55 protein-coding genes, 1 tRNA gene and 1 riboswitch (1 of these 57 only partly in view) are annotated in these 55536 nt (G+C 61.6%); of the genes, 26 read left to right on the top strand and 30 right to left on the bottom strand.

Annotated features, from left to right (window positions below):
• Positions 1 to 2825, top strand: the 3' portion of a protein-coding gene (purL, locus tag AB5Y54_RS04880; protein WP_368153308.1) for a phosphoribosylformylglycinamidine synthase. 1069 nt of this gene lie to the left of the window's left edge; the window shows 2825 of its 3894 coding nt (coding positions 1070-3894); its start codon lies beyond the left edge, outside the window; its stop codon occupies positions 2823 to 2825.
• A gap of 268 nt (positions 2826 to 3093) precedes the next feature.
• Here the strand turns inward: purL and nuoN are convergent, their stop codons facing one another.
• From nuoN to mepA, 20 genes are all read right to left on the bottom strand, one after another.
• Positions 3094 to 4557, bottom strand: a complete 1464-nt coding sequence (nuoN, locus tag AB5Y54_RS04875; RefSeq protein ID WP_324033960.1) for an NADH-quinone oxidoreductase subunit NuoN — start codon at positions 4555 to 4557, stop codon at positions 3094 to 3096.
• 43 nt (positions 4558 to 4600) lie between these two features.
• The gene (nuoM, locus tag AB5Y54_RS04870; RefSeq protein WP_103244619.1) at positions 4601 to 6118 is read right to left on the bottom strand and encodes an NADH-quinone oxidoreductase subunit M; all 1518 of its coding nucleotides are present in this window, start codon (positions 6116 to 6118) and stop codon (positions 4601 to 4603) included.
• A 69-nt stretch (positions 6119 to 6187) separates the two neighbouring features.
• Positions 6188 to 8035 (bottom strand): NADH-quinone oxidoreductase subunit L, encoded by a 1848-nt coding sequence (nuoL, locus tag AB5Y54_RS04865; RefSeq protein ID WP_223938480.1) that lies wholly within the window; start codon positions 8033 to 8035, stop codon positions 6188 to 6190.
• On the bottom strand, positions 8032 to 8340 hold the full coding sequence (nuoK, locus tag AB5Y54_RS04860; protein WP_010675036.1) for an NADH-quinone oxidoreductase subunit NuoK: 309 nt from the start codon (positions 8338 to 8340) through the stop codon (positions 8032 to 8034). Before nuoK ends, nuoL begins: the two co-directional genes overlap by 4 nt.
• A gap of 79 nt (positions 8341 to 8419) precedes the next feature.
• Positions 8420 to 8959, bottom strand: a complete 540-nt coding sequence (nuoJ, locus tag AB5Y54_RS04855; protein ID WP_069651388.1) for an NADH-quinone oxidoreductase subunit J — start codon at positions 8957 to 8959, stop codon at positions 8420 to 8422.
• A gap of 9 nt (positions 8960 to 8968) precedes the next feature.
• The gene (nuoI, locus tag AB5Y54_RS04850) at positions 8969 to 9511 is read right to left on the bottom strand and encodes an NADH-quinone oxidoreductase subunit NuoI (protein WP_010675034.1); all 543 of its coding nucleotides are present in this window, start codon (positions 9509 to 9511) and stop codon (positions 8969 to 8971) included.
• A gap of 90 nt (positions 9512 to 9601) precedes the next feature.
• On the bottom strand, positions 9602 to 10567 hold the full coding sequence (gene nuoH, locus AB5Y54_RS04845; protein ID WP_010675033.1) for an NADH-quinone oxidoreductase subunit NuoH: 966 nt from the start codon (positions 10565 to 10567) through the stop codon (positions 9602 to 9604).
• Positions 10564 to 13293, bottom strand: coding sequence for an NADH-quinone oxidoreductase subunit NuoG (gene nuoG, locus AB5Y54_RS04840; RefSeq protein WP_223938482.1), 2730 nt, complete (start codon positions 13291 to 13293; stop codon positions 10564 to 10566). The genes nuoH and nuoG overlap by 4 nt, the downstream gene beginning before the upstream one ends.
• Before the next feature lie 57 nt (positions 13294 to 13350).
• Positions 13351 to 14736: an NADH-quinone oxidoreductase subunit NuoF gene (gene nuoF / locus AB5Y54_RS04835; protein ID WP_223938484.1), complete on the bottom strand. Its 1386-nt coding sequence runs from the start codon at positions 14734 to 14736 to the stop codon at positions 13351 to 13353.
• Positions 14733 to 15272, bottom strand: coding sequence for an NADH-quinone oxidoreductase subunit NuoE (gene nuoE / locus AB5Y54_RS04830; protein WP_080990002.1), 540 nt, complete (start codon positions 15270 to 15272; stop codon positions 14733 to 14735). The genes nuoF and nuoE overlap by 4 nt, the downstream gene beginning before the upstream one ends.
• A 72-nt stretch (positions 15273 to 15344) precedes the next feature.
• On the bottom strand, positions 15345 to 17114 hold the full coding sequence (nuoC, locus tag AB5Y54_RS04825; RefSeq protein ID WP_197713285.1) for an NADH-quinone oxidoreductase subunit C/D: 1770 nt from the start codon (positions 17112 to 17114) through the stop codon (positions 15345 to 15347).
• Positions 17115 to 17152: 38 nt separating this feature from the next.
• Positions 17153 to 17827, bottom strand: coding sequence for an NADH-quinone oxidoreductase subunit B family protein (locus AB5Y54_RS04820; protein ID WP_010675028.1), 675 nt, complete (start codon positions 17825 to 17827; stop codon positions 17153 to 17155).
• A gap of 29 nt (positions 17828 to 17856) precedes the next feature.
• A complete protein-coding gene (locus AB5Y54_RS04815) occupies positions 17857 to 18261 on the bottom strand; it encodes an NADH-quinone oxidoreductase subunit A (protein WP_039038710.1) in 405 nt (134 codons plus the stop codon).
• A gap of 256 nt (positions 18262 to 18517) precedes the next feature.
• Positions 18518 to 19393: a flagellar motor protein MotB gene (locus tag AB5Y54_RS04810; RefSeq protein WP_113978780.1), complete on the bottom strand. Its 876-nt coding sequence runs from the start codon at positions 19391 to 19393 to the stop codon at positions 18518 to 18520.
• Positions 19371 to 20129 (bottom strand): flagellar motor protein, encoded by a 759-nt coding sequence (locus AB5Y54_RS04805; RefSeq protein ID WP_052816159.1) that lies wholly within the window; start codon positions 20127 to 20129, stop codon positions 19371 to 19373. The genes AB5Y54_RS04810 and AB5Y54_RS04805 overlap by 23 nt, the downstream gene beginning before the upstream one ends.
• 664 nt (positions 20130 to 20793) lie before the next feature.
• Positions 20794 to 20881 (bottom strand) — tRNA-Ser (locus AB5Y54_RS04800).
• Positions 20882 to 21147: 266 nt separating this feature from the next.
• Positions 21148 to 21765 (bottom strand): TPM domain-containing protein, encoded by a 618-nt coding sequence (locus AB5Y54_RS04795; RefSeq protein ID WP_201933951.1) that lies wholly within the window; start codon positions 21763 to 21765, stop codon positions 21148 to 21150.
• Between the two features lie 22 nt (positions 21766 to 21787).
• Positions 21788 to 22522, bottom strand: a complete 735-nt coding sequence (locus AB5Y54_RS04790) for a YgcG family protein (protein WP_182936180.1) — start codon at positions 22520 to 22522, stop codon at positions 21788 to 21790.
• Positions 22519 to 23124: a LemA family protein gene (locus AB5Y54_RS04785; RefSeq protein WP_201985274.1), complete on the bottom strand. Its 606-nt coding sequence runs from the start codon at positions 23122 to 23124 to the stop codon at positions 22519 to 22521. The genes AB5Y54_RS04790 and AB5Y54_RS04785 overlap by 4 nt, the downstream gene beginning before the upstream one ends.
• 42 nt (positions 23125 to 23166) lie before the next feature.
• The gene (mepA, locus tag AB5Y54_RS04780) at positions 23167 to 23910 is read right to left on the bottom strand and encodes a penicillin-insensitive murein endopeptidase (RefSeq protein WP_201985275.1); all 744 of its coding nucleotides are present in this window, start codon (positions 23908 to 23910) and stop codon (positions 23167 to 23169) included.
• Between the two features lie 174 nt (positions 23911 to 24084).
• On the opposite strand from mepA, the gene AB5Y54_RS04775 reads away from it, so the two are divergent.
• Both AB5Y54_RS04775 and AB5Y54_RS04770 read left to right on the top strand, forming a co-directional pair.
• Positions 24085 to 24627 carry a hypothetical protein gene (locus tag AB5Y54_RS04775; RefSeq protein ID WP_010675020.1) on the top strand — a complete coding sequence of 181 codons (543 nt, stop codon included), beginning with the start codon at positions 24085 to 24087 and terminating at the stop codon, positions 24625 to 24627.
• Between the two features lie 212 nt (positions 24628 to 24839).
• A complete protein-coding gene (locus AB5Y54_RS04770; RefSeq protein WP_029314670.1) occupies positions 24840 to 25118 on the top strand; it encodes an RNA-binding protein in 279 nt (92 codons plus the stop codon).
• Positions 25119 to 25187: 69 nt separating this feature from the next.
• On the opposite strand, the gene AB5Y54_RS04765 is transcribed toward AB5Y54_RS04770, so the two are convergent.
• Positions 25188 to 26087 (bottom strand): aldo/keto reductase family oxidoreductase, encoded by a 900-nt coding sequence (locus AB5Y54_RS04765; RefSeq protein ID WP_201985276.1) that lies wholly within the window; start codon positions 26085 to 26087, stop codon positions 25188 to 25190.
• A gap of 166 nt (positions 26088 to 26253) precedes the next feature.
• Between AB5Y54_RS04765 and AB5Y54_RS04760 the strand changes: the two genes are divergently transcribed.
• From AB5Y54_RS04760 to ltaE, 3 genes are all read left to right on the top strand, one after another.
• Positions 26254 to 26661: a transcriptional regulator gene (locus AB5Y54_RS04760; protein WP_039038703.1), complete on the top strand. Its 408-nt coding sequence runs from the start codon at positions 26254 to 26256 to the stop codon at positions 26659 to 26661.
• A 75-nt stretch (positions 26662 to 26736) separates the two neighbouring features.
• The gene (locus AB5Y54_RS04755) at positions 26737 to 27444 is read left to right on the top strand and encodes a short-chain dehydrogenase (protein ID WP_201985278.1); all 708 of its coding nucleotides are present in this window, start codon (positions 26737 to 26739) and stop codon (positions 27442 to 27444) included.
• An 86-nt stretch (positions 27445 to 27530) separates the two neighbouring features.
• Entirely contained in the window at positions 27531 to 28547 is a 1017-nt protein-coding gene (ltaE, locus tag AB5Y54_RS04750; protein ID WP_201985280.1) for a low-specificity L-threonine aldolase, read from the top strand.
• Positions 28548 to 28610: 63 nt separating this feature from the next.
• Here ltaE and AB5Y54_RS04745 read toward each other — a convergent pair whose 3' ends face one another.
• From AB5Y54_RS04745 to AB5Y54_RS04730, 4 genes are all read right to left on the bottom strand, one after another.
• Positions 28611 to 29042, bottom strand: a complete 432-nt coding sequence (locus AB5Y54_RS04745; protein WP_201985282.1) for a PAS domain-containing protein — start codon at positions 29040 to 29042, stop codon at positions 28611 to 28613.
• Positions 29043 to 29074: 32 nt separating this feature from the next.
• Positions 29075 to 30097 (bottom strand): response regulator, encoded by a 1023-nt coding sequence (locus tag AB5Y54_RS04740; RefSeq protein ID WP_041211557.1) that lies wholly within the window; start codon positions 30095 to 30097, stop codon positions 29075 to 29077.
• Positions 30098 to 30143: 46 nt separating this feature from the next.
• Positions 30144 to 31088, bottom strand: coding sequence for a LysR family transcriptional regulator (locus tag AB5Y54_RS04735; protein ID WP_201985284.1), 945 nt, complete (start codon positions 31086 to 31088; stop codon positions 30144 to 30146).
• Between the two features lie 82 nt (positions 31089 to 31170).
• Positions 31171 to 31719: a DUF2982 domain-containing protein gene (locus AB5Y54_RS04730; RefSeq protein WP_223302590.1), complete on the bottom strand. Its 549-nt coding sequence runs from the start codon at positions 31717 to 31719 to the stop codon at positions 31171 to 31173.
• Between the two features lie 322 nt (positions 31720 to 32041).
• Between AB5Y54_RS04730 and AB5Y54_RS04725 the strand changes: the two genes are divergently transcribed.
• The 5 genes from AB5Y54_RS04725 (at position 32042) to AB5Y54_RS04705 (ending at position 37958) form a co-directional block, all read left to right on the top strand.
• A complete protein-coding gene (locus tag AB5Y54_RS04725; protein ID WP_039038812.1) occupies positions 32042 to 33982 on the top strand; it encodes a bifunctional diguanylate cyclase/phosphodiesterase in 1941 nt (646 codons plus the stop codon).
• Between the two features lie 154 nt (positions 33983 to 34136).
• Complete coding sequence (locus AB5Y54_RS04720) at positions 34137 to 35699, top strand: AbgT family transporter (protein WP_201985286.1); 1563 nt, start codon at positions 34137 to 34139, stop codon at positions 35697 to 35699.
• Between the two features lie 67 nt (positions 35700 to 35766).
• Complete coding sequence (gene nfsA / locus AB5Y54_RS04715) at positions 35767 to 36492, top strand: oxygen-insensitive NADPH nitroreductase (RefSeq protein ID WP_010675008.1); 726 nt, start codon at positions 35767 to 35769, stop codon at positions 36490 to 36492.
• A gap of 153 nt (positions 36493 to 36645) precedes the next feature.
• Positions 36646 to 37410 carry a hypothetical protein gene (locus AB5Y54_RS04710; RefSeq protein WP_010675007.1) on the top strand — a complete coding sequence of 255 codons (765 nt, stop codon included), beginning with the start codon at positions 36646 to 36648 and terminating at the stop codon, positions 37408 to 37410.
• Positions 37404 to 37958, top strand: coding sequence for a VOC family protein (locus tag AB5Y54_RS04705; protein ID WP_039038695.1), 555 nt, complete (start codon positions 37404 to 37406; stop codon positions 37956 to 37958). The genes AB5Y54_RS04710 and AB5Y54_RS04705 overlap by 7 nt, the downstream gene beginning before the upstream one ends.
• On the opposite strand, the gene AB5Y54_RS04700 is transcribed toward AB5Y54_RS04705, so the two are convergent.
• On the bottom strand, positions 37943 to 39196 hold the full coding sequence (locus tag AB5Y54_RS04700; protein ID WP_069651374.1) for an MFS transporter: 1254 nt from the start codon (positions 39194 to 39196) through the stop codon (positions 37943 to 37945). The two genes, AB5Y54_RS04705 and AB5Y54_RS04700, sit on opposite strands and share 16 nt — an antisense overlap.
• A gap of 93 nt (positions 39197 to 39289) precedes the next feature.
• On the opposite strand from AB5Y54_RS04700, the gene AB5Y54_RS04695 reads away from it, so the two are divergent.
• Positions 39290 to 40192, top strand: a complete 903-nt coding sequence (locus tag AB5Y54_RS04695) for a LysR family transcriptional regulator (protein WP_161653122.1) — start codon at positions 39290 to 39292, stop codon at positions 40190 to 40192.
• A 66-nt stretch (positions 40193 to 40258) separates the two neighbouring features.
• On the opposite strand, the gene ribA is transcribed toward AB5Y54_RS04695, so the two are convergent.
• Complete coding sequence (gene ribA / locus AB5Y54_RS04690; protein WP_010675003.1) at positions 40259 to 40852, bottom strand: GTP cyclohydrolase II; 594 nt, start codon at positions 40850 to 40852, stop codon at positions 40259 to 40261.
• A 263-nt stretch (positions 40853 to 41115) separates the two neighbouring features.
• Here ribA and cmk point away from each other — a divergent pair, with 263 nt between their 5' ends.
• The 6 genes from cmk (at position 41116) to pyrF (ending at position 46386) form a co-directional block, all read left to right on the top strand.
• A complete protein-coding gene (cmk, locus tag AB5Y54_RS04685; protein WP_324033964.1) occupies positions 41116 to 41808 on the top strand; it encodes a (d)CMP kinase in 693 nt (230 codons plus the stop codon).
• Positions 41809 to 41901: 93 nt separating this feature from the next.
• Complete coding sequence (gene rpsA, locus AB5Y54_RS04680) at positions 41902 to 43572, top strand: 30S ribosomal protein S1 (RefSeq protein WP_010675001.1); 1671 nt, start codon at positions 41902 to 41904, stop codon at positions 43570 to 43572.
• A gap of 92 nt (positions 43573 to 43664) precedes the next feature.
• Positions 43665 to 43949, top strand: coding sequence for an integration host factor subunit beta (gene ihfB / locus AB5Y54_RS04675; protein WP_005299934.1), 285 nt, complete (start codon positions 43665 to 43667; stop codon positions 43947 to 43949).
• 156 nt (positions 43950 to 44105) lie between these two features.
• Positions 44106 to 44390, top strand: a complete 285-nt coding sequence (locus tag AB5Y54_RS04670; RefSeq protein WP_042016623.1) for a LapA family protein — start codon at positions 44106 to 44108, stop codon at positions 44388 to 44390.
• 9 nt (positions 44391 to 44399) lie between these two features.
• On the top strand, positions 44400 to 45566 hold the full coding sequence (lapB, locus tag AB5Y54_RS04665; protein WP_223915150.1) for a lipopolysaccharide assembly protein LapB: 1167 nt from the start codon (positions 44400 to 44402) through the stop codon (positions 45564 to 45566).
• 121 nt (positions 45567 to 45687) lie between these two features.
• On the top strand, positions 45688 to 46386 hold the full coding sequence (gene pyrF, locus AB5Y54_RS04660; protein WP_069651371.1) for an orotidine-5'-phosphate decarboxylase: 699 nt from the start codon (positions 45688 to 45690) through the stop codon (positions 46384 to 46386).
• An 86-nt stretch (positions 46387 to 46472) separates the two neighbouring features.
• Here pyrF and rrtA read toward each other — a convergent pair whose 3' ends face one another.
• Positions 46473 to 47051 carry a rhombosortase gene (rrtA, locus tag AB5Y54_RS04655; RefSeq protein WP_223915160.1) on the bottom strand — a complete coding sequence of 193 codons (579 nt, stop codon included), beginning with the start codon at positions 47049 to 47051 and terminating at the stop codon, positions 46473 to 46475.
• Between rrtA and AB5Y54_RS04650 the strand changes: the two genes are divergently transcribed.
• The 5 genes from AB5Y54_RS04650 (at position 47017) to AB5Y54_RS04630 (ending at position 49925) form a co-directional block, all read left to right on the top strand.
• Positions 47017 to 47670 carry a tRNA-uridine aminocarboxypropyltransferase gene (locus AB5Y54_RS04650; protein WP_368153299.1) on the top strand — a complete coding sequence of 218 codons (654 nt, stop codon included), beginning with the start codon at positions 47017 to 47019 and terminating at the stop codon, positions 47668 to 47670. The two genes, rrtA and AB5Y54_RS04650, sit on opposite strands and share 35 nt — an antisense overlap.
• Before the next feature lie 22 nt (positions 47671 to 47692).
• On the top strand, positions 47693 to 48400 hold the full coding sequence (queC, locus tag AB5Y54_RS04645; protein WP_368153296.1) for a 7-cyano-7-deazaguanine synthase QueC: 708 nt from the start codon (positions 47693 to 47695) through the stop codon (positions 48398 to 48400).
• A gap of 61 nt (positions 48401 to 48461) precedes the next feature.
• A complete protein-coding gene (gene queE / locus AB5Y54_RS04640) occupies positions 48462 to 49133 on the top strand; it encodes a 7-carboxy-7-deazaguanine synthase QueE (RefSeq protein WP_010674994.1) in 672 nt (223 codons plus the stop codon).
• A 1-nt stretch (position 49134) separates the two neighbouring features.
• Positions 49135 to 49365, top strand: a complete 231-nt coding sequence (locus tag AB5Y54_RS04635; protein WP_039038687.1) for a DUF3820 family protein — start codon at positions 49135 to 49137, stop codon at positions 49363 to 49365.
• The gene (locus AB5Y54_RS04630) at positions 49362 to 49925 is read left to right on the top strand and encodes a cob(I)yrinic acid a,c-diamide adenosyltransferase (protein ID WP_368153293.1); all 564 of its coding nucleotides are present in this window, start codon (positions 49362 to 49364) and stop codon (positions 49923 to 49925) included. Before AB5Y54_RS04635 ends, AB5Y54_RS04630 begins: the two co-directional genes overlap by 4 nt.
• A 79-nt stretch (positions 49926 to 50004) precedes the next feature.
• Here the strand turns inward: AB5Y54_RS04630 and AB5Y54_RS04625 are convergent, their stop codons facing one another.
• Positions 50005 to 50403 carry an H-NS family nucleoid-associated regulatory protein gene (locus tag AB5Y54_RS04625; RefSeq protein ID WP_041215041.1) on the bottom strand — a complete coding sequence of 133 codons (399 nt, stop codon included), beginning with the start codon at positions 50401 to 50403 and terminating at the stop codon, positions 50005 to 50007.
• 317 nt (positions 50404 to 50720) lie between these two features.
• Positions 50721 to 50892: riboswitch (Lysine riboswitch) on the top strand.
• A gap of 87 nt (positions 50893 to 50979) precedes the next feature.
• On the opposite strand from AB5Y54_RS04625, the gene AB5Y54_RS04620 reads away from it, so the two are divergent.
• Complete coding sequence (locus AB5Y54_RS04620) at positions 50980 to 52560, top strand: Na+/H+ antiporter NhaC family protein (RefSeq protein ID WP_103858892.1); 1581 nt, start codon at positions 50980 to 50982, stop codon at positions 52558 to 52560.
• 85 nt (positions 52561 to 52645) lie between these two features.
• The gene (locus tag AB5Y54_RS04615) at positions 52646 to 53227 is read left to right on the top strand and encodes a thymidine kinase (RefSeq protein WP_045524473.1); all 582 of its coding nucleotides are present in this window, start codon (positions 52646 to 52648) and stop codon (positions 53225 to 53227) included.
• A gap of 70 nt (positions 53228 to 53297) precedes the next feature.
• Here AB5Y54_RS04615 and AB5Y54_RS04610 read toward each other — a convergent pair whose 3' ends face one another.
• On the bottom strand, positions 53298 to 54635 hold the full coding sequence (locus AB5Y54_RS04610) for a flavohemoglobin expression-modulating QEGLA motif protein (protein WP_109113207.1): 1338 nt from the start codon (positions 54633 to 54635) through the stop codon (positions 53298 to 53300).
• Between the two features lie 155 nt (positions 54636 to 54790).
• Here AB5Y54_RS04610 and AB5Y54_RS04605 point away from each other — a divergent pair, with 155 nt between their 5' ends.
• The gene (locus AB5Y54_RS04605; RefSeq protein WP_160839247.1) at positions 54791 to 55246 is read left to right on the top strand and encodes a YbjN domain-containing protein; all 456 of its coding nucleotides are present in this window, start codon (positions 54791 to 54793) and stop codon (positions 55244 to 55246) included.
• The last annotated feature ends 290 nt before the right edge of the window (positions 55247 to 55536 follow it).

Here is a 55536-nt window from a genome sequence, read left to right as displayed (position 1 = left end):
GCCGCATCGTCAGCGCCTTTGACATCATGCAGGAAGGGCCCCTTGGCGGCGCCGCCTTCAACAACGAATTCGGTCGCCCTGCCATCCTGGGTTACTTCCGTACCTTCGAAGAGCAGGTGCCGAGCCACAACGGCGTCGAGGTGCGCGGCTACCACAAGCCCATCATGCTGGCGGGCGGTATCGGCAACATCCGCAGCGAGCACGTCCAGAAAGGGGAGATCCCGGTGGGGGCTGCCCTCATCGTGCTGGGTGGTCCGGCCATGAACATCGGCCTGGGTGGCGGCGCCGCCTCCTCCATGGCGTCCGGTCAGTCTGCCGAAGATCTCGACTTCGCCTCCGTGCAGCGTGACAACCCCGAGATGGAGCGTCGCTGCCAGGAAGTGATCGACCGCTGCTGGCAACTGGGGGACGACAACCCCATCGTCTTCATCCACGACGTGGGCGCCGGTGGTCTCTCCAACGCCATGCCGGAGCTGGTGAGCGACGGGGATCGCGGTGGTCGCTTCGACTTGCGTGCCATTCCGAACGACGAGCCGGGCATGAGCCCGCTGGAAGTCTGGTGCAACGAATCCCAGGAGCGTTATGTGCTGGCCGTGGCCCAGGACAAGCTGCCTCTGTTCAAGGCCTTGTGCGAGCGCGAACGTGCCCCCTATGCCGTCATCGGCACCGCCACCGAAGAGAAGCATCTCACTCTCTCTGATGATCACTTTGACAACCAGCCCATCGATCTGCCGCTGGACGTGCTGCTTGGCAAGGCGCCCAAGATGCACCGCGACGTGCAGAGCCTGCCTGCCCAGGGCAAGGCGCTGCAACTGGACGGCATCACCCTCAGCGACGCCGCCGAGCGCGTGCTGCGCCTGCCGACCGTGGCGGAGAAGTCCTTCCTCATCACCATCGGCGATCGCACCGTAACAGGCCTCGTCAACCGCGACCAGATGGTCGGCCCCTGGCAGATCCCGGTGGCTGACTGCGCCGTCACCGCCGCGACCTACGACAGCTACCACGGTGAAGCCATGTCCATGGGGGAACGCACCCCGGTGGCGCTGCTCTCTCATGCCGCCTCCGCCCGCATGGCGGTGGCCGAGGCCTTGACCAACCTGGCACCAGCCAATATCGGCTCCCTCAAGCGGGTCAAGCTCTCCGCCAACTGGATGTCCGCTGCCGGCCATCCGGGGGAAGATGCGGGTCTCTACGAAGCCGTGAAAGCGGTGGGCGAAGAGCTCTGCCCGGCCCTTGGCATCACCATCCCGGTGGGCAAGGACTCCATGTCCATGAAGACCCGCTGGCAGCAGGACGGCGAAGAGCGCAGCGTCACCTCGCCGCTCTCCCTGCTCATCTCCGCCTTTGCCCGGGTCGAGGACGTGCGCAATACCGTGACCCCGCAACTGCGCACCGATCTCGGTGAGACCGACCTTATCCTCATCGACCTTGGCAACGGCAAGCAGCGCCTCGGCGCCTCGGCCCTGGCCCAGGTCTATCGCCAGCTTGGGCAAAGCGCTCCGGATCTGGACAACCCGGTCCAGCTCAAGGGCTTCTTCAACGCCATCCAGGCGCTGGTGGCGGATCGCAAGCTGATTGCCTACCACGACCGCTCCGACGGCGGCCTCTTCGTCACCCTGACCGAGATGGCGTTTGCCGGTCACTGCGGCCTCGACATCCAGCTCGATCGCGTGGGTGGCGACCTGCTGCCGGCCCTGTTCAACGAGGAGCTGGGTGCCGTCATCCAGGTTCGTCGCGAAGACAAGGAAGCGGTGCTGACCCTGCTGGCCGGTCACGGTCTGGCAGCCTGCTCCCATGTGCTGGGCACGGTGCGCGAAGACGACCTCATCCTGTTCCAGCGTGCCGGCAGCGAAGTGTATCGCGCCAGCCGCACCGCCCTTCGCACCATCTGGGGCGAGACCAGCTGGCAGATGCAGCGCCTGCGTGACAACCCGGAGTGCGCCGATCAGGAACATGCCGCCCGCCAGGACGTCGCCGATCCGGGTCTGCAGGCCAGGCTCACCTACAACCCGTCCGACGACGTGGCCGCGCCCTATATCGCTCGCGGGGTTTCTCCCCGTCTGGCGGTGCTGCGCGAGCAGGGGGTCAACTCCCACGTGGAGATGGCGGCCGCCTTCGATCGCGCCGGTTTTACTGCGGTGGACGTGCATATGAGCGACATCCTCGAGGGGCGCATCAAGCTTGAGGAGTTCCAGACCCTGGTGGCCTGTGGCGGCTTCTCCTACGGCGACGTGCTGGGGGCGGGCGAAGGCTGGGCCAAGTCCATCCTGTTCAACGACAACGCCCGTGAGCAGTTCCAGCGCTTCTTCGAGCGCGGCGATACCCTCTCCCTGGGGGTGTGCAACGGCTGCCAGATGATGTCCAACCTGCGTGACCTCATCCCGGGGGCCGATCTCTGGCCGCGCTTCGTGCGCAACCGCTCCGAGCGCTTCGAGGCGCGCTTCAGCCTGGTGGAAGTGCAGGACTCCCCGTCCGCCTTCTTCGCCGGGATGGCGGGTTCCGTGATGCCGATTGCCGTCTCCCACGGGGAAGGGCGCGTGGAAGTGCGCGATGCCGCTCACCTGGCTGCGCTGCAACAGAGCGGTCTGGTGGGGCTGCGTTTCGTGGACAACTGCGGCAACGTCACCGTGCAATACCCGGCCAACCCCAACGGCTCCCCTGACGGTATCACCGCGGTGACCAGTGCGGACGGCCGCGCCACCATCATGATGCCGCACCCGGAGCGGGTGTTCCGCACCGTGGCCAATTCCTGGCACCCGGACAACTGGGGAGAGGATGGCGCCTGGATGCGCATGTTCCGCAATGCTCGGGTTCGCCTGGGCTAAGCGCCAGCAAGAAACCAAAAACCGGCCCCAGTGGCCGGTTTTTTTATGGGCATGGGTCTGAGAATGGGGAGGGTAGGAGGAGACGAGCACGATGGGGGCGAGGCCATCTTCAGCTCGCTGCTCCGCCAGCTGCTTGCTGGAGGATATGGGATGGATTGAGGGGAGGGATCTGGTATCGCCTGCCAGATAGGCAAGCCGGACCGGGCCTTGGCGGACATAAAAAAACCGGCCATGGAGGCCGGTTTTGCTGTGTGAGCTGAACCTGAGGCTAGCGCAGCACCACGTGTTGGAAGCCCTGCACCAGGCTGATGACGGGCTGGGGGTAGATGCCGAGCAATACCACCAGAATGGCGGAGAGCAGCACCACCAGGCCCCCGGAGGAGAAGGCCCAGTCGGCCCTGGCATCGCGCAGTTGCATGCCGGGTTCACGCAGGTAGAGGGTGACCATGACCCGCAGGTAGTAGTAGAGCCCCAGGGCACTGCCGAGCACGATGGCGCCACTGAGCCACCACAGCTTGGCATCGACGGTGACGCCGATGAGGTAGAACTTGCCGATGAACCCCAGCGTCATGGGGATACCCGCGAGGGAGAGCATCATCACCGTCATCACCGCCGTCAGATAGGGGCGCTTCCAGAACAGACCGCGATAACTGTGCAGGGAGTCCGCATCCTTGCCGCGATAGGGGCTGGACATCATGCTGATGACGCCGAAGGCCCCCAGGCTGGTGAACAGGTACATCAGCAGGTAGACACCCGCCGCTTCCACCGGCATCTCGCCGAGGCGGCTTGTCACCACCACTGCCAGCAGATAGCCGAAGTGGGAGATGGAGGAGTAACCCATCATCCGCTTGATGTTGGTCTGGATCAGCGCCAGGAGGTTGCCGACCACGATGGAGATGACTGCCATGGCCGCCAGCAGCCAGTGGATCATGGGATCCGAGGTGGCGGGTACCGCCAGGTAGAAGCGCAGCAGCACGCAGAACACGGCTATCTTGCTCACGGTGGCGAGGAAGGTGGCCACCGGTGCCGGCGCCCCTTCATAGACGTCCGGGGTCCAGAGGTGGAAGGGGGCGAGGGACAGCTTGAACGCAAAGCCGACCAGCATCAGGCCAAAGCCCCCCATCAGCAGCGGATGGTGAGCCGGGCTCTGGGCCAGGGTCACACCGAGATCGCTGAAGCTCAGGCTTCCGGCCTGGGCGTAGAGCAGTGCCATGCCGAACAGCAGGAAGGCGGTGGCACTGGCGGAGAGCACCATGTACTTGATGCTGGCTTCCAGCGAGTGCCGCTCGCGATAGGCATACCCCACCAGACCGAACATGGGCAGGGTCAGCATCTCGATCCCGATGAAGAGCGAGGCGAGGTGACGGGAGGCCGCCAGCACCAGACCACCGGCGGTGGCGATGAGCAGCAGCAGGTAGAACTCTTCCCGGTTGTCCGGATAGCCCTTGAGCCAGGTGCGACCGAAGGTGCAGGTGGCCAGGGCCCCGATGAGCACCAGCCCCATGTAGAAGACCGCGTAAGCGTCCACTTGCAGCAGGGGAGTGACCCCCTGATCCCCCTGGGCCATCACGATGGGCAGGGAGAAGAGCGCGAGGTTGAGGCCGATGATGGTGACCACGAAGGCGGTGTCGTCACAGCGCTTCCAGGCGATGGCCAGCATCAGGGCCACCATGGCCCCCGTGGTCAGCAACAGGGGCAGCAGGGCCAGCAGTTGAGAAACAGTAAACGTCATGACAGTGCTCCCGACATGGACAAGGAAGGCGAAAGAGAAAGCATCATTGCAGCGCCCCCGTGCCCGGCAGCGCGTACCAGTGCAGCACGCTCAGGAGGCTGCTGCTGGCGGTGTCGAGCACCGGCTGGGGATAGAGACCGAGCAGCACCAAGAGGCCGGCGATGGTCAGCATCATGGTCAGCTCCCGGGTATCCAGCCCCTTGAGCATGCTCTCCTCCCGGGGCGTCCCGAAGCAGGCCCGCTGCAGCATGATGAGGGAGTAGACCGAGGCCAGCACCAGCCCGAAGGTGGCGATGACGGTGATGACGGGGGCCACCTGGAAGCTGCCGATGAGGATCAGGAACTCGCCGACAAAATTGCCGGTCCCCGGCATCCCGAGGGATGCGACGGAGAAGAACAGCATCACGCCGGGCAGGTAGCGCAGCCGTCCCCAGAGACCGCCCATCTGGCGCAGATCCCGGGTGTGCAGGCGCTCGTAGAGCTGGCCGCACAGGATGAAGAGACCGGCGGCCGAGAGCCCGTGGGCAATCATCTGTACCACTGCCCCTTGCAGGGCGAGCTCGCTGCCGGAGTAAATGGCGATCATCACGAAGCCCATGTGGGAGATGCTGGTGTAGGCAACCAGCCGCTTGATGTCGGTCTGGGCAAAGGCCAGCAGGGCGCCATAGACGATGCCGATGAGGCCGAGCACCATGGCGTAGGGGGCAAACTCGGCGGACGCCTCGGGGAAAAGCGGCAGAGTGAAGCGCAGCAGGCCGTAGGCCGCGGTTTTCAGCAAGATGCCCGCGAGATCCACGGAGCCTGCGGTGGGCGCCTGGCTGTGGGCATCAGGGAGCCAGCCATGGAGCGGCACCAGGGGCATCTTGACCGCGAAGGCGATGAAGAAGCCCAGCATCAGCAGCCACTGTACCGTGCTGCTCATGGGGGTGTTGAGCAGTTCCTGATAGTTGAAGGTGAAGACACCGGTGGCGGCGTGGTGGGTCAGTACCAGGCCCAGGATGGCCACCAGCATGATGAGGCCGCTCGCCTGGGTATAGATGAAGAACTTGGTGGCGGCGTTGATGCGCGACTTGCCATCGGTGACCGAGTGGCCCCAGAGCGCGATCAGGAAGTACATCGGCACCAGCATCATCTCCCAGAAGAAGAAGAAGAGGAACAGATCCACCGCCATGAAGACGCCGAGCACGCCCCCCAGGATCCACAGCAGGTTGAGGTGGAAGAAGCCGATGCGCTGGACGATCTCCTTCCAGGAACAGAGGATGGCCAGCACGCCGATGAAGCTGGTGAGGATCACCATCAGGAGCGACAGCCCGTCCACGGCGAGGTGCAGGGAGATGCCGAAGCGGGGGATCCAGGGTTGTTGCCACTCGGCTGCCCAGACGGGGAGGCCGGGGCTGGCGAGGGTGAAGTCACCACCGAGCCAGATGGCGCTGGAGAGCACCAGACAGGCGCTCATGGAGGCGAGGGCCACCCAGCGAACGAATTGTCCGCCGAGCCGCTCCATCTGCCAGCAGAGCAAGCCGCCGATGAAGGGAATTAGCAAGATCCAGAGTAAGGTCACGATATCAGCTCTCATCTAGGTTCTAGTCGGGCAGGCGCTGAGCCTGCCACACAATATTGGGCTCATGGATCAGCCGAGCAGCAGCAGGGCCAGGATCAGGGCGGCGCCCATCCCCATGGAGGCTGCGTACCAGCGCAACTTGCCGGAGACGGTCCAGGCCAGCAGCTGATGCCCCCCCTGGGCCAGCACGGCGGGCAGGTTCATCATCCTGTCCAGCGGATCCTTGCCGAGCAGGCGAGTCGCCAGCAGGTAGGGCTTGACCCAAATCAGGTCATAAAGCCAGTCAAAGCCCCAGGCATTGAACCAGAGGGTGGACAGAGCCCGCCCAGGTGCACTCTGTGCGATCCCCTTCGCCAGGCGACGTTCGCCGAGGAAGAGGAAGGCGGCCAGCGCAATGCCTGCCACGGCGATGACGCCTGAGAGGATCTCGAGGCCATGGCGTCCCTCTTCGATGTGATCACCGGGGCCTGCCGGCAGTACTCCGGCGAGCGGCGGCACTATCAATGCACCCACCCCGGTAGAGAGCACCAGCAGCACCAGCAGTGGCAGATGGTGGGCAAGGCCCTGTCCGGCGTGAGCCTGGGTCTGCGCCTTGCCGTGGAAGGCGATGAAGATGAGGCGGAAGGTGTAGAGGGAGGTGAGGAAGGCACCACCCAGACCGGCCCACAGCAGGGCGCTCTGGCCACTGGCCTGCACCTGCCAGAGGATGGCGTCCTTACTGTAGAAACCGGCGGTCACCAGCGGCAGCGCGGCCAGGGCCGAGCCCCCCACCAGGAAGCAGGCGTAGACCAGCGGCAGCGATTTGCGCAGCCCCCCCATCTTGAAGATGTTCTGCTCGTGGTGGGTCGCAACGATGGCGGCCCCGGCGGAGAGGAACAGCAGCGCCTTGAAGAAGGCGTGGGTCATCAGGTGGAAGATGGCCCCTTCCCAGGCACCGACCCCCAGGGCCAGGAACATGTAGCCAATCTGGCTCATGGTGGAGTAGGCCAGGATCCGCTTGATGTCGGTCTGCACCAGGGCGGCAAAACCGGCCAGCACTAGCGTGATGGCACCGACCAGCGCCACCAGATGGAGGATCTCCGGGGCCAGCAGGAAGAGGCCGTGGGTGCGGGCGATGAGGTAGACACCGGCGGTCACCATGGTGGCGGCGTGGATCAGTGCCGAGACCGGGGTCGGGCCCGCCATGGCGTCCGCCAGCCAGGTCTGCAGGGGCAGCTGGGCGGATTTGCCGACCGCGCCGCCGAGCAGCATGAGGCAGGCGAACGACAGGGCAGGGGAGCCGTCGGCAAACATCGCAGGGGCTCGCACCAGCAGCTCGTGAATGTTGAGGGTGCCGAGCTCGCGGTAGAGCACGAAGAGCCCGATGGCAAGGAAGACGTCGCCGACCCGGGTCACCACGAACGCCTTGAGGGCGGCGGCGCCGTTGTTGCGATCCTTGTAGTAGAAGCCGATCAGCAGGTAGCTGCACAGCCCCACCCCTTCCCAGCCCAGGTAGACGAACAGCAGGTCATCGGCCAGCACCAGGAACAGCATGCTGGCGATGAAGAGGTTGGTGTAGGTGAAGAAGCGCGAATACCCCTCTTCCCCGCGCATGTACCAGGAGGCGAACAGGTGGATGAAGAAGCCCACCCCGGTCACGACCCCCAGCATGGTCAGCGACAGCCCGTCCAGGGAGAGACGGAAGGCAGGCTGGAACTCGCCCACCGTCATCCACTGCCACAGGGTCTGGGTATAGACGCCGCCTTCCGGCATGGTATTGAGAAAATCGATGCCGACCCACAGGGTAGTGAGGGCCGAGAGACCGATGCTGCCGACACCGATGAGCGCCGAGGTGCGCTCGCCGAGGCGGCCGAGGGAGAAGGCCAGCAGCAGCCATCCCAGCAGCGGGAACAGGAAAGTCAGATATAGGAGGCTCATCCGCGCATCTCGCTCACAGTGTCCACGTTCAGGGTGTGGTAACGACGATAGAGCAGCAGTAACAGGGCGAGGCCGATACTGGCCTCCGCTGCCGCCAGAGAAATCACCAGTATGTACATGATCTGGCCGTCGGCCTGGGCCCAGCGGCTACCCGCCACCACGAATGCCAGGGCGGACGCGTTCATCATGATTTCGATACTCATGAGGATAAACAACAGGTTGCGGCGTATCAGCAGGCCGCACAGGCCGATGGCAAACAAAATGGCCGCCAGCAGGAGGCCGTGCTCCATGGGAATTCCACTCATCGCCATGCTCCTTGTGCTTGCTGGATGGAAAGGGGGCGGGCTGCCGGCAGCGAGCCATGCATCACCACGGGGATGTCGCTCATTGCTGACCTCCTTCCTGTGTGGTGCGAGGTACGGAGAGCACTTCCCCGCTCTTGTCCTCGCGGCCCAGGTGATAGGCGGTGACCAGACCTGCCAGCAGCAAGATGGAGGCGAGCTCCACCGCCAGCACATAGGGGCCGAACAGGGCGATACCGACTTCCTTGGCGCTGACCTCGGTCAGACCCAGTTCACCGCCGGTCACGCCGAGAATGCCGTGGGCCAGAAAGCCCAGCAAAATGAGGGAGAGCAGGGCCGGGCCACCCCAGGTCATGGGGGTGAGCCACTTCTTCTCCTGATCCTGGGCGCTCCCCAGGTTCAGCATCATCACCACGAACACGAACAGCACCATGATGGCGCCGGCGTAGACGATCACCTGCAGGGCCCCCGCAAAGGCGGCGCCCAGGCAGAAGAAGATCATGGCCACGGCGATGAGGGAGATGATGAGATTGAGCAGCGCATGCATGGGGTTGCTGGTGCTGATCACCCGCAGCGTGCTGTAAACGGCGACCAGGGCCGCGACATAGAATGCCAGTTCCATGATTGACTCCTAGGGCAGCAGGCTCTTGACATCGATGGGCTTGGCTTCGTTCTCGGCATCCCCTTTGGGTTTGCCGTCGATGGCCATCCCGCTCATGCGGTAGAAGTTGTAGTCCGGGTATTTGCCGGGGCCGCTTATCAGCAGATCTTCCTTCTCGTACACCAGATCCTGGCGACGATACTCCCCCATCTCGAAATCCGGCGTCAGCTGGATGGCGGTGGTGGGGCAGGCCTCCTCGCACAGGCCGCAGAAGATGCAACGGGAGAAGTTGATGCGAAAGAACTCCGGGTACCAGCGGCCATCTTCCCGCTCCGACTTCTGCAAAGAGATGCAACCGACCGGGCAGGCAACAGCACACAGGTTGCACGCCACGCAGCGTTCGTCGCCATCGGGATCCCGGGTCAGTACGATGCGACCGCGAAAGCGGGGGGCGGCGTAGACCGGCTGCTCCGGGTAGCTCAGGGTTTCACGGGGGCGCCAGGCATGGGAGAAGACCATCCCAAGACTGCGCAACTGGGTGCCAACACCCTTGATAATGCTCGTAATTTTCATAGGTGCCTCACTGCACATTTATCAGCACTGGCGCCTGGGCGTTTCCTTGCCGCAGACGGCCGAATCATCGTCATGTCCATCTCGTTTTGCTCACGCATTCATCAGCACCACGGCAGCGGTGACCAGCATGTTGAGCAGGGTCAGGGGCAGGCACACTTTCCAGCCAAAGGACATCACCTGGTCGAAGCGCGGGCGGGGCAGGGAGGCCCGCAGCAGGATGAAGAACACCATGAAACAGGCTGTCTTCAGGGCGAACCAGATGAAGGGCGGCAGCCAGGGGCCGTGCCAGCCACCGAAGAAGAGGGTCACGATGAGTGAAGAGATCAGCACGATGCCGATGTACTCCCCCACGAAGAAGAGACCCCACTTCATGCCCGCGTACTCGATGTGATAGCCGTCGGCGAGCTCCTGCTCGGCCTCCGGCTGGTCAAACGGGTGGCGGTGGGTGACGGCGACCCCGGCAAACAGGAAGGTGACGAAGCCCAGGATCTGGGGGATCACGTTCCACATGCCGGCCTGGGCCTCGACGATGTCACGCAGGTTGAAGCTGCCGGTCTGGATGACGATGCCCATGAGCGAGAGGCCAAGGAACACCTCGTAGGAGAGGGTCTGGGCCGAGGCGCGCAGGCTGCCGAGCAGGGAGTACTTGTTGTTGCTCGACCAGCCTGCGAAGAGCACGGCATAGACCGCCAGCCCGGCGATCGCCAGGATATAGAGCAGCCCCACGTTGAGATCCGCCACGCCCCAGGTGGGGGTGATGGGTACCACCGCAAACGCCAGGATGAAGGCGGTGAAGGCGATGATGGGGGCCAGCACGAAGATCCGGCGATCCGCAAAGGGCGGGATCCAGTCCTCCTTGAAGAACATCTTGACCATGTCGGCCGCCAGTTGCAGCAGGCCGAAGGGGCCAACCCGGTTGGGGCCGTAACGGTCCTGCCACAGTGCCAGCAGGCGGCGCTCGATGAAGCTCATGAAGGCGCCAGCCCCCACGATCCCCACGAGTACGACCAGGGCCTTGCCGACCTCGATCAGCAGATCCATCAGAGAGTCGCTCATGCGATGACCTCCTGCAGGTTATCGATCAGGGCATGGTGCAGGGCGGTCGGCAGGCCGTTCACCCCGAGTGGCAACCCTGCCAGGCCCGGAGCCAGCGCATCGCTCAGGCGAAGACGCAGGCGCCAGTGGTTGCCACCCCAGGAGAAGGCCACCAGTGCGTCAGGGGATAGTGCCAGGCGCGCGGCATCCGCCGGGTTCAGTACCAGGGTGGGTTCCCCCATGCGAGCCTGGATGACCGGGCTTCTGGCGGAGAGCTCCTCGCCACCGAACAGCTGGTCATAGCTCACCACCTGCAGGGATGCGGCGGGCTGGAAGGGGGCCGGGATGGTGCCAAACCAGCCCAGGTTGCCTTCGCCCGGCTCCAGCAGGCGGCGACCGGGATCCCCGGCACGCAGGTTGCCGCCCACCTCGTCCTGGAACTTGTTCCAGGCGGAGGGGGAGTTCCAGCCCGGCGCCCAGGCAAACGGTACCTGGGAGAGGGGCTGGCGGGAACCAGCGTAGCCTTCCATGGAGAAGGCGAACGGCGAATCGGGATCCTGGGCGACTCTGGGCTCGCTCACGTTCTGGTTCGCCAGCATGGAGGTGCGACCACTGTAGCGGTGCGGCTCCCGGGCGAGCTTCATGCCGCGAATGCGCAGGCCGGCGTTGGGTGCAGCTTCACCCATGGTGGTGAGCAACGGGGCGCTGGCGGCACAATCGCGACTCACATCGTCGAAGGTGCTCCAGCGAACCGAACGCGGTTGCTGGCTCCCTTGCAGGGCATCCAGCCAGCGCCAGCTTTCGCGCACCTGGATATCGGCGTTGTAGAAGGCGGGAGCATAGACCTGGAAGAAGCGCTGGGCGCGGCCTTCCATGTTGACCAGGGTGCCATCGCCTTCGGCAAAACTGGCGGCAGGCAGCACCAGATCCGCCTTCTTCGCGGTGGCCGTCTCCTGATGGTCGATGACCAGCAGGTGTTGCAGGCGATCCAGAGCGGCGTCCACCCGGCTGCGGGGGGCTCGGCGGTAGAGGTCGTTCTCAAGAACGACCAAGGCAAGTCTCTCTTCCCCTTCCATGCGCTCGAGGGCTGACTCCAGCGGGGCGGCATGCCGGGCCAGCATGGCCAGTCCCAGGCTGTTGGCTTCCTGAGCCACCAGGGCAAGCTCCGCGGCCTGGCCACGGCCCTTGAGGGCGCGGGCGATGTTGCTGGCCGCTTCGATCAGCGCCTCGTTGCGGGCACCATTGCCTGCGATGATGAGGGGCTTTTTGGCGTTGCCAAGCAGATCGGCCCATTGGGCGGCGAGGGCCTGCTGTTCGGGGGAGAGATCCGTTGGTGCCGGTGCACTGGCATCCAGCAGGTGGGCGATGGCAAACCCGAGGCGCGCCTGATCCGCGTGGGGGGCGTGCAGGGTGCTGCTCGCCACGTCATCCAGGCGGGTGGCATCTAGACTGGTGATGAGCAAGGGGTAGCGCTGGTTCTGGGCCAGGGTCTGCACGGCTGCGACCTGCCAGAGATCCACCTTCAGCTTGCGGGCAATGTCGCGCCCCTTGCCTTTCACTGCCTGGCGCAGGGCCAGGGCGATGCGGGCGGCGGTCTGGGTGACATCTTCCCCGAGCACCAGCACGGCGTCGGCCTCTTCCATGTCGCGCAGGCTGGGAGTGCGCACGCCACCGTGCTCCAGAATGTCCAGCATCTTCTGCAGGCATTTCCATTCGCTCTGCTCGACCCCGGAGTAGAAGTTGGCGGCCCCCACCAGTTCGCGCAGGGCGAAGTTGCTCTCCAAGGAGGCGCGGGGTGAGCCGATGCCGATGACGCCGCTGGCGGTGCGCAGCGCATCCGCGGCCCGGTTCAGGGCACCATCCACCGTGATGGCCAGCTTGTCACTGCCATCCTGCAGCAGGGGCTGGCGCGGGCGGTCGGTCAGATTGACGTGGCCGTAGCCGAAGCGGCCGCGATCGCAGAGGAAATAGTGGTTCAGGGCACCGTGGAAACGGTTCTCGATGCGGCGCAGCTCGCCGTAGCGCTCACCCGGGCTGATGTTGCAGCCGACCGAGCACCCCTGGCAGATGCTGGGGGCGAACTGCATGTCCCACTTGCGGTTGTAACGCTCGGAGTGGGTCTTGTCGGTGAAGACGCCGGTGGGACAGACCTCCACCAGGTTGCCGGAGAATTCGCTCTCCAGAGTGCCATCCTCGACCCGACCGAAGTAGACGTTGTCATGGGCGCCATAGACCCCGAGATCCTCGCCACCTGCGTAATCCTTGTAATAGCGCACGCAGCGGTAGCAGGCGATGCAGCGGTTCATCTCGTGGTTGATGAAGGGGCCCAGATCCTGATTCTGGTGGGTGCGCTTGGTGAAACGGTAGCGGCGGCTGTTGTGGCCCGTCATCACCGTCATGTCCTGCAGGTGGCAGGCGCCACCCTCTTCGCACACCGGGCAGTCGTGGGGGTGGTTGGTCATCTGCCACTCCACCACTGTCTTGCGAAACTCCTTCGCCTCTTCATCCTCGATGGAGATATAGGTGCCATCGGTGGAAGGGGTCATGCAGGACATGACCAGGCGGCCGCGCTTGTCGTCGGCATTTTGATACTGTTTGACCGCGCACTGGCGGCAGGCACCGACGCTACCGAGCGCCGGGTGCCAGCAAAAATAGGGGACGTCCAGACCCAGCGACAGACAGGCTTGCAGCAGGTTGTCTGCCCCGTCTACCTCGTACTCTTTACCGTCTACATGAATGGTTGCCATACAACTTCCCTGAAACCTGTTTTATGAAATCGGCTATTGCCCGATGCGTCCTGGCGCTTACCAGCGCTCGCCCAGCAGGTTGGGCTGGATACCCTTGAACAGCTTGTGATTGTCATGGGGGGCCTTGACCCCGGCCTCGAACTCGGATCGGAAATACTTCATCGCACTGCCAAGGGGCTCGACGGCGCCGGGGGCATGGGCACAGAAGGTCTTGCCCGGGCCCAGGAAACTGACCAGCTGTTCCAGGGTCGCGAGATCCTCGGGTTGGCCCTCGCCCCGCTCCAGCGCCCGCAGGATCTTGACGCTCCAGGGCAGGCCGTCGCGGCAGGGGGTGCACCAGCCGCAGGATTCGCGGGCAAAGAACTCCTCCATGTTGCGCAGCAGTGAGACCATGTTGATGCTGTCATCCACCGCCATAGCAAGGCCCGTACCCATGCGGGTGCCCACCTTGCCGATGCCGCCAGCGTACATCTGGGCATCCAGGTGCTCGGGCAGCAGGAAGCCGGTGCCGGCGCCGCCCGGTTGCCAGGTTTTCAGGCGATAGCCGGGCTTCATGCCGCCGGCGTAGTTTTCGAACAGCTCGCGGGCGGTGATGCCAAAGGGCAGCTCCCACAGGCCGGGATTGTTGACCTTGCCGGAAAAGCCCATCAGCTTGGTGCCGTGATCTTCCGAACCCGGCAGTGCCAACCTCTGATACCAGGCCACACCGTTGCCGATGATGGCGGGCACGTTGCACAGGGTTTCGACGTTGTTGACGCAGGTCGGCTTGCCCCAGACGCCGGAGACGGCGGGGAAGGGGGGTTTGGCCCGCGGGTTGGCGCGCCGTCCTTCCAGGGAGTTGATGAGGGCCGTCTCTTCGCCGCAGATGTAGCGACCTGCGCCGGTGTGGACGAACAGCTCGAAGTCAAAGCCCGAGCCCAGGATGTTCTTGCCAAGGAGCCCCGCGGCCTTGGCCTCTTCCACGGCGCGGCGCAGGTGGATGGCGGCATCCACGTACTCGCCGCGCAGGAAGATGTAGCCGCGATAGGCCTTGAGAGCCCGGGCACTGATGATCATCCCCTCGATCAGCAGGTGGGGCAGCTGCTCCATCAGCATGCGGTCTTTGTAGGTATTGGGTTCCATCTCGTCGGCGTTGCAGAGCAGGTAACGGATGTTCATGCTCTCGTCTTTGGGCATCAGGCCCCACTTCACGCCGGTGGAGAAACCGGCGCCGCCGCGTCCCTTGAGGCCGGCATCCTTGACGGTGCTGACGATGTCATCCGGGCTCATCTGGCCAAGGGCCTTGCGGGCGGCCTCATAGCCCTGTTTTGCCTGATACTCCTCGAGCCAGACCGGCTGGCCGTCGTCCCGCAGGCGCCAGGTGAGAGGGTGGGTCTCGGCGGTGCGGGGGATGCGGTTGGCGGTGCCGAGGGAGGCAAGCGTCTTGCCTGGCTGAATGCTCATGGGTAAGCCTCCAGGGTTTTCAGCAGGCTGACGGCATCGAGTCCGCCATAGGTATCGTCATCGATCATGATGGCCGGCCCCTTGTCGCAGTTGCCGAGGCAGCAGACGGGCAACAGGGTGAAGCGGCCATCCGGGGAGGTCTGACCAGGGGCCAGATTGACGACCTCTTTCAGACCGGCAAGCAACTGCTCGTGGCCGTTGATGTAGCAGACCATGCTGTCGCAGACGCGGATGATGTGACGACCCACCGGCTGGCGGAAGATCTGGCTGTAGAAGGTGGCGACCCCTTCCACGTCGCTGGCGGGGATGCCGAGCTCGGCGCCGATGGCGTGAATGGCGCCGTCAGGCACCCAGCCACGGGCCTGTTGCACTATCTTGAGCGCTTCGATGCTGGCTGCACGGGGATCTTCGTAGTGGTGTTTCTCGTGTTCGATGGCATCGCGCTCAGCCTGGCTCAGGACGAAATCTCCCTGCTGGCTGCTGCATGCCCCTTGCCCTTGTGGGGTCTGGTTATTCTGACACTGACATTGGCTCATGACTTGACCTTTTGTGGCTTGTCCCTTTACTGCGCGTCTTGCCCTTCGCCCCGGCTGCCGGGGCGAGAGGACTCAACGATCCACATCTGACATAACGAAATCGATACTGCCCAGGTAGACGATAAGATCCGACACCATCTGGCCGCGGATCACCGAGGGGATCTGCTGCAGGTGGGCGAAGCTCGGGGTGCGGATCCGGGTCCGGTAGCTCATGGTGGAGCCATCGCTGGTCAGGTAATAGCTGTTGACCCCCTTGGTCGCCTCTATCATCTGGAAGGACTCGGCGGCCGGCATGACAGGCCCCCAGGAGACTTGCAGGAAGTGGGTGATCAGGGTTTCGATGTCCTGCAGGGTGCGCTCTTTGGGCGGTGGCGTGGTGAGCGGGTGATCCGCCTTGAAGGGGCCCTCAGGCATGTTTTTCATGCACTGCTCGATAATGGACAGGCTCTGGCGGATCTCCTCGATGCGCACGGTGGCGCGGTCGTAGGCGTCCCCGTTGCTGCCCACCGGCACCTCGAACTCGAACTGATCGTAACCGGAATAGGGGCGCCATTTGCGCACGTCAAAGTTGAGCCCCGTGGCCCGCAGACCGCCCCCCGTGGTGCCCCAGGCCAGGGCCTGGGCCGTGTTGTAGGCGGCGACGCCGATGGTGCGGCCCCGCAGTATGCTGTTGCGCATGGCCGCCTTTTCATACTCCATCAACCGCTTGGGCAGCCAGCTCAACAGGTTGTCCTGGATGAGGCGGGTCCAGCCGGCAGGCAGATCGTGGGCCACGCCGCCGATGCGGAACCAGGCCGGGTGCATGCGGGCTCCGGTGATGGCCTCGATGATGGTGTAGATCTTCTGGCGGTCCGTGAAGGTGAAGAAGACCGGGGTCATGGCCCCCACGTCCTGAATGTAGGTGCCAAGGAACAGCAGGTGGCTCTGGATGCGGAACAATTCCGCCATCATCACCCGGATCATGTCGACCCGCGCCGGCACCTTGATGCCGGCCAGCTTCTCGACCGCCAGCACATAGGGCAGGTTGTTCATCACGCCGCCCAGGTATTCGACCCGGTCGGTGTAGGGGATGTAGCTGTGCCAGGACTGGCGCTCGCCCATCTTCTCGGCGCCGCGGTGGTGATAGCCGATGTCGGGCACGCAGTCGCGGATCTCTTCCCCGTCGAGTTGCAGCACCAGGCGGAAGGCGCCGTGGGCGGAGGGGTGGTTCGGCCCGAGGTTCAGGAACATGTAGTCCTCGTTCTCGTTGCCGCGGGCCATGCCCCACTCTTCCGGCTTGAACAGCAGGTTGTCCTGCTCCTGATCCTGCTTGACCGCATCGAGCATGAAGGGATCAAACTCGGTGGCGCGCGCCGGGTAGTCCTTGCGCAGGGGGTGCCCTTGCCAGCTCTTGGGCATCATGATGCGGGTCAGATGGGGGTGGCCATCGAAGGTGATCCCCATCAGATCCCACACTTCCCGCTCGTACCAGTTGGCGTTGGGGAAGTGGCGGCTGACGGTGGGCAGATGGAGATCACTCTCCTTGAGCGCCACCTTCAGCATCACGTCGGCGTTACGGTCGATGGAGATGAGGTGATAGAAGACGGTAAAGTCGCTCTCCGGCAGGCCGTGGCGATGGCTGCGCATCCGTTCGTCGGTGGCGCTGAGATCGAACAGCATCACGAAGGGGGAGGGCAGCTTTTGCAAGAAGCCCATCACGTCCAGCAGCAGATCCCGGGAGAGCCAGATGACCGGCACGCCGGTACGGGTGCTCTGCACGGTGAAGCGCTCGGCACCGAAGTGGGCGAACAGCTCGCCGACCACCTGGGCATCGGCGTGATCGGCGGTTTGCCACTGGGCCATGGTGTAATTGCTTGGGAATTCTCGAGTCAGTTTCATGATCAGATCTCATCCGGCGTGCGCAGGTTGGTCACGTTGATCCGCTCGCCGCGCTTGCGTTCCTTCTCGGATTGCATCTGGGGACGGTAGATCCCCTGATCCCCCACCACCCAGGAGAGGGGGCGGCGTTCCTTGCCGATGGATTCCTGCAGCAGCATCAGGGCTTGCAGGAAGGCCTCGGGGCGGGGCGGGCAGCCCGGGATGTAGACGTCGACCGGCAGGAACTTGTCGACGCCCTGTACCACGGAGTAGATGTCATACATGCCGCCGGAGTTGGCACATGCCCCCATGGAGATGACCCACTTGGGCTCGAGCAACTGCTCATAGAGCCGCTGGATGACAGGGGCCATCTTGATGAAGGGGGTGCCGGCAATCACCATGAAGTCGGCCTGACGGGGGGAGGCTCGTATGACCTCAGCGCCGAAGCGAGCCACGTCGTGGGGAGAGGTGAAGGCGGTACACATCTCCACGTAGCAGCAGGAGATGCCGAAGTTGTAGGGCCAGAGGGAGTTCTTGCGGCCCCAGTTGACGGTGTCTTGCAGCACCTCTTCGAGGCGCCCGATCATGATGCCGCGGGTCGCTTGCTGCGCCAGTGGATCATCGACGGTCTGGCGCTGTTCCTGGGGGTAGCGCTCAACGGGCGCATCCGGGTCAATCCGGGTCAGGGTGTACTTCATGGTGCAACCTCAAAGAGATAATCGGTAGTTCAGTCTGGTTTCTTGTCAGTCAGGACACGCTTTTTCGGGGCCCAGTCGAGGGCACCAATGCGCCACAGGTAGAGGAGGCCTACCAGCAGCAGGGTGATGAAGATGGTGGCTTCGATGAAGCCGACCCAGCCGCTCTCCCGAACGGAGACGGACCAGGCAAAGAGATAGAGGGCTTCGACATCGAAGATGACGAAGAACATGGCGACCAGGTAGAACTTGGCGGAGAAGCGCAGGCGGGCGTTGCCGACGGAATCCACCCCGGATTCGAAGGGTTTGTTCTTGGCACGGCCATAGGCGCGTCCCCCCAGCAAGGCCGCCAGGCCTATCATGGTCAAGCAGATACAGATGGCGCCAATGACATAGACAGCAAAAGCCCAGTGCTGGACGGCAATATCAGCAAACATATAGGTTTTTCCCTAACCAAATTAATCATGTGACTTAACAATGATGTTACGTAGTATGCCACTTCCGTACTGATTTACATGTCATTTCAAAGGATTAATTATTAATCAACGGGATGAAAATTGTGTTTTGCTAGCGGGGTCAACTTTCTCGTTTGAGAATTGTTTTCAATCGTTTTTATGTAGCAGAAAAAAACCGGATAGTTTGAAAATCCGGTGGATGGCAGGAAACAAAAGACCCCGCATGGCGGGGTCTGTTTCAGGGTTGAAGAACGGGGAGGCTCTGCTCTGCCGCCTTGCCCTGGGAGAGCACGATCTCCACCCGGCGGTTGGCCTGGCGGTGAGCCGGGGTATCGTTTGGATAACGGGGTTGGGTATCCGCGACCCCCTGGGCGATCAGCCGTCGTGAATCCAGCTTGGGGTTGGTCAGCAGGGTGTGGGTGATGGTGGCCGCCCGCAGCACTGACAGCTCCCAGTTGTTGCGATAGAGCTCCACCGGCGCCTGGGAGTTGTCGGTGTGACCGGTGACCACCACCATGCCGGGGATGTCTGCCAGCACGTCCGAGACCTTGTTGACCAGGGGAATGAACTGGGGCTGCAAGAAGGCGGAGTCGGCCGGGAACAAGGTCTTTTCGCCGATGCGGATCACCAGCTGGCTGCCAAGCTGCTCCACCTCGATCTCCTTGGACTCGATTTGGCTCTTGAGCTGCTGATCCAGCTTCTGTTTGGTGACCGTGACCCAATCCTGCTCCTTGGTCTTGTGGGGCCAGGACTCCGTGGCCGCAGGTTTCTCCGAGGAGCCGATGGTCTCGTTGAAAGGGTCGGCCGCCGCTGCGGGCGTCTGGGTATCCAGCACCTGCTCTTTCTGGGAGGTATTGGGGGTGGTCTTGGACTCGGGTTCCAGTATGCCTGTGCCCCCCTGCATCACGGGGGAGCCGGCGGGAAGGGAGACCAGCCCTATCTTGCCAAGAGATTCGATAAAGCCCTGAATGAGCACGCGAGTCTCCGACTGCTTGGCCATGGCGAAGGAGTAGAGCACCACGAACAGGGCGAACAGCAGTGTCATGAAGTCGGCGTAGGAGACCAGCCAGCGTTCGTGGTTCTCCGGCGCCTCAGCCTTTTTCTTTTTCGCCACCGTGGCCTCCGAGATAAGGCTCAAGGGTCACTTGCAGCCGTTGCTGTGACTCGCCGTCCACGATGCAGAGGATGCCGGTGAGGGTCATCTCCTTGTAGTGGCGGATCTGGTGGGCAAACGCCTTGTAGCGGTTGCCGAAGGGCAGGAAGATGAGGTTGGCAGCCGACACCCCGTAGATGGTGGCAATAAAGGCTACCGCGATGGCGCCCCCCAGCTTGTCGGGGGCATCCAGCAGGCCCATGGCGTGAATGAGGCCAAATACGGCCCCGACGATCCCCATGGTCGGGCAGTAGCCCCCCATGGCCTCGTAGAATTTGACGGTCTGTTCGATATCTTCCTGCTCGAACTCGATCTCGTTTTCCAGTACCTCGTGGATCTTGGTCTTCTCGTAGCCATCGACCATCATCTGTACCCCTTTTTGCAGGAAGGGATCCTTGATGTCGTCGATCATGCCCTCCAGTGCCAGCATGCCGCTGCGCCGTGCATTGCCCGCCAGGGTTTCAAGCAGTTGGGCCTGCTCCAGCATGTCGAGGCGCAGGGGAGTAATGAGCCACTTGAAGCGTTTGAGGGTTTTACCAACCACGGAGAAGGGAAACTGGGTCAGTGCGGCACCGACGGTACCGCCGATCACGATGAGAAAGGCGGGCAGATCGAGCAGGGCGCTGGGGTGCCCCCCTTCTATCATGTTGCCACCCAGAATGGCTGCCAGGGCCAGCAGCAAGCCAATAAGACTCATTTGTCCATATCCCTATGCGATGTGTGAGGCTAGTGTAGCCATTTAACTATCAGTTTTTCAAAACGATATCCAATCGGTGAGCAATATCCGAGAGGTTGCGCAGACCCGGTATTGTCCGGTGGCATCGGCCTGTGCCGCCTGGTCAGCAGAGCAGGTTGACGGTGCCGGCATGGCAGGACGAGGCGGTTATCCAAGTGATATCACAATGTACTGTGCTATTTGTGAGAAAATATTGGTTATTTATATCGTCACTTTCTCTTTTCTTGGCGTAATGAGCTGTCAACGAGAAAGGGCTGGCTTCCCTCGGGGCATATCCCCTGTCGGCAGAGAGCAGAGAGCAGAGAGGCGGAAGGGATAGGATTGGCTGGGCGGCACTCGGCCAGGTATCGCGGCAAACCGTTTTTTCTGGCCCCCGCCGATGACGGGTTTCTCCTGCCAGGGGGTTGGCAGACGCCTTGAAGCAAAAAACCGACCTTAAGGTCGGTTCTTCAAGCTGTACGCTGGATCGGGATTGACTCGCGTCATCCCTGGCGCTCGCCCTGCGGGCGGCCTCTGGCCGTCCAGTCGGGCTATCCTGCCCGCCTGTCGACAGGGGGCGAACCGAGCCGCCCATCATCGGAAAAAGTAAAAGGCCCCATCTTGCGACGGGGCCTTTTACTTTATCTGGCGGTGAGGGAGGGATTCGAACCCTCGATACGTTGCCGTATACACACTTTCCAGGCGTGCTCCTTCAGCCACTCGGACACCTCACCAAATTTTTACTGCTTGAAGTGGCTTTCGGAGCACGCTGCGCGTGCATCTTGCCTACTTCGTCGGTGGGCAGCCTCTCGGATACCTCACCAAATTCTGGTCTGTGATTTAACGTGTTCAGCCAACACGGTGTTCGTTGCGCCGTTGCGCTGGAACGGGGCGTAATTTAGGGGAAAGGGCTGCCTGGGTCAACCACTTTTCCCCTTATTTTTCATAATCTTTATCGAGTGCCTATCCCTTGAACAGAATGCCGGTTTTTTAAGCCCGTTCAGGGCTTGTCGAGAATGATCAGGCTGTCAGGCAGCTCGTTCTGATCCCGGGTGGCGGGGAAGGCGTCGGTCAGAATGGCGCTGGTGCGCTCCACGCACTCCAGGAACCCCTGCTCGACCTCCTTGTTGCGTACCCGAACCACGAAGTCGTCGATGATCTGCTGCCACTGGGAGTTGTCGATGTGCTGGGCGATCCCGTCGTCTACCAGGATCTCCACATAGTGCTCCGCCACCGAGACGAAGATGAGCACCCCGAGCCGTTCCCGGGTGCGGTGAAGTCCCTGCTCGACAAACTGCAGGCGGGCCATCAGGGCTGCCCGGTGACGGCGTACCTTGTTGGGAATGAGCCGCATCTTGATGGGCGTCCAGTGGAACAGCAGGCTCAGCAGCAACCAGACCGACCACTGCACCAGCAGGATCTCGTACCAGCCAAGCCAGAAGCCGAGCTGGAAGACCAGCAGGGGGGTGAGCATGGCCAGCAGGGCGGCCCACAGGGTCGGGATATAGCGATAGCCATCGCTGGCCGGGGCCAGCACGGTGACCAGTTCGGCATCCGTGGCCTGCTCGGCCTGTCGAACCCTGGCCTGCAAGGTGTGGAAAAACTGCTTCGAAATCATCTTGTTGTCTCTTTTTCCCTGATTACCAACCGCCAGATGCACCGCCGCCGCCAAAGCTGCCGCCGCCACCACTGAAACCGCCACCACCACCGCCAGTGCGGCCGCCAAAGGAGCCGGCACCGAATCCACCGGCCATGTAGGCGGCCCGGCGACGTCCTCCCGGCCCACCGCCGCCACCGCGCAGGTTGTGCAGCACGATCATCGCAATCACCACCAGGATGAAGAGCCAGGGACCTCCCTGCTTGTCGGCCTTGCTGGCGTGGTCCACGGGCTGATATTCCCCGGCCAGGGCCTGCATGATGCCCTGGCTGCCGGCGAGGATGCCGGCCACCATGTCACCGCGCTTGAAGGCGGGCAGGATCCGGGTCTGGATGATATTGGCGGCGATGGCGTCGGGCAGGGCACCTTCCAGGCCATAACCCACCTCGATGCGCACCTTGCGCTCGTCCTGGGCGATGATCAGCAGAACGCCGTTGTTCTTGCCTTTTTGGCCGATGCCCCAGTGGCGACCGAGCTGGTAGCCGTACTCTTCGATGGTATCCCCCGCCAGCGTGTCGATGGAGACCACCACCAGCTGGACGCCGCTGCGCTTCTCGAAGACGGCCAGTTGCTGTGCGAGTTGGTGGGCCTGCTTGCGGGACATCAGATTGGCCTCGTCCACCACCCGCCCGGTCAGGGCCGGGAAATCGGGGGCGGCATGCAGTGCCGTGGCACAGAGCAGCAGACAGAGCGCCAGCCAGTGTCTCATCACGTTCATTGGAAGCTGACCTTGGGCGCCTCATCGGCACCGGGTTTGGCGCTGAAGGTGGGTTTGGCTTCCAGATCGGAGTAAAGCAGCTTGGACCAGATGACCCCGGGGAAGGTACGGATCTCGGTATTGAACTGGCGTACTGCCTCGATGTAATCCCGTCTGGCCACCGCGATGCGATTCTCGGTGCCTTCCAGCTGGGCCTGCAGGGTCAGGAACTGCTGATCGGCCTTCAGATCCGGGTAGCGCTCGACCACTACCATCAGCCGGGAGAGGGCGCTGGAGAGCTGCTCCTGCGCCGCCTCGAACGCCTTGAGCTGGGAGGGGTCACTCACCTGCACGCTGCCGACTCGGGCACGGGCATCGGTGACAGCCTTGAGGGTCTCCTGCTCGTGGCTGGCGTACCCCTTGACGGTGACCACCAGGTTGGGAATTAGATCGGCCCTGCGCTGGTACTGGTTCTCGACCTGTCCCCAGCTCGCCTTGACCTGCTCATCCAGGGTCGGAATGGTGTTCATGCCGCAGCCGGTCAAACCCAGCAGCAGGGTCAGGGTCAGCAGGGCACGGGTACCACGCTGCCAGAGTGAAGTGGCCATCTTGTTGTTCTCCATTGATATTTCTCTCGGAAATAGGTTCACCATAACAGCTTGTGGTCAGCCCTCACAACGCCTGGGTAAGAGGGGGGCGCGGTAGCTCATCGACACCTTGGGCAGCTGGGGTTTGTCCTTGAGCCAGGAGGCCAGCTCCTCCCCACAGCCATTGCCGGGGGGAATGAGAGCCTGGGGCTGGCAGTCCGGACTGTTTGCCGGGCAGCGCAGGCGCACGTGAAAGTGGCTGAAGTGGCCGACCCAGGGGCGCAGCTTGCCGACCCAGGCTTCACCGGGTGCCTGTTTGCACACCTCGGCTTTGATGACGGGGTTGACGAAGATACGCGCCACCTCGGGGCGATCAGCCGCAAGGCGCAGCAGATTGAGCTGCCTGGGGCCGAATCGGCCGGGCAGCATCCGGTAGCTGGGTTCATCGATCAGCGCCCACTCCCTGGGGGCATCCTGCTCCCAGCGGCTAATGGGCCTGTCAGCCATCCTGAACCAGATGTCGGCATCCAGGCCGGTCTGGTGGCTGCGATGACCTGAGGTAAAGGGCCCCCCATGCATCATGGCGAGGTCGGCGATATAGAGATCCGGCATGCCGGCCAGTCTGGTCTGGTTGGCCAGATGCTGCAGGTAATGGATGAGGTCGGGGTGACCGTAATAGCGCAGCCGTTTGATGCGGATCACCTGATAACCAGGACCTTCGAGGGGCAGGGCCACGGCATTTTTCAGGCAGCCGGCGGAGTAGCCGCCGATGGCCTCGGCATAGAGTGTGCTCGCGGACAAGAGCAGGGCGGTGGCGAACATGGGACTCCCGGGATGGCGCCCAGTGCGGGCTCAGACAGCCCCAAGCATACCAAGAGTGGCGGCTGGCCGTCATCCGTGTCGCGGTGGCGGTTGCATCGCGGCGCGTCGCTCGCGCACAATGCGCGGCAACGCAGCGACGGCAAGGCCGTTCGCATCACAGAAGGAGAAGAGAAGATGAGAGTCAGTGAGCTGGCAGCGCAAGAGAACGTGAGCTGGCTGATGCCCCCGGCCCGGCGGTTTTACGGGGTCATGATCTGCCTGTTGCTGGCGAGTCTCGCCACTGTGGTGGCCGCCCTCTGGCTGGGATATCCCGACATGGGCCTGCTGCCCTGGGTCGGGGTGGTCTTTGGCGGCATCGTGCTGGTGATGATGGTGTTGCCGCGCAACTGGCAGCGCTGGCGTCTGGCGGAGCTTGCCTGGGATGAACGCCATCTCTATCTGCTCAATGGCGGCGAAGACCGGGCGTTGGCCCTGCCCAGAGCCGTGCTGGTGGGCATGGAGCGGGATCGCAAGGTGGGACACGATGGCCAGTGGCTCGATTTCAGCCTGGATCTCGGGCTGGATGAGGTGACCCTGGCGACGGCCACCAGCCTGCTCGGGTTGTCCCGGGAAGGGACTCACGAAGTGGCTCCCGGGGTCTATCGATTCGGGTTCAAACGTGCCTGGCATGGGCGTCGTGCCCTCGGCACATTGCTGGCCGAGCTGCACCCGATCTGACTATTTTCTCGACAATTCATCCCAATGCTCAGATACTGCCTCTGATTCGATTTGATCTTTCCTGCTCTGATAACCCAAGAGATCAAGGACTTGGGATACGAAGCTGGAAGTGCCATGGCATGATGCCGTGGCTGGTCCGGCAGGGGGGTTGTGCCCTTACTCCCAGGTCGGTGGATGCATAGATAAGGCACCTTGAATCGAGAGTGGATGGCATGAAGATTTACGTAGGTAATCTGTCGTACCGGATGACGGCCGACGAACTGACAACCGTGTTCAGCCAATTTGGGCAGGTAGACAAGGTCGATATCATCATCGACCGCGATACCGGTCAGTCCAAGGGGTTTGGTTTCATTGAAATGCCGGTCAATGGTGAGGCCGAGAAGGCCATCGCCGAGTTGCACGGCACCGAGGTCGGCGGCCGCACCATCACGGTCAATCAGGCCAAACCGAAGACGGATGCACCCCGTGGTCGCCCCCAGCGCCATCGTTGAATCGTCTCGATAACGGAAAACGGCATGGAATCCTCCATGCCGTTTTTGTTTTCAGGGTCTGGTGCAGACTCAGGGAACGTCATAACCCAGAGCGGCCTTGCGGATGCGGAACCACTGCTGGCGAGTGAGCTCAATGGACTCGGCTGTCACGGCGGCGGCGATCCGCTCCCGTTTGCCGGAGCCGATGAGGGGCAGCGGCTGACTCGGCAGCATCATCACCCAGGCGTAGACCACCTGCTCCAGACAGTCGGCGCCCACCTCCTGGCGGATCTGCTCGAGTTCCGCCCGCAGCGGGGCATAGTCGGGGGCATGGAACAGCCGCCCGCCGCCAAGGCAGGACCAGGCCATGGGCTTGATGCGCAGTTGCTGGCATTGATCCAGGGCACCATCCAGCGTCCCCTCCTGATGGAGCGGGGAGATCTCCAGCTGGTTGGTGACCAGGGGAAAGGGCAGGCGGGATTGCAGCAGGGCGAACTGATGGGGCGTGAAGTTGGAGACCCCGGCGTGCTTGATCTTGCCTGCCTGCTTGAGGGTGATGAAGGCGTCGGCCACCTCGTCGGCGTTCATCAGGGGGTCGGGGCGATGGATCAGCAACATATCCAGATGATCGGTGCCGAGCTTTTGCAAGGAGGCTTCGGCACTGGCGACGATGTGTCCCTTGCCGGTGTTGTAGTGATTCAGGGCGTGGGCCGGATTGGCGGTGAGGGCGATGCCGCACTTGCTGACGATCTCCATGCGATCGCGCAGGGAGGGCTCCAGGCGCAGGGCATGGCCGAAGGCCTCCTCGCACTGGTAGCCACCGTAGATGTCGGCGTGATCGATGGTGGTGACCCCGAGATCAAGGTGATATTTCATCAGGTCCAGCAGGGCGGCGGGGGAAAGCTGCCACTCCATCAGGCGCCAGTAGCCCATGATGAGGCGGGAGAAGGTGGGGCCTTGCTCGTGCAGGGCCAGACGGGATACGGACATGGTGACTCCTCTGGAGATAACAATGTGAAAAGAAAGGGGCAAAATCATGTGCCAGCATCTTGGTCTCTTCCGGCGGACAAGGCAATAATGCCCCCTTCGCGAATTCGAACTATGGTTCTGACTCCGACGGGTCAAGATCCCGGTGTCAGTGAGAGGAGAAGGGGTGATGGAAGGATTTGCCGCCAGGCTGCAAAGTCTGATCGGGGAGGGGAGCGTGAGCGCCTTTGCCCGCAAGGTGGGATTGAGTGAAGCCCTGATCCGCAAGTATCTGAAAGGGGCCGAGCCCGGCCTTGGCAAGGCGAACCAGATTGCCATGGGGGCCAACTGCTCGCTGGAGTGGCTCGCCACCGGTTGCGGGTATCTCTATCGTCAGGCCGAGGTGGTGGACAGGGACGCGCTGGCGGCGGCGGGGGCGCTGGTGCAGGAGACCCGTCCGGGAAAGCCCATGCCGGACGAGGAGCAACTGGTGACCCTGCTCGCCTATTACCAGTTCCTGCGCAGCCACAAGCAGGCGGACGGTTTTCTGGACCTGGCCCGGGCGCGGGAGTTTGGGCGCCATCTGGCCGAGGCCTGAGCCTGACGGGGGCTCCCGGCAGTCCGCCATTCTTCTGATACCCTCTAAGCAGTGATCAAATCCAAGGACACGCAGATGAGCTATCTGATCCTGGGCAGTGGCGGGTTGGGCAGTGCGCTGGCACGGGAGCTGGCCAGACGGGGAGAAGAGTGGTTGCTGGCGGGCAGGCAACTGCCCAGGGGGCTGGATCCCGCCTGCTACTTTCCGCTGCAGGAGGTGGACTCGCTCTCTTTTGAGGCCCTCTTCACCCTCTATGACAGCACCACCCTGCCGACGGTAGTGATCAACACCATAGGCCTGCTCCATGATCTTGCCCACATGCCGGAGCGGCGGGTGGAGGAGGTGACCCCCCAATGGCTTGAAGAGAGTCTGCTGGCCAATGCCTGGCCCCACCTGGCCCTTGGTGCCAACCTCAGCCGGCGCATGATGCCCCAGAGCACGCTCTGGCTCTGCACCCTCTCGGATCGGGCGGGAAGCCTGGAGGAGGGGGGCCAGGAGGCCATGTGCCACTACAGCTACCGTATGAGCAAGGCCGCCCTCAACATGGGATCCCGGATCCTGGCGGGTGAGTGGGCCGGACGTTTTCCCGGCGCCGGTGTCATCACCGTGCATCCCGGCCTCATGAATACCCCCATGCAGCAACCTTTTCTTCAGGAGATGGATCCCACCTTGCTGCAGGACCCCGCCGAGGTCGCCGTCCGCCTGCTGGATCTGATGGCCACACTGACGCCGGCGCACTCGGGCCGTTTCGTGGATCTGCAGGGTCAGTCGCTGCCCTGGTGAGCCGCCGGGCTCACATTCCCGCTTGCTGTTTCTTGCCAGCCGGGTGTCGGCTGGTTAATGTCATCGTCCTGCATCAGGAGGATGACATGCGCTATATCGATTTACGAAGTGATACCGTGACCCAACCCACGGAAGCCATGCGCCAGAGCATGCTGCATGCCGAGGTGGGAGACGATGTCTATGGGGAAGATCCCAGCATCAATGCGCTGGAGCGCCGCGGCGCCGAACTGCTTGGCAAGGAGGCGGCCCTGTTCGTGCCCTCCGGCACCATGTCCAACCTGCTGGCCATGATGAGTCACTGCCAGCGTGGGGAAGGGGCCGTGCTGGGGGCGGCCTCCCACATCTATCGCTACGAGGCCCAGGGCTCTGCCGTGCTGGGCTCGGTGGCCCTGCAATCGGTCCCCATGCAGGCGGACGGCACCCTGGCCATCGAGGATGTGCGGGGGGCCATCGCTCCCGATGATCCCCATTTCGTCCAGACGCGCCTCGTCTGCCTGGAAAATACCCATAACGGCAAGGTGCTGCCATTGACCTACCTGCGCGCCATGCGCGAATTCGTCGTCGAGAAGGGGTTGAAGCTGCACCTGGACGGGGCTCGCCTCTTCAATGCGGTGGTGGCGAGCGGGGAGCCGGTAGCCGCCATCGCGGCGCCTTTTGACAGCATCTCTGTCTGCCTCTCCAAGGGATTGGGGGCACCGGTGGGGTCCCTGCTGGTGGGATCGGCTGGGTTCATCGCCCGCGCCAGACGGCTGCGCAAGATGCTGGGGGGCGGCATGCGCCAGGGAGGGATCCTGGCCCAGGCCGCCCTGTTCGCGCTGGATCAGCACGTTGCCCGGCTGGCGGATGATCATCGCCGCGCCAGGCGTCTGGCAGAGGGGCTGGCCGCGTTGCCAGGCATCGCACTCAACTTGGGGGAGGTGCAGACCAACATGGTATTCCTGCGCCTGACCCAGGGGGATCCCGCCACCTTGCTGGGTTTCATGAAGGAGCGCGGTATTCTCTTCTCCGGCTACGGGGAACTCAGGCTGGTGACCCACCTGCAGATCACTGACGATGACATCGACGAGGTGATCGACGCCTTCACCGAGTATCTGAGTGGCTGACGCCATTCCCCATCGCAACAACAAGGGCGCCATCGGGCGCCCTTGTTGTCATGGCAGGGGCGGTCATCCCTGGCGCTGGCCGGTGATCAGCATGGCCTCGTCGGTGGCGTCATAGATCATGATGGCCAGATGGGTGACCTCTCCGGCGAAGTCGGCCAGCGGCACCAGGGTCAGGTTCTGGTACATGTAGGGGGCCGATCCCGTGATGGGGCGGTAGTTGGAGAAGCGCAACAGGTAGGGGCGCTGCTCCCAGGTGCTGAAGGCACGGTTGTTGAGCTTGAACACCATGTTGGCCTTGCGCTCGAACCAGGCCTTGTCCACATCGGGAAAGAGCGAGAACAGTCTTTGATCGCGCACCTCGCCTGCCAGCCGGCCGCTGTGACTCTCCATGAAGCCGTTCCACACCTGGATCCGGTACTCCCTGTCGAGCACGACCAGCCCCACGTCCAGATTCTGGACGATGTTCATCAGCCAATGAAATTCCCGAATGTCCATGGTCACTCCTGGTGGTTGCTGCCGCGGGGCGGTCAGAGCATGTGCATGATCTTGTTGTTCATGGTGGCGATGGAATCTTCGGTAAACAGCAGCAAGAGATCGCACTGCACCGCATAGCCCTGCACCCGATAGTTGATCTCGATGGCCAGAGTGCGGCGCCAGCGGCTCTGGTTGGTCCGAATGAGATCCTGAATGGGCCTGTGCTGGCCCAGCACCACGGGGTGACCCTGGCTAAAAGGGGTGTCGAGCTGGTTGGCGTAGCCGCGCAGGAAGGCACCGATCAGCACGTTGGCGGTGTCCATCAGCAGTTCCAGTTCGGCGCCGTGATCCAGCTCCCCCTGATGGTTCATCAGGCGGGCCAGGTCCTGGAAGCTGGCATCGTGGAACAGCAGCAGGGCCTCCCCGGCGATCCCGGCCCCGATGAAGCCTTGACAGACCGCAGAGAGCGTCTCCGACTCGGCGGCGGCCGAGAGCGCCATGTGCAGCTCGGAGACCTCCAGCACGTTGACGTTGGGGATGGGGAGCAGCACGAAGGCGCCGAGCAGGCGAGCCAGCAGATCCGCCCCCTGGCCCATGGCGACGTTGGCCAGCTCCTGATAGACATCCCGCAGCTCGGGGGTGAACTGGATGCTGCTCTGGGCAGCCTGGTGGCTGGCGACGGGCTGGGGCTGGATGGCCGTCACCTGGGTGGCCGATTGCCACAGTCCGTGGCGCTTGAGCAGGGCAAGGAGGGTGTCCGGGGAGGCCGGCTTCTTGATGAAATCGAGGGCGCCAAGGGCCATGACACGCTCATGGGCTTCCGGCTGGATGTCGCCGGAGACCACGATCACCTTGCTGCGCACCCCTTCTCGCTTGAGGGTCTCGAGCACGCCATATCCGTCCATTTCCGGCATGGTGAGATCGAGAAAGATCAGGTCCCCGTGCCCCATCAGGATCTGCTCGACCCCTTCCAGTCCGTCCGCGGCCTGGTGCAAGGTGACACCCCAATCGGCGGGCAGGGCGCGCACCAGCTGTTTGCGCGCGAACCCGGAGTCATCACATATCAATACATTCATAGTGTTAGCCGACCTGTGCAACGAGGATTGCGCTAAGTGTGGGTCATCAGCCGTCAGATGCAACGGGCAGCGGCTGCGCCGGTGAAAATTGATCGTTCTGCTGACGGGTGCGATAGCGCTCGGAATGTTTCTCGACGAAATCGGCGAACATCTTAACACGCAACGGGGTGAACCGGGGCTGGCAATGGAGCATGTAGAAGGGACGTTTTCCCGACTGCCAGTCCGGCAGGACGGGGACGAGCTGACCATCTTGCAGGAAGGGGTGCACATAGTGCTGCGGGGCGTTGACGATGCCGAGGTGTCGCTGGGCTGCCCGCACGGCGGCCTGGGTCTGGTCGATGCAAAGGCGGGGTGTGCGTTTGATGCAGACCGTCTGTTCGTCCCGCCCGTTCAGTTGCCAGTGCTGGTGGGGCCAGCAGTAGATGAGATCGTGCTCTTCCAGCTGGGTCGGGTGGTAGGGCACACCCATCTTCTCCAGATAGAGGGGGGAGGCGAACAGACCGTACTGGATGTGACCCAGACAGAGGGCGTTGGGCAGGGTCTGGGGAAGCTCGCCGTTGAAAAAGACCAGGTCCCTGTCCTGATCCGCCTGGAGGGCATGATCGTTGGACTGGCGGATGTCGAACTGTACCCCGGGATAGCGCAGGCCGAAGTCCGCCAGCATGTCGACCAGGATGGTGTTGGAGAGGGCGATGGGAGCCGCGAGGCGGATGAGGCCGCTGATGTCCGTCTCCTCACCCCGGATTTCGCCGGTGGCCTGCTCTATCTCCGCCAGGGGGGTACAGAGGCGCTCGTAATAGCGCAGTCCTTCGTCCGTGAGACGCAGCTTGCGGGTGGATCTGTGCAGCAGGCTGCATCCGAGCTGCTCTTCCAGTTGGGAGATACGTCGACTGATGGTGCCGGTCGGCATGCCCAGCGCAGCGGCGGCGTGGGAGAAACCGCCCTCTTGCACCACCTTGACGAACAGATAGAACTCTTCGATGTACTTCATAGCGGTTTTAGGGGGTGTTCTGGCTGTAACAAGCCAGTGACCTTATGAAGAGTCACCGGGCTTGGCAAGCGCAATCCGGCGTTTAATTGATCTGGATTAGATTCGATTCGCGCTGGTATTGCTGGAGCAGATGGACGAAATCTTCCGGGGATCTGTCCAGGCTGTTGTCGGGCACCAGCAGATCGTACCCCAGCAGGTCACGCAGCCGTGCCATCCGGTTGCCGAGCATGGCGATCACCCCCTCATAGCGCTGGCCGGCGGGTGAGCAGAAGCGGCTCTCCTCCAGCAGTCCCTCTCCCAGGAGCCCACTGCCGCACCCTCCGGTCGGGCAGTCGGAGCGCTCGCTTCGCATGGCCTGCATCAGCACGGCGCGCTGCTCGGTCAGCAGACGGACGGCGAGCCGGGGTGTGATCAGCGTCAAAAAAGCGTCGTAATCCTTTATTTTCAAACCGATGTAGGGCAGCTCCACCAGATCCCACCCCAAATGGATACGTGGTTGGTCAATTCGCTGAATATTTCTCCATTTCAGGATCCAGCCGCCGTACTTGTGATGGTATTGCAGGCAGTCCTGACACAAAGAGAGACTAAAATGAGGCTCACCCAGTTTCCAAACCCCGACAAGAATTGTCATCAGGCCCGCAAGGAGGAGGGAAATGGCGGGGATTAGTAGTTGTTCACGAAGAAAAAAAAGTATAAAAATCATAGCAATGGTTATCACCATGCCCAACAATACCAGTGTGAGTCCATTTCTTCGTACCATGGGGATCACATGTAGCGTTTTCATATGATTTCGGCCTTTTTTCATCCGTTTGTTATCCGATTATGGGCCGGAACGGATTTTGTACCAGCGTGAATGCTCCTGTCGGGGGGCGCAATCGACTGGTTCGACCATGAGCTTTCAGCATGAATCATCACTCAACATGAATACGCTAGACGAACGCCTGCTCACCGTGATGGATGTCCTCCACACGCCTGTCTGGGTCTATGACATCCAGCGTCATCATATTTACTGGGCCAACGATGCTGCCCTCGGGCTCTGGGAGGCGAGCTCCCTGGCCGAGCTGAAGTCTCGGGATTTCTCCGCCGACATGGCCGCCGCCATCGATCTGCTGCTGCAGCGCTATCTCGGTGATTTCCAGCAGGAGCGCAGTTACAACGAGTGGTGGACCCTCTCGCCCAAGGGGGTCAAGAAGCAGGTCTATCTGCGTCTTTCCGGGATCCAGCTTGCCGGACGGCAGATGATGATGGCGGAAGCGGTCATCGATGCCGACACCCTCTACCAGGAGTCCTCCCTCGCCACCGGCGACACCCTGGCCTGTCTCTTTGACAACGAGGGGCGCCTCGAGAGCGGCAACCATCACTTCGACATGTGCTTTGGCACCGGCATTCTGACGCTGCCCCAGATCTTCTCCGGTGCGGACGAGGCCTTCTATCGTCGCCTCTCCCGTCTGGACGAAGTGGTGGCTGAAGGGGAGTGTCGCACCCAGAAGGGGATGCGCTGGTTCCAGTACCAGTTTCGCCATATCCAGCAGGGGGCACGGATCCTGCTGACCATGCGGGACATCACGGATCGCAAGCTCGAAGAGCTGGAGCATCGCCACCTGGCCTGGCACGACTCCCTCACCGGGTTGCTCAATCGCTACGGCCTGATGAAATCCCTGGAAGCCTATTGCGGCCTCGGGGGGCGCTTTGCCCTGGTGTTCATGGATCTGGACAACTTCAAGCTGGTCAATGACAACTACGGCCACAAGGCAGGGGATCGCCTGCTGGAGCGGGTCGCCGGACGGCTCAAGCAGATCTGCCCGCGGGACGTGGAGCTGGCGCGCCTTGGCGGGGACGAGTTCACCGCCCTGGTGCCCCTCAACCAGGCGAGCGATCGGGCCCAGGAGGTGGCGGATCTCATGCTCTCCCAGATGAGCAAGCCACTGCAGCTGAGTGGTGTCCCCGAGGTCACCATCGGCGGCAGCATCGGCATCGCCATCTACCCGGACGACGCGGATGACGGCGACAACCTCATCACCCGTGCCGACATGGCCATGTACCAGGCCAAGCAGATGGGGCGGCTTCGCTGGCAGCGCTTCACCCCCAGCATGCAGCAAAGCCTGCATCGCAAGCTGACCCTCAAGCAGTTTCTGGCCAAGGCCGTCGGTCGGGGGGAGCTCAGCCTGCGCTATCAGCCCCAGGTGGATGTGGCGCAAGGTCGGGTCATCGGTTTCGAGGCCCTGGTACGCTGGTACAATCCCGTGCTCGGCCATGTGTCGCCGGCGGAGTTCATTCCGCTGGCCGAAGAGATGGGGCTCATCCGGGAAATTGGAAGCTGGGTGCTTTCCACCGCATTGGCCCAGATGGGGGAGTGGCAGCGACAGGACGGGGTGAGGGTGCCGGTGTCGGTCAATCTCTCGGGCTTCCAGCTCTCTGCCAGTTTGCCGGAGCTGGTGGCCCAACTGCTCGAGGCATTCTCGGTGGAGGCGGCGCTGCTGACCCTGGAGCTGACCGAGACGGTGCTGATGCTCGACATGAAGGGGTGCATCGAGATCCTCGACGCCCTGAGCGAGCAGGGGATCAAGATCGCCATCGACGACTTCGGGACGGGCTATTCCTCCCTGGCCTACCTCAACCGGTTGCCCATCGACACCATCAAGCTGGACCGCTCCTTCGTGGTGGGGCTCAACCTGCCGGTGATCCGGGCGACGGTGGCCATGGCCACCAGTCTGGGGCTAGGGATCCTGGCGGAAGGGGTGGAGGAGGAGCACGAGCTCGCGGCCCTGCAGACCCAGGGTTGCCACGTCTTCCAGGGGTTCCTGTTCAGCCGTCCCATGACACCGGAAGAGGTGGCGGCGGCGGGGTTCGCAGTACAGTGCCGGCTGGGTCGCTATCCCCTCGCAAACCATTGAGCAAGTTGTCGATAAATGTGCGGCATCTCCCATTAATGAAGTGCGAGATGCCAAATTAAACATAATTAATCGAATTTTTGTCTCATATCATGGGATCCATTAGACGTTATCGCTAGTATGCGCGCTCATTCCTTGGTAATGGAGTATCACCATAATGAGTCAAGCTGCAGTGAACGAGCGTCCGGCCCCTCCCAACGGCTGGTTGAACCGCTTTCTGAACGGGGTGGAGAAGGCGGGCAACAAGCTGCCGGATCCCGCCATGCTCTTCCTCTATGCCTTGCTGATCGTCTGGGTCGGCTCCTGGATAGGCTCCCAGTTCTCCTTCGATCTGGTCAATCCCCGCACCGGAGAGGCCGTGGTCATCAACAACCTGTTGACCGGGGCAGGGCTGGCGGACTTTCTCGCCAGCATGGTTACCACGTTCACCGGGTTTGCTCCCCTTGGCATCGTGCTGGTGGCCATGCTGGGGGTCGGGGTGGCTGAACAGTCCGGTTTCATCAACACCGGGCTCAAGAAGCTGCTCAAGGTGACGCCGGCGCGCTTTCTGACCCCCATGCTGATCCTGGTGGCCATCGTCAGCCATACCGCCGCCGATGCGGGCTATGTGCTGGTGATCCCCATTGGCGGCATCATCTTCCATGCAGCGGGTCGCCACCCGCTGGCGGGGATTGCCGCAGCCTTTGCCGGGGTTTCCGGCGGGTTTGCCGCCAACTTCCTGCCCTCCGGCGGGGATGCGCTGCTTCAGGGTTTCACCCAGTCTGCAGCCCAGTTGTTCGACCCTGACTACATGGTCAACACCCTGTGCAATATCATGTTCACCGGTGCTTCTTCCTTGCTGATCATCTGCGTGGGCTGGTTTGTCACCGAGAAGATTGTCGAGCCGCGCCTCAAGCAAGTGCCCCTCAACGAGGATCTGGAGAGCGCCGACGAGATGGGTCGTTACAGCGCTCAGGAGAGCCGGGCCTTCAACTGGGCCGGGTTCGCCATGCTGGCGGCCGTGGTGCTGCTGGGGCTGGCGCTGGCCCCCGGCGACTCGCCGATGCGGGCACCGGACGGTTCCCTCACCACCTTCGCCGCGCCGGTGATGAAGTCCATCGTGCCCCTCATTTTCCTGCTCTTCATCCTGCCCGGGATCGTCTATGGCTTTGTCGCCGGCAGCTTCAATAGCGGCAAGGATGTGATCGACGCCATGTCGGCCACCATGAACAAGATGGGCTCCTACATGGTGATGGCCTTCTTCTGCGCCCTCTTCATCAAGGCGTTCGGGGATTCCAACCTCGGTACCCTGCTGGCGCTCTCCGGTGCCGAGGTGCTTCACGCCCTGGCGTTGCCGGGAGAGGTGACCATAGTCGGCATCATACTGCTGACGGCCACCGTCAACCTGGTGGTGGGCTCGGCCTCCGCCAAGTGGGCCCTCATCAGCCCCATCCTGGTGCCCATGCTGATGGCGGTGGGGATCTCGCCCGAGTTGACTCAGGCCGCGTATCGGGTGGGGGATTCCGCCTCCAACATCATCACCCCGCTGATGGTCTTCTTCCCCCTGGTGGTGGTCTATTGCCAGCAGTATGTGAAGAGCACAGGCATCGGCACCCTGGTCTCCATGATGCTGCCTTACTCCCTGGCCTTCCTGGTGAGCTGGACGGGCTTCCTGCTGCTCTACTGGGCGCTGGGGTTCCCGCTTGGGCTACAGGCCCCCTATGTCTATCCTGCCCCTTGAGGGTGATGGGGGGCCTTGGGCCCCCCGCTTTTTTTGGGTAGAGTGTGACCTTCATCCCGGAGGTACCATGAACCCGACCATCGATCTCATTCTTTCCCATCGCTCCATTCGCCAGTTCACCCCAGAGCCCGTCAGCGCAGAGCAGCTGGATCAGATCCTGAGCGCCGCCCAGAGCGCCGCGAGCTCCAGCTTCCTCCAGGCCAACAGCATCATCCGGGTCACCGACAAGGGGCTGCGGGCCACCCTGGCGGAGCTGGCCGGTCATCAGGCCTATGTGGTCGAAGCGGCGGAGTTTCTGGTGTTTTGCGCCGACTACCACCGTCACAGCCAGATAGTGCCGGAGGCCCGCACCGGCTTTGTGGAGCAGCTCATGATCGGGGCCATCGACGGCGCCCTGATGGCGCAAAATGCCTTGCTGGCGGCCCAGTCACTTGGGCTGGGCGGGGTCTATATCGGCGGCATTCGCAACAATCCGGCCGAGGTGAGCGAGGTGCTGGGTCTGCCCCATCAGGTGATCCCGCTGTTTGGCCTCTGCCTGGGCCATCCCGCCCAGCGGCCGGAGCAAAAACCGCGGCTGCCCCGGGCGCTGGTGGTGCACGAGAACCGCTATCCTGCCACCCTGGACCGCGCCCTGCTTGCCCGGTACGACGGGCAGATCCACGACTACTACCAGGCCCGCAGCAGCAACAACAAGGATCAGACCTGGAGCGGGCAGATCAGGGGGATCCTGGGCAAGGAGGCGAGGCCCTTCATGCTGGGATTCCTGCAGTCGAAGGGTTTTTGCCTCAAGTAATGGGGGCGGCGGGCGATATGGAGCATGACGCACCGGATGCGGTCACCGCCTGCGAGCGTTCTTGTGAGGCAATACGGGATCTGGGCGCTACCCTATGAGGCTAAGCTGTTGTAGGATCTCGCAATTGGATTGGGACTGGAGTGTGAACACCCTATGATTTTAACCCTGATATTGCTGTCAATCGGCGCACTCCTGTTTCTGGTCATCGCCTATAACGTGGTGCAGCAATACAAGCAGAAGGCCGAATCGGACAAGCGCCAGGCCATTGCCCGTCACAAGGCGGTGGCAGACGAGACTGAAGAGGTGTTGCTGAACGTCAACCTGGTGCCCTTTTCCAAAAACATGGTGCTGCTGTTGCAACACCGGATCCTGGATGCCTACCGCGCCATCGCGCTGGTGATGCCCAATGCGCAGGTCAAGCAGCGCATCGCCGACGTCCAGCTCCAGATCAAGAACGTGCAGGAGAACTACAGCAGCCAGGACGAGGGACATTTCAAGACGCCGGAGTCCGACCGCCAGGCCATCCAGATGCTGCAACTGGCCAAGAAGATGCGGGCCGTGCTGCGGGTCGAGCACAACAAGGGCAAGATAGATCCCCAGGGCTTTGCCCAGGAGGATCGCCGCCTCGAGCTGATGCAGCTCAAGATCAACATCGCCAACCTGCTCAAGCGGGCCATGGATGCCCAGATCCAGGGGCAGTACGGCACCTGCCGCCAGCTCTACACCAAGGGGCTGGGGGCGCTGGCCAATGTCACCGACAAGGATCCCTACCTGCTGGCGCGGGAAGAGGACATGCGTCAGGGGATGCGCCAGCTGGAAGAACACCTGCAGCAGCACAGCGAGAAGGAGCTGCAAAACATCAAGGACAAAGAGACGGACGAACTGGACGTCCTGTTCCAACCCAAGAAGAAATGGTGATCATGTCACATCCCCTGGATTCCACACTGGGGCCCATGGCCCCATTTGTTTGCCAACTGCTCACGGAAATGCGTGCCGTCATGGGAGTCAATGGCTCCCCCGTGGTGGATCACCTCTGCTACCGCGCTGCCACCCTGCCGGAATATCTGGAGTTGAAAGCGGTGCTGGCCGCCCACGGAGTCTTGCTGGTGGAGGGGATGATAGGCGGGCGTCCCATCGCCACCTATCGCCTGCACCAGCCCGTCTGCTGGGAGCAGGTGACTGTCCCCTGCATCGAACTGGCCGCCCCCAAGGCGGGCCGAAGCCATCAGGCCGGGCTCGAACATATCGAGCTGGTGGTGCCCTCGCTCACGGCCTTGGTGGCGACGCATCCCGATGTCCCCTTCAAGACCGGCAACATCGATGACGGACGCAACCCGGATATAGGATTGATGCTGCCTTCTGGGCAGATCAAGTTTCATCTGCGCTCGCTTGACGAGGTGATAGACGAAGAGCTGTGCACCGGCGCCGTAGTGCCGGTACCGGCGGACTATTATGACGGTCTGTGAGGGGAGGGCCCGTTGACGGGAGCCTGACCCTGTGGCGTCAACGCACAAGCGGGCGCCACACGTCCTTTCAAGTGACCGAGCCAGAGGCTCAACCCCGCGGTGATCATCAACACCAGCTCGATGCCGAGTACCAGACCCCAGAGCCCCCCCTGCTCCCAGAAGGGATGCAGATAAAGCCCGCCCAGACTGGCTCCCAGGTAGTACCCCACCAGATAGAGCGACGAGGCGAGCGCCCGGTTGTGCTCCACGTGCTGGCCGACCCAGGCGCTGGCACAGGCGTGGGCGAGGAAGAAGCCAAAGCTCGAGACAAGCAATCCCCCGATGATGGCGACAAGGCTCCCCTGCAACAGGGCCAGGCTGCCGAGTGCCATCAAGGTTATTCCTGCCAGCAGCAGGCGTTGTGCTCCCCAGCGATGGGCCCCGCGGCCGCTCAGTGAAGAGGCGACGGTACCGGTGAGGTAGGTCAGAAACAGCATGCCGAGCCACTGGGTCGGCAGGGAGAAGGGGGCCTTGGCCAGCAGAAAGGTGAGATAGCTGTACTGGTTCAGGAAGACCATGAAGTTGAGGCCGCCGATGAGATAGGCCCCCACCAGCAAGGGGTTGCCAAGGTGGCTCTGGATGGCGCGGCGCAGTTGCCCAGGCGCTGCCTCCACGGCCACGAAGCAGCGCTGGGCGGGCAGCAGCCAGATAACCAGTGGCAGCAGGGCGAGGCTGATGATCCCGATACCGAGGAAGGTGTGCTGCCAGTCACCAAACCAGCCAGCCAGCAGACCGCCGACCACCCGGCCCGCGATGCCCCCCAGGGAGTTGGCCGCGATATAGACGCCGACGGCTACGATGAGGGCACGTTTGCTGAACTCTTCCCCCATGTAGGCAATGGCGGTGGCGGGCAGCCCTGCCAGCAGGACGCCTTGCAGGATGCGCAGGCTCACCAGCACATCAAAGTGGGTGACCCAGGGGATGCACAGGGAGAGCAGGATGGCGGCCGCCAGGGTCCACAGCATGATCCGCCGCCGTCCGAACCGATCAGCCAGACGGGCACAGACGAGCAGGGAGCCTGCAAGCCCTGCGGTGCAGCCTGCAAGCGTCCAGCTGGCGGACAGGGCGCTGACCGAGAAAACCTCTGCCAGGAGTGGCAGCAGGGGATGGGTCTGGTAGAGATTGAGGAATACCAGGAAGGAGCCCAGGCTGAGGGCCAGGGTGGCGCGTATCCATTCGCGACTGCCTACTTCGATCATATGGAGTTGTCCCGACGACTTTTGTGCAGGGTAGTGCGACGAAACGTATAAATATAATATATTTAAGTTATTACCCTGATAAATGAAATTGATATGGATCTGAAACAGCTCGGATACCTGCTGGCGGTGCGCGATGCCGGCTCCTTCACCAGGGCGGCCCAGGGGCTGAACGTGGCCCAGCCTGCTGTCAGCATGGCCATCGCCAAGCTGGAGCAGCAGCTCGATCTGCGGCTGTTTGACCGACAGGATCGCAGCGTGCGCCTCACCCCGGAGGGAGAGGTCCTTTGCCGCCACGCCGAACGGCTGCTGCGCCAGATGCACCAGGCCGAGGCCGAGATGGCCGAGCTCAAGGGGCTGGAACGGGGGGAGGTGCGCATCGGCATCCCCTACATGATGGGATCCTATTACTTCCCGCCAATCCTGATGGCGTTCAAGCATCGCTACCCCGGCTTGAAGATCCGGGTGGAGGAGGCGGGCACCCGGGAGCTGCTCAGCCGCATGGTGGATGGCAGTCTGGATCTCGCCATCCTCATCACCAGCGATCTGCCACCGGCCCTCGAGGGGGCGCAACTGCTGCGGGAAGAGATGCTGATGGTGGTGGGGGAGGAGCACCCGCTGCGCGGCGCTGAGTCGGTCTCGCTGCCACAGTTCTTCGGCCAGGAGCTCGCCATGTTCCGGCGAGGCTTCTACCACAGGGAACACATGGAGGTGTTGGCGCAGGGGTTGGGGGTAGAGCCTGACATCGCGTTCGAAAGCAATCTCATCCCGCTGCTCAAGGCGGTGGTGCGTCAGGGATTCGCCGTGACCACCTTCCTGCGCATGGCGCTGGAAGAGGAGCCGGCCCTCACCGGCATCCCTTTTTCACCCCCTATCTTCCTGGATCTCTGCGTAGCCTGGCGACGGGGGGATCCGCTCTCCATGGCGAACCGGGCATTGCGGGATTTTTTGCTGGCACAAGGGGATGTTTCTCACCATTGCGCTACAGATACTGAATGATTGAGTGGTATCACCAATAAAAACGCCTCCAATCTGGAGGCGTATGCTGACAAGGTGGATGCAACCTTATTTCTTGAACAGGTGGTCCAGCTTGTTTGCCTTGGTGGAGAGATAAAACTCGTTGTGGGGATTGCGACCTTCCTGAAGGGGCACGCGCTCCGCCACCGGGATGCCAAAGGATTCCATCGCCTTCAACTTGCGCGGGTTGTTGGTCATCAGGCGCAGGGACTTGACCTCGAGCGCCTTGAGCATGTCGGCACAGATGGTGTAGTCACGCATGTCGGCGGCAAAGCCAAGCGCCACGTTGGCCTCCACGGTATCGGCCCCCTGATCCTGCAGATGATAGGCCCGGATCTTGTTGAGCAAGCCGATGCCTCGCCCTTCCTGACGGACATACAGCAGGACGCCGCGGCCCGCCTTGGCGATGTTTTCCAGCGCGGCCTGCAATTGGAAGCCGCAGTCACAACGCAGACTGAACAGGGCATCCCCGGTCAGACACTCGGAATGAATGCGTCCCAGCACGGGTTCGCCGTCTGCGATATCGCCCATCACCAGCGCGGCATGATCCTTGCCCGTGCCGGTTTCCTGAAAACCAACCAGCGTGAAAGTGCCCCAGGGGGTCGGCAACTTGGATTTGGCCACGAGGGTAACGCTGCTCATATGGTTGCTCCTGACTACAGCTGCTTAAAAAAGGGCGGCCAGTTTAGCGCGCATTGTTCGGAACAACCATAAGAACAAAACCTTGCGTGAGAAGTGGGTTAACCCGATTGGTCAGAATAGGGGCAATCACGACGACTTTTGCGCAATTGTATGCCCTGACAACTGCCAGCGACGGCGCATTCGGGTATAATCGGCGCCCATTAACCCATCCCGACAGGGATGTGTGCAACCAGTCAAGATGCCGAGTGCGCAGGAGAAACGTTATGGCTCAGATGGCCCCCGTGATGACTATTGATGGCCCAAGTGGCGCAGGAAAAGGCACCTTGTGCCAGTTGCTGGCTGAAAAACTGGGCTGGCACCTGCTCGATTCCGGTGCCATCTACCGGGTGCTCTCCCTGGCAGCCCTGCATCACGATGTGGAGATCGATTCCGAAGCAGCATTGGTTCCCCTGGCCGCCAATCTGGATGTGCAATTCCAGGTAGAAGGGGAGCTGGTCAAGGTGATCCTCGAAGGGGAGGATGTTTCCCGCACCATTCGTACTGAAGAAGTGGGCAACGCGGCCAGCAAAATCGCGGCGTTTCCCCGGGTACGTGAAGCCCTGCTGCGCCGTCAGCGTGCATTCCGCCAAGCCCCCGGTCTCATCGCCGACGGTCGCGACATGGGTACAGTGGTTTTCCCCGAGGCGGATGTGAAGATTTTCCTCGACGCCAGCGCCGAGGAGCGGGCCCAGCGCCGCTATAAGCAGTTGCAAGATAAGGGCTTTGATGTTAACTTTGAGCGTCTTTTAACCGAGATTCGGGAACGTGACGATCGCGACAGAAATCGCGCCGTCGCTCCCCTGAAACCCGCGGAAGATGCTCTTGTTGTAGACTCAACGTCCATGACCATAGATGCAGTGCTGGCAACGGTGCTTGCCTATGCAGAGCAACAACTTGGTGATGTCAGCGCAAACTGATGTCAGTCGTCTGCACCAAGGATGGCGCAGATAATTTAAAACAACCCCGCTTGTGCCGGATTGCAAGTGGATGTTTCATTTGTGACATAAACAATGATCGAATCTTTTGCTCAACTCTTTGAAGAGTCCCTGAACGCCGTTGAAACCCGTCAAGGTTCCATCGTCAAGGGCACTGTCGTTGCTATCGAGAACGGTTTCGTACTGGTTGATGCCGGTCTGAAATCCGAGTCTGCTATCCCGGCTGAAGAATTCAAGAACGCCATGGGCGAGCTGGAAATCAACGTAGGTGACTCCGTTGACGTGGCTCTGGACTCTATCGAAGATGGTTTCGGCGAAACCAAGCTGTCCCGCGAAAAAGCCAAGCGCCACGAAGCCTGGCTGCAGCTTGAAAAAGCTTACGAAGAGCAAGCTACCGTTATCGGTATCATCAACGGCAAGGTCAAGGGTGGTTTCACCGTTGAGCTGAACGGCATCCGTGCCTTCCTGCCGGGTTCTCTGGTTGACGTGCGTCCGATCCGTGACACCGCTCACCTGGAAAACAAAGAACTCGAGTTCAAAGTCATCAAGCTGGACCAGAAGCGCAACAACGTTGTTGTTTCCCGTCGTGCCGTGATCGAGACCGAGAACACCTCCGAGCGTGAAAGCCTGCTGGCCAACCTGCAAGAAGGTCAAGAAGTTAAGGGTATCGTCAAGAACCTGACCGACTACGGTGCATTCGTAGATCTGGGCGGTGTTGACGGCCTGCTGCACATCACCGACATGGCGTGGAAGCGCGTTAAGCATCCTTCCGAAATCGTCAACGTTGGCGACGAGATCGCTGTCAAGGTTCTGAAGTTCGACCGCGAGCGTACCCGTGTATCCTTGGGCCTGAAGCAGCTGGGCGAAGATCCCTGGGTTGCTATCGCCAAGCGTTACCCGGAGACCACCCGTCTGTCTGGCCGCGTGACCAACCTGACCGACTACGGCTGCTTCGTTGAAATCGAAGAAGGCGTGGAAGGCCTGGTACACGTATCCGAGATGGATTGGACCAACAAGAACATCCACCCGTCCAAGGTTGTCAACGTTGGCGACGTGGTTGACGTGATGGTTCTGGACATCGACGAAGAGCGTCGTCGTATCTCCCTGGGTCTGAAGCAGTGCAAATCCAACCCGTGGCAGCTGTTTGCCGAAACTCACGCCAAGGGCGACCGTGTTTCCGGCAAGATCAAGTCCATCACTGACTTCGGTATCTTCATCGGTCTGGATGGCGGCATCGACGGCCTGGTTCACCTGTCTGACATCTCCTGGAACAACCAGGGCGAAGAAGCCGTGCGTGAATTCAAGAAGGGCGACGAAATCGAAGCCGTTGTTCTGCAAGTGGACCCGGAGCGTGAGCGCATCTCCCTGGGCGTCAAGCAGATCGAAGAAGACCCGTTCAATAAGTACCTGTCTGACAACAAGAAAGGTGCTATTGTGAAGGGCAAGGTTACCGAGGTTGATGCCAAGGGTGCCGTGATCGAACTGGCTGACGGCGTAGAAGGCTATCTGCGTGCCTCCGACGCTGCTCGTGACCGCGTAGAAGACGCCACTCTGGTGCTGTCTGTTGGTGACGAAGTTGAAGCCAAATTCATGGGCGTTGATCGCAAGAATCGCACCGTAAGCCTGTCTGTCCGTGCCAAGGACGAGGCTGACGAGCGTGTTGCCATCGACAGCCTGAACCAACAAGAAGAAGTTGTGTTCAGCAATGCCATGATGGAAGCGTTCAAAGCCGCCAAGGGTGAGTAATCCTTGATGCAAGAAAAGGGCGGCATTGCGCCGCCCTTTTTTATCTTGGCAAAATGATTATTGCATGTGATCGGGGAAGGAGATTTAACCTTATGACCAAATCAGATCTCATCGAACAACTGGCAGCCAGCCGCATGCATATGCCGGCCAAGGATGTCGAAGCCGCTATCAAGGAGATCCTTGAGCAGATGGCATCGACCTTGCAAAACGGCGACCGGATTGAAATCCGAGGATTTGGCAGTTTCTCGCTGCACTATCGTGCGCCCCGCGTGGGTCGCAACCCCAAGACCGGGGACAAGGTTGAACTGACCGGGAAATATGTCCCGCACTTCAAACCTGGCAAAGAGTTGCGCGAACGCGTCAACATCATCGAATAATACAGAAAACGGCATACCTGAGTATGCCTTTTTCATTTTTATGTTCTGGAGTCTGCCCGTTGTCGGGTTTCTCACACTCTTTTCCCATTCGCGCTAGAGTCTGCCTGTGATTTTAAGGATAATCAGTCACTCATTCGCTACAGACAGGGAGCTCCCATGAAGCGTATCTTGGCCCTCATTCCACTGGTGCTGGTGTTTGTCCTGACCCTTGCCATCGGTTCTCAAAATGGTCAGCTGGTGCAGTTCAACTACTTGATCGCCCAGGGGGAGTTCTCGCTCTCCATGTTGTTGGGGTTCTTCTTCGCCGGCGGCTTTCTGCTGGGCTGGCTGGTGTTTGGCCTGCTGTTCCTGCGTCTCAAACTGCAAAATCGCACCCTGAACCGAACCATGCGTCGTCAATCTCGCGAGTTGGAGCTTGCCCGGTCGACAGCCAAGGAATAATGTCCCTCAATGCTTGAACTGCTTTTCCTGCTGTTGCCCATCGCCGCCGGTTATGGCTGGTACATGGGCCGCAGGAGTGTTCGCCAGGACACCCAGCAACAGAGTAACCAGTTTTCCCGTCAGTACGTGGCGGGCCTCAACTATTTGCTCTCTGACGAGTCGGACAAGGCGGTGGATCTCTTTATCCAGCTGCTGGAAGTCGACAGCGAAACCATCGAAACCCACCTCTCCCTCGGTAACCTGTTCCGTCAACGGGGCGAGGTCGATCGCGCCATCAAGATCCACCAGAACCTGGTCGCCCGTCAGCTGACCCGTGAGCAGCGTCAACTTGCCTTGCAGGAGCTGGCCCGTGACTTTCTGGCTGCCGGATTGCTCGATCGGGCCGAAGCACTCTGGAAAGAGCTGTGTGATGACAGCGATTTCGAAGAGACGGCTCTGGCACAGCTCCTGATCATTCATCAGCAGTTGCGTGACTGGGACAATGCCATCGCCGTGGCGGTGCGTCTGCAGAAATTCCAGGGCAAGAAGCTGGCCGAGCCCATATCCCACTTCTATTGCGAACAGGCGGAGAGTGCCTTGCGCGATGGCGACAAGCCTGCGGGGATCGCCAAGCTCAAGCGTGCGCTCGGTGCCCACCCGGCCTGTGCCCGCGCCAGCCTGCGGCTGGCCGATCTGGCGATGGAGGAGGGCAGGTTCGAGGATGCGGCCAAGGAGCTCCTGCGGGTGTTCGAGCAGGATATCGACTTTGCCTCCGAAGCCATGCCGAAACTGCTCGAGTGCTATCGCCTGCTTGGTCGCAGCCAGGAGCTGATCCCGCTGCTTGAAAAAGCGGTAGAGGATCATGCGGGGGTCAGCGTGACCCTGGCGCTGGCCAATCTGGTGGAGGCCCGCGATGGGTTGAGCCAGGCCCGGGCCCTGGTGCTGCGCCAACTGCGTCGCCACCCCTCCATGAAGGGCTTCTATCAGCTGGTCGGTTTCCAGTTGGCCAGTGCCGAGGAGGGGCCTGCCAAGGAGAGCCTGGAGCTGCTGCAACAGCTGGTCGGCGAGCAGATCAAGATCAAGTCGACCCACAAGTGCCGTCAGTGCGGCTTTGCCACCCATTCGCTGTTCTGGCAATGCCCTTCCTGCCGGCAGTGGGGCACCATCAAGCCGATCCGAGGGCTGGATGGGGAGTAAACGCCAGCGAGGCCAACACGCCCGGGCGAGCACGGATACCCAAGAATTTCAGATGCCAGCGTGCAACCGGGCCCCGGCTCTGCTGCGCCTGGCTGTGGCATAACAATCCATAGGAAGTGACATGCAAGACCCCAAAGTACTGGTCGCGCTGGATTATCAGCACGAAGCCGACGCCTTTGCCTTCATTGAGCAGATCTCACCGGCCCAGTGCCGCCTCAAAGTAGGCAAGGAGATGTTTACCCTGTTTGGTCCCCAGTTCGTTCGTCAACTGGTGGCCAAGGGGTTCGACGTCTTCCTGGATCTGAAATTTCACGACATTCCCAACACCGTCGCCAAGGCGGTGGCGGCCAGTGCGGAGCTGGGCGTCTGGATGGTGAATGTCCATGCCAGCGGTGGCGAACGCATGATGCGTGCCGCCAGAGAGGCGTTGCTGCCATACGGGGACAAGGCGCCCCTGCTCATCGGGGTAACCGTGCTGACCAGCATGGAGCAGTCCGACATGGCGCCCCTGGGTCTGGATGTGACGCCGGCAGAACAGGTGATCCGCCTGGCCACCCTTGCCAAGGCGGCCGGGCTGGATGGTGTGGTCTGCTCCGCGGAAGAGGCGAGTGCGCTGAAGGGGCTGCTGGGAGCCGAATTCAAGCTGGTGACGCCGGGCATTCGTCCGAGCGGATCGGCTGCCGGTGATCAGCGCCGCGTCATGACGCCGCTGGCAGCGGTGGAGGCGGGTGCGGATTATCTGGTGATCGGTCGTCCCATCACCCAGTCCTCGGATCCCGCCGCCGTGCTTGGGGCTATCAATGCCGAGCTTTGCCGGTAACGGCGTAATGGGCGAATGAGCGCAGGCCGGATCCCAGATCCGGCCTGCTGCATTTTGGCCGTGGGCTGGCCTTGCCTATGGGGAGCTCAGGAGTGGACGGCCTGGGCGTCCAGACGAATGGGGAAGAGGCCGAGGAGCAGGCCGGCGAGTGCACCGATGAAGTGTGACTCGATGTGTACCCTGGCACCGATCAAGGCGGAGACAGGGCTCTCGCCGGCACTGTAAAAGTCCACACCGAGCTTGATGGCGACGCCCGCCAGCATCAGCCAGCCGGAGTGACGGCGAAAGCGGATGTCCTGCATGGCACCCCATACGAACAATCCGTGCAGCAGGCCGGAGAGTCCCATGTACCACTGGGTTTGCGGGCAGCCCCACCAGATGCCGAGTCCGACCGCCGTTCCCAGCAGCAGCAACAGCACGGGCAGGCGCCATCCCGTCAGGTACTCCTGAAACAGGCTGTAGAGCACGGCCAGACCGCTCAGGTTGAGCAGCAGGTGCCATCCATTGGTGTGTGCCAGATTGCCTGTTATGATGCGCCACCCTTCGCCCTGGGCGATCAGGTCGCGATCGAAGGCGAGCTGATGATTTGGCACGGTGAAAAAGAGCAAGGCAGTGACGAGCGAAAGCGCGATGACCCAGAGCAGACCCGATTTTCCTGACAACATGAAGCAGCCCAACGACAAAGAGAGCCGATACTGTACACGCTGTACTCGGGCCCTCAAAGCGTGCCTGTGCGATTATATTCAGCGAGTGCCGAACCTGGCTGCGCTCCATATCCTGCAACACCCTGCCGAAGTAGGTCACCCCAAGGGGACGGCTGTGTTGCTGGCGGCGTCCCTGACCGATGTGCGTATCCATGTGGGGGAGGACTTTTCCGACGACGAAGGGCTCAATGCCTTGCTTGCCGACCCCGCTGTCCAGTGCTATGTGCTGTGGCCCGATGAGGAGGCCCTGACCCTGATAGAGGCAAGGGAGCATCTCCTGAGGCGTGGGCGCACCGTGCGAGCCCACTTCATCCTCCTTGATGGCACCTGGCGCAAAGCCTATCGCATGTTGCACAGCTCGCCTGCACTGCTCGGGTTGCCGCGGATCACCCTCGGCGCCATTGCCGGGCAATATTCCATTCGCAAGAAGCCCTTTGAGGAGGCATTGTCCACCCTGGAAGCGGGCTACCATCTGTTGTCCCGGTGGGAAGGAGAGCCTGAGCGCTTCGCCCCGCTGATGACCCTGTTTACCCATTTGAACCGGCAGTGGCATGACTTTGCACAAGGCCGCCGCCGTTGAGTTGCCCAGAGGAGTGAAAAACATGAAAAAAGCCGTCGTGGTCTTCAGTGGCGGGCAGGACAGCACTACCTGTCTGGTGCAGGCACAGGCCCGCTATGACGAAGTGCATGCCATCACCTTCGATTACGGCCAGCGCCACCGGGCGGAGATTGACACCGCCCGCCATCTGGCGACGGTGCTCGGGATCGCCGCCCACAAGGTAATGGATGTGACCATGCTCGGGGAGCTGGCCATCTCTGCGCTGACCCGAGACGACATACCGGTGAGCTTCGAGTTTCAGGAGAACGGCCTGCCCAACACCTTCGTGCCGGGACGCAACATCCTGTTCCTGACCCTGGCGGCCATCTATGCCTATCAGGTGGGCGCCGAAGCGGTGATCACCGGGGTGTGCGAGACCGACTTTTCCGGCTATCCCGATTGCCGCGACGACTTCGTCAAGGCGCTCAATCAGGCGGTCTCCCTGGGGCTGGATCGCCCCATCCGCTTCGAAACCCCCCTGATGTGGCTCGACAAGGCCGAAACCTGGGCGCTGGCGGATCATTACGGTCACCTCGATACCGTGCGTCACCAGACGCTCACTTGCTACAACGGAATCCAGGGAGATGGTTGCGGGGCCTGTCCGGCCTGCGAGCTGCGTCGCCGTGGCCTGGATCACTATCTGGCTGACAAGACCGGCATCCGTGCCAGACTTTACGAGAAGAGCGGACTGGGCGAGAAAAGCGGATCCTGAGCCTGTGCCTAGCCCGGGTTTGGGGTATAATCAGCCCCTTTTGCAGCAAGTCGTGACCAAGATGCACTACCCAATCAACGAGATCTTCCAGACCATCCAGGGGGAGGGGGTATTTACCGGCCTGCCCGCCATCTTCGTTCGCCTTCAGGGCTGCCCGGTGGGCTGCCCCTGGTGCGATACCCGCCACACCTGGGTGGTGGACCCCGAGCGTGAGGTGGCCCCTGGCGAGGTGCTCGATCGTTCCAATGAGTCCGACGGCTGGAGCAAGATGAGCACGGAAGATATCCTGGCCAGCTTTACCCGGCTCGGTTACCGGGCCCGTCACGTGGTGTTGACCGGTGGTGAGCCCTGCCTCTACGACTTGCGCGAGCTCTCTTCGGCCCTGGTGGCATCGGGTTATCAGGTGCAGATCGAAACCAGCGGGACCAGCGAGGTGCTGACCCATGAGCAGACCTGGGTGACCGTTTCCCCCAAGATCGGCATGAAGGGTGGGTTGCCGGTGCTGGTCTCTGCACTGGAGCGGGCCAACGAGATCAAGCACCCGGTGGCCACCGAGCACCATATCGAAGAGCTGGATGCCCTGCTGGCCACCGCCCGGCTGCGCCCCGATGTGATGATTGCGCTGCAACCCATCAGCCAGAAAGCCAGGGCCACGGAGCTGGCCATGGCGACCTGCATCGCCCGTAACTGGCGACTCTCCATCCAGACCCATAAATACCTGAATATCGATTGATATGGATGGACTCAGCGATGAGCGCATCTTGCTGACGCTGGCCAGCAAGATGCCTTACGGGAAATACAAGGGGCGGCGCATCATCGATATTCCCGAGCCCTATCTGGTATGGATGGCGCGAAGCGGTTTTCCGGCCGGTACCCTGGGCCAGTCTCTGGCACTGGCCTACGAGATAAAGCTCAATGGACTCGAGTCCATGATTATTCCCATTATTAACAGGATGTCAGAATGAGAATATATACAAGGCAAGGGGACAAGGGGCTCACGCGACTGGCCGATGGCACTTCCCTGGCCAAAGACGATAAACGTGTCGAGACCTATGGCGCCATCGACGAGCTGAATTCCCAAATAGGCTTGTTGATGGCTGAAATATCCGCCGGGGAGACGACTCTCCTGGCCGATCTCATATTGTTGCAGCAGGAGCTGTTTGATCTGGGGGGGGAGCTGGCATTTTCCAGTGAATCACAAACGGATACGCTGTGGCAGGTGAACGAGGCTTGGACGAACAGGCTCGAGCAACAGATCGATGCCTACAGTGCCGGGTTGCCGGTGCTGCGCAATTTTATTTTGCCGAGCGGTTCGCGGGCGGCGGCCCAGGCACATGTGGTGCGTACCCTGACCCGTCGCTGCGAGCGCCTGCTGCTTGGGTTGAGCCGCGTAGAGCGGGTGAATCCGGCCGTTTTGCCCTACCTCAACCGGCTGAGCGACTGGTTTTTCACCATCGCCAGATACCTGCTGGTATCGTCGGGTACCCCGGAGATCCTCTGGGTCAAGGCGGCTGACAGAGGCTGACCACCGCACGAAGCAGCAATAAAAAAACCTCGCCTTGCGAGGTTTTTTTATTGCTGTGGAAAGGGGTCTGATATTGCTGTCAGATAGCAAAGGCTTCCACGGATTTGCCTTCAGCAACGGCCTTGGCAATGACCGAGGGCATGCGGCCCTGACCGGTCCAGGTTTTTTCCACACCATTGTCCAGATAACGATATTTGGCGGGGCGGGGCGCACGTTTGCTGACCTTGGTATTCTCGGGCACCACGGTGTTGACCAATTCGGCGGGATCGATCCCTGCGGCCTTCAGCATTTCGGCATATTCGGCAATTTTCTTTTGATGTTCTTCACGGGCCTGGCGTTCGGCGGATTCATCTTGCCGACGTTCATCGACGATGGCGGAGAGCTTTTCCAAGCCTTCTTCCAGTTGTTCCAGCGTCAAATCGCGGCAAGCTGCACGCAGGCTACGGATATTCAACAGCACTTTCAGAAATTCGTTCATATTGGCTACCACGCGAGCAAAATATTAAGGGAAGAACTGGTTTTTCGATAATTTATAGGGGGGGTTGGCACCAAGTCAAGCCTGCCAAAATAATTAATTAGGCTGATAAATTAAGTCTTGAAATAGATATGAAGGATATTTTTTTCCGTTTGACGGGCCAACATCTTCGAATGGGCTCGTGTCAGATGAAAATATCGCCATCGGAGTCTTTGATGAACCATTTGACTATCTTTGAAGATGTGGGCGTCTCAGAAACCTTGAAATTTAATCAAAAAACTTGCTATCACCCGGCGGCTCGATAAAATGTGCCGCGAATACCTTTAAGTAGAGGCGCGCTGCCTATGAGTAACCGAGCGGAGGGTGATGCCTGCGATGCTCGATGAAAGGAGTCGGCGCCGAAGTGACCAGGCCATCATACCGGGTTGCTGGTTCTGCATCTAATAGGTGCAGGACTGCCATAGTCATCCACTATGGAGCGCTACCTGAAGGGGCTGAGGAGTATACCCTCCCCATGGGTTTTGTTTCTTTGATCCTCTCGGTAGATCTCCACCTGTTGTCTTTAGGTGCAAAGAGATCATGGACATCGTTCATTACGCCGACTCCGGTTGGTCCGTCGTTCCCCCCCTGCTGGCCGTTGCGCTGGCGATCATCACTCGCCGCGTCCTGGTGTCGCTGGGGGTGGGCATAGTCGCAGGCAGCCTGCTGCTCAACCAGTTTTCTCCCCTTGCGTCCCTGCATTACATGCTCGATACCGTGCTCAGGATCTTCTGGGTCGACGGTGCGCTCAATCGTGACAACGTCAACATGATCCTCTTCATGTTGCTGCTGGGCGGCCTCATCAGCCTGATGAGCGTCTCCGGTGCGACCCGGGCATTTGCCGAGTGGGCGGAGCGCCGCGCCAAGACCCGCAAGGGTGCCAAGTCCCTGACCGGTCTGATGGTGTTTGCCTTCTTCATCGACGACTTCTTCCACAGTCTGTCGGTGGGTGCCATCTGCCGTCCGGTGACCGATCGCTTCCAGATCTCCCGCGCCAAGCTGGCCTATCTGCTGGACTCAACCGCCGCGCCGGTCTGTGTGCTGATGCCGATCTCCTCCTGGGGGGCTTACATCATCGCCCTCGTCGGCGGCATCATGGCGGCTCATGGTCTGACCGACCAGAGCCCCATCTCCGCCTTCGTCGAAATGATCCCCATGAACCTCTATGCGGTGTTCACCCTGATCATGGTGCTGGTGGTGATCGCCTTCCAGCTCGACATCGGCCCCATGCGCCAGCATGAGCTGTGGGCACTGGAGGGCAAACTGTGGGACGAGTCCAAGGGGCGCCCCATCGGGCTCGACATGGAGAGCCCGGAGGAGAGCAATGGCGGCATGATTGACATGGTGCTGCCCATCCTGACCCTGACCCTGGCCACCGTCTATTTCATGATTGACTCCGGGGCTGCGGTGCTGGCCGACAAGGGGCTGCCGTTCAGCGTGCTCGGCTCCTTCGAGAACACCAATGTCGGCTCCTCCCTGGTCTATGGTGCCCTTTGCAGCCTGGTGGTCTCCATCGGTCTGGCCATGCGCCTCAAGCTCGGGGCAAGCAACTGGATGAAGGCGGCTCCGCAGGGGATCATGGCCATGCTGCCCGCCATCAACATCCTGCTGTTCGCCTGGACCATCGGCGCCGTGGTGCGCGATGTGGAAACCGGTAAATACCTGGCCTCCCTGGCCAATGGCAATCTGCCGGTGGAAGTGCTGCCCGCCGTGGTCTTCGTGCTCTCCTGCGCCATGGCGTTTGCCACCGGCACCAGCTGGGGTACCTTCGGCATCATGCTGCCGCTCGCCGGTGACATGGCGGCCGCCAGCGACATCAGTCTGATGCTGCCCATGCTGGCCGCCGTACTGGCAGGGTCCGTGTTCGGGGATCACAGCTCCCCCATCTCCAGCACCAGCATCCTGTCTGCCACCGGGGCCGGTTGCCATCACATCGATCACGTGATGACCCAGCTGCCCTATGCCCTGGCCATCGCCTTTGGCGCGGCGCTCGGCTACCTGGTGATGGGGCTGATGCACTCCGCGCTGGCCGGTTTCACCGTGAGCGGGCTCTGGTTCCTGATCTTCTCCGGTTACCATTTGCGCAAAGCCCGGGCGTATAGCGCCGTGGCAGTTGCATAAGAGAACAAGGGGCCTGCGGGCCCCTTGGTTTTGGCAGGGGCTTTGGTTAGCATGCGCCCCATCACTCCCGTTTCGGAACCCCATCATGGCTTCACTGCACTACAAATTTGCCACCATGAACTCAGGTAAATCGACCCAGCTCATCCAGGCCCACTTCAACTATCTGGAGCGTGGCATGTATCCGCTGGCCATGACGCCCGCCATCGACGATCGCTTCGGTGCCGGCGTCATCAGTGCCAGGGTCGGTCTTGAGCTGAAAGTGGAGGTGTTCAGCGACAGCTGCGATCTCTTCGAGATGGTCAAGGCGCGCCACGCCGAGCGGCACATCGATGTCTTCATCGTTGACGAGGCGCAGTTCCTGACCCGTGAGCAGGTCTACCAGCTCGCCCGCATCGTCGACGAGCAGGACATTCCGGTGATTGCCTATGGTCTCAAGACCGATTTTCGCGGCGAACTGTTTCCCGGCTCCTACCACCTGCTCTGTCTGGCGGACAAGTTCGAGGAGCTAAAAAGCATCTGCTGGTGCGGCAACAAGGCCCACATGAACTCGCGGGTCAACGAGGCGGGGCAGGTGATGCGTGACGGTGAGCAGGTGGAGATCGGCGGCAACGATCGCTATGTGTCGCTCTGCCGCAAGCACTATCTGGAAGGGCGGGCCTTCAAGTAACCCGTGGCTGGCTCGTGCAGCCTGGACATCAAAGAGGGCGCCCATCTGGCGTCCTCTTTGTCTATGGGAGTCAGTCGATCTCGATGTCGACAGGGGCGATGATGGGGTCGGCCGCCGGCAGGCGGTGGAAGAGCTGGCGAAAATGCTGCTGTACCCGGCCTATGTCCACCAGGGACATGCCGGAGGCGAAGCCGAACCAGACGTAGAGCCCGGTGAGGTCGCGAAACATGGGAGGGAGGTAGCGGGGGGCGTCGATGAGCCCCTCCAGATAGTGCTGATAGAGCACGGGGATGTCGTCCAGGGTCACCTTGCCGACGAACAGCATGGGCAGGATCTCCGGCACCCCCTCCAGCACGGCGCTGCGAATGAAGTTCACCGTCTCCACATAGCCCTTCACATAGGAGAGATCCTTGGTAAAGCAGGCGCCCCCCTCGACCATGCCTCCGCGAAACACCCGCTGGGTGATCTTGTAGGCGTCGTGCTCGCTGGCCCCCTTGGCCACGAAGTGGCGGAACACCTCGATGAAATCGGCGCCACGCTCCGCCATGTCGATGGCCATGACCCGATCCGAGATGCGCTTGGCCCTGTCCGGGAAGGAGCTGAACGTGAGGGTCTCGATGAGTACTGCCAACCCCTCCTGACAGGCGGTGATGCGGGGCGAGCCGGCGCCGAGCCAGGTGGCGTAAGATTGCTGGCGGCCGTTGAGGGTGGTGCCGACGTGAACCCAGCCTTCGTGTACCTCCAGCACCTGCAGATCGAGTTCCGAGAAACGGGCGTGGGAGTTGAGCTTGATGTAATCCCCCCCGGCGGCGGCATCGGAGACAATGCCATCGCTGAGCTTGACCTGGACTGTGCCGTCGCTGAAGTAGCTCGACAGCTTGCCCTGCAGCCTCGCCACCGCGGCTTCCCCCTCGAACTCCTTGGGGTAGGGGCGCACCAGGTGGCGGGCGCCGGGCAGGGAGAAGATGTCGCACAATCTGGCCCCCAGCTCCTTCAGGGTCTTGCGATCCCCGCGCAGGTGATCGCTTGCCGAGCCGTAGAGCCGCTGACTGTAGCGCTGAAAGTCCGGCTGTCCGCGCTGGCGCAGCATCTCGATGACCACCATGTACTGATCTACCGTCTCTTGCAGGATCCGGCCGAGATCGTCCTGGGGGCCGAGGCGTCGGCGGATCCTGTCCCTCAGCTCCTTGAGCTCAAGGTACTTGTTGCGGGGATCGAACTCCAGAGGGAGGGATTCATAGAAGTGCCTGTCGATGGCGGGCAGTGCCTTGCCGCCACTTGCCAGAAAGTCGCTTTGCAGGTGACGGGGCCATTTGATGGCATCCAGGATGCGGATGGGTTTTTGCAGGGCGAGCAGTTCATCCGAGAGGGATTTGAGGTGCAGGCGATACTTTTCTTGGATGGTCATCGGGCTCTTTGGAGGCGAGTGCGCTACGAGAATGGCTGAGTATAGGCACAGGGCCTGTCAAAAAGAAGCGAGACGACGGGGATCCGGCCTGTGTGCTTTTGGTTGTCTGAAAATTGGTTTAGACTGCGCCCCTTGATCTCTACCGTGTCGTGAAAATGATGAATATCCCCAGCTCTGAAATGATAATGCGTTGGTTGCAACAGGCCCGGATCGAGCACTATGTGTGCGATCAGTGTCATGGCATCCACATGGTCTCCCTGCAGTCCGTCGAGGGCATCCAGGAGAGCCGGATCTTCGTGGAAGAGGAAGGGCTGCTGTTCTCATCCGAGCTGGAGGTGCGCCCCTCATCGCTGCTGCCCCTGGTGGCCGAACTGGGTCGTCTCAACATGCAATATCCGTCCCTCAAGGTGTTCCTCGACATCATCGATGACAACCTGCCACGCCTCGTCGTGGGTCACACCGTCTTTACCAAGGCGGGTCTCACCGTCGAGCAATTCCTGCTGTTCGTTGAAAGCACCACGGCAGCCACCCATGAAGTGGTTTCCGAATGTGAACGCCTTGGCTTCCTCAACCTGCCGGAAATCCAGGTCGCACCGGAATCCGTTCACTGACCTCAGCACCTGAACTGTGCGTTTAATGTGCGAACGGTTCGCTGCGGCTAAAAAGCCGTTGACGGCGGCGGGGCTTTCCCCTAAATTACGCCCCGTTCCAGCGCAACGGCGTAGCGGACACCGTGTTGGCTGAACACGTTAAACCACAGACAAAAATTTGGTGCGGTATCCGAGAGGCTACCCACCGACGAAGTCGGCAAGATGCACGCGCAGCGTGCTCCGAAAGCCACTTCAAGCAGTAAAAATTTGGTGAGGTGTCCGAGTGGCTGAAGGAGCACGCCTGGAAAGTG

The organism is Aeromonas sp. s9, assembly GCF_040907765.1.
GTDB lineage: Bacteria > Pseudomonadota > Gammaproteobacteria > Enterobacterales > Aeromonadaceae > Aeromonas > Aeromonas caviae.
This window is presented reverse-complemented; position numbering and strand designations above follow the sequence as displayed.

Bases quoted from the DNA above. Each gene is read 5' to 3' on its own strand.
- nuoN (WP_324033960.1), bottom strand. From the start codon at position 4,557: ATGACGTTTACTGTTTCTCAACTGCTGGCCCTGCTGCCCCTGTTGCTG.
- nuoL (WP_223938480.1), bottom strand. From the start codon at position 8,035: ATGAGCCTCCTATATCTGACTTTCCTGTTCCCGCTGCTGGGATGGCTG.
- nuoK (WP_010675036.1), bottom strand. From the start codon at position 8,340: ATGAGTGGAATTCCCATGGAGCACGGCCTCCTGCTGGCGGCCATTTTG.
- nuoJ (WP_069651388.1), bottom strand. From the start codon at position 8,959: ATGGAACTGGCATTCTATGTCGCGGCCCTGGTCGCCGTTTACAGCACG.
- nuoI (WP_010675034.1), bottom strand. From the start codon at position 9,511: ATGAAAATTACGAGCATTATCAAGGGTGTTGGCACCCAGTTGCGCAGT.
- nuoH (WP_010675033.1), bottom strand. From the start codon at position 10,567: ATGAGCGACTCTCTGATGGATCTGCTGATCGAGGTCGGCAAGGCCCTG.
- nuoG (WP_223938482.1), bottom strand. From the start codon at position 13,293: ATGGCAACCATTCATGTAGACGGTAAAGAGTACGAGGTAGACGGGGCA.
- nuoF (WP_223938484.1), bottom strand. From the start codon at position 14,736: ATGAGCATTCAGCCAGGCAAGACGCTTGCCTCCCTCGGCACCGCCAAC.
- nuoE (WP_080990002.1), bottom strand. From the start codon at position 15,272: ATGAGCCAATGTCAGTGTCAGAATAACCAGACCCCACAAGGGCAAGGG.
- nuoC (WP_197713285.1), bottom strand. From the start codon at position 17,114: ATGGCCCAGTGGCAAACCGCCGATCACGCCGATGCCCAGGTGGTCGGC.
- AB5Y54_RS04820 (WP_010675028.1), bottom strand. From the start codon at position 17,827: ATGAAGTACACCCTGACCCGGATTGACCCGGATGCGCCCGTTGAGCGC.
- AB5Y54_RS04815 (WP_039038710.1), bottom strand. From the start codon at position 18,261: ATGTTTGCTGATATTGCCGTCCAGCACTGGGCTTTTGCTGTCTATGTC.
- AB5Y54_RS04805 (WP_052816159.1), bottom strand. From the start codon at position 20,129: ATGAGTCTTATTGGCTTGCTGCTGGCCCTGGCAGCCATTCTGGGTGGC.
- AB5Y54_RS04795 (WP_201933951.1), bottom strand. From the start codon at position 21,765: ATGATTTCGAAGCAGTTTTTCCACACCTTGCAGGCCAGGGTTCGACAG.
- AB5Y54_RS04790 (WP_182936180.1), bottom strand. From the start codon at position 22,522: ATGAACGTGATGAGACACTGGCTGGCGCTCTGTCTGCTGCTCTGTGCC.
- AB5Y54_RS04785 (WP_201985274.1), bottom strand. From the start codon at position 23,124: ATGGAGAACAACAAGATGGCCACTTCACTCTGGCAGCGTGGTACCCGT.
- mepA (WP_201985275.1), bottom strand. From the start codon at position 23,910: ATGTTCGCCACCGCCCTGCTCTTGTCCGCGAGCACACTCTATGCCGAG.
- AB5Y54_RS04775 (WP_010675020.1), top strand. From the start codon at position 24,085: ATGAGAGTCAGTGAGCTGGCAGCGCAAGAGAACGTGAGCTGGCTGATG.
- AB5Y54_RS04770 (WP_029314670.1), top strand. From the start codon at position 24,840: ATGAAGATTTACGTAGGTAATCTGTCGTACCGGATGACGGCCGACGAA.
- AB5Y54_RS04765 (WP_201985276.1), bottom strand. From the start codon at position 26,087: ATGTCCGTATCCCGTCTGGCCCTGCACGAGCAAGGCCCCACCTTCTCC.
- AB5Y54_RS04760 (WP_039038703.1), top strand. From the start codon at position 26,254: ATGGAAGGATTTGCCGCCAGGCTGCAAAGTCTGATCGGGGAGGGGAGC.
- AB5Y54_RS04755 (WP_201985278.1), top strand. From the start codon at position 26,737: ATGAGCTATCTGATCCTGGGCAGTGGCGGGTTGGGCAGTGCGCTGGCA.
- ltaE (WP_201985280.1), top strand. From the start codon at position 27,531: ATGCGCTATATCGATTTACGAAGTGATACCGTGACCCAACCCACGGAA.
- AB5Y54_RS04745 (WP_201985282.1), bottom strand. From the start codon at position 29,042: ATGGACATTCGGGAATTTCATTGGCTGATGAACATCGTCCAGAATCTG.
- AB5Y54_RS04740 (WP_041211557.1), bottom strand. From the start codon at position 30,097: ATGAATGTATTGATATGTGATGACTCCGGGTTCGCGCGCAAACAGCTG.
- AB5Y54_RS04735 (WP_201985284.1), bottom strand. From the start codon at position 31,088: ATGAAGTACATCGAAGAGTTCTATCTGTTCGTCAAGGTGGTGCAAGAG.
- AB5Y54_RS04730 (WP_223302590.1), bottom strand. From the start codon at position 31,719: ATGACAATTCTTGTCGGGGTTTGGAAACTGGGTGAGCCTCATTTTAGT.
- AB5Y54_RS04725 (WP_039038812.1), top strand. From the start codon at position 32,042: ATGGATGTCCTCCACACGCCTGTCTGGGTCTATGACATCCAGCGTCAT.
- AB5Y54_RS04720 (WP_201985286.1), top strand. From the start codon at position 34,137: ATGAGTCAAGCTGCAGTGAACGAGCGTCCGGCCCCTCCCAACGGCTGG.
- nfsA (WP_010675008.1), top strand. From the start codon at position 35,767: ATGAACCCGACCATCGATCTCATTCTTTCCCATCGCTCCATTCGCCAG.
- AB5Y54_RS04710 (WP_010675007.1), top strand. From the start codon at position 36,646: ATGATTTTAACCCTGATATTGCTGTCAATCGGCGCACTCCTGTTTCTG.
- AB5Y54_RS04705 (WP_039038695.1), top strand. From the start codon at position 37,404: ATGGTGATCATGTCACATCCCCTGGATTCCACACTGGGGCCCATGGCC.
- AB5Y54_RS04700 (WP_069651374.1), bottom strand. From the start codon at position 39,196: ATGATCGAAGTAGGCAGTCGCGAATGGATACGCGCCACCCTGGCCCTC.
- AB5Y54_RS04695 (WP_161653122.1), top strand. From the start codon at position 39,290: ATGGATCTGAAACAGCTCGGATACCTGCTGGCGGTGCGCGATGCCGGC.
- ribA (WP_010675003.1), bottom strand. From the start codon at position 40,852: ATGAGCAGCGTTACCCTCGTGGCCAAATCCAAGTTGCCGACCCCCTGG.
- cmk (WP_324033964.1), top strand. From the start codon at position 41,116: ATGGCTCAGATGGCCCCCGTGATGACTATTGATGGCCCAAGTGGCGCA.
- rpsA (WP_010675001.1), top strand. From the start codon at position 41,902: ATGATCGAATCTTTTGCTCAACTCTTTGAAGAGTCCCTGAACGCCGTT.
- ihfB (WP_005299934.1), top strand. From the start codon at position 43,665: ATGACCAAATCAGATCTCATCGAACAACTGGCAGCCAGCCGCATGCAT.
- AB5Y54_RS04670 (WP_042016623.1), top strand. From the start codon at position 44,106: ATGAAGCGTATCTTGGCCCTCATTCCACTGGTGCTGGTGTTTGTCCTG.
- lapB (WP_223915150.1), top strand. From the start codon at position 44,400: ATGCTTGAACTGCTTTTCCTGCTGTTGCCCATCGCCGCCGGTTATGGC.
- pyrF (WP_069651371.1), top strand. From the start codon at position 45,688: ATGCAAGACCCCAAAGTACTGGTCGCGCTGGATTATCAGCACGAAGCC.
- AB5Y54_RS04650 (WP_368153299.1), top strand. From the start codon at position 47,017: ATGACCCAGAGCAGACCCGATTTTCCTGACAACATGAAGCAGCCCAAC.
- rrtA (WP_223915160.1), bottom strand. From the start codon at position 47,051: ATGTTGTCAGGAAAATCGGGTCTGCTCTGGGTCATCGCGCTTTCGCTC.
- queC (WP_368153296.1), top strand. From the start codon at position 47,693: ATGAAAAAAGCCGTCGTGGTCTTCAGTGGCGGGCAGGACAGCACTACC.
- queE (WP_010674994.1), top strand. From the start codon at position 48,462: ATGCACTACCCAATCAACGAGATCTTCCAGACCATCCAGGGGGAGGGG.
- AB5Y54_RS04635 (WP_039038687.1), top strand. From the start codon at position 49,135: ATGGATGGACTCAGCGATGAGCGCATCTTGCTGACGCTGGCCAGCAAG.
- AB5Y54_RS04630 (WP_368153293.1), top strand. From the start codon at position 49,362: ATGAGAATATATACAAGGCAAGGGGACAAGGGGCTCACGCGACTGGCC.
- AB5Y54_RS04625 (WP_041215041.1), bottom strand. From the start codon at position 50,403: ATGAACGAATTTCTGAAAGTGCTGTTGAATATCCGTAGCCTGCGTGCA.
- AB5Y54_RS04620 (WP_103858892.1), top strand. From the start codon at position 50,980: ATGGACATCGTTCATTACGCCGACTCCGGTTGGTCCGTCGTTCCCCCC.
- AB5Y54_RS04615 (WP_045524473.1), top strand. From the start codon at position 52,646: ATGGCTTCACTGCACTACAAATTTGCCACCATGAACTCAGGTAAATCG.
- AB5Y54_RS04610 (WP_109113207.1), bottom strand. From the start codon at position 54,635: ATGACCATCCAAGAAAAGTATCGCCTGCACCTCAAATCCCTCTCGGAT.
- AB5Y54_RS04605 (WP_160839247.1), top strand. From the start codon at position 54,791: ATGATGAATATCCCCAGCTCTGAAATGATAATGCGTTGGTTGCAACAG.